This is a genomic window from Bacillus sp. CGMCC 1.16607, assembly GCF_042683745.1.
Classification (GTDB): domain Bacteria; phylum Bacillota; class Bacilli; order Bacillales; family Cytobacillaceae; genus Pseudoneobacillus.
This window is the reverse complement of the sequence record NZ_JBHUJX010000025.1, coordinates 919,221-976,675: the sequence shown is the minus strand read 5'-3', so window position 1 is coordinate 976,675 and position 57,455 is coordinate 919,221. Positions and strand designations below refer to the sequence as shown.

The window sequence follows — 57,455 nt, the reverse complement described above, 5'->3', positions numbered from 1 at the left end:
ATTTATTATCCTCAAAAAAGGTTAAGCCTTCCATTCATAAGTATAAATGAAAATAGAGGAGATACTTAGTCAATAGTGATCTGTTTTATTGACATTCTATTGAACGGAGTAGTATGTTAAAATAGACTTAAAAGGTATGGATTGCAGTCATTATTGACTGGTTTTGGAGGGATTTTTTTGGTTACCATCCAAGAAACGGAACTAATAGAAGGAATTCGATCTGCTCTTATTCGGTCAAAAAATTTAAATAAGCCGATATTAGTTAGCGAAGTCCATAAAATTGATAAGATTAATCCGCTTTCTTTTTTTTATGCTGGAAAAGAATTATTTCATGGAGAAAGATTTTTTTGGAAAGACCCATCGGATATGTCCATTATTGTTGGACTTGGAATATGTAAGCAAATACAATCGGATCAATCAAAGGACCGGTTTTTTCATGTTGAAAAAGAGTGGAAAACATTCATTCAGGATGGAATTGTTCATGCTACCCATTCAGTACATGGAGTAGGTCCAACCATGTTTGGAGGATTCTCTTTTGATCCTTTAAAACCAAATACCGATCTGTGGTCAAAATATCCTCATACATTATTTCATCTTCCAAAGTATATGCTATCGATTATTGAAGGACAAACTTATTTAACAACAAATATTTTATGTACAAAGAATGATGATGAATCTTTAGCAATGAAGGTGAATAACGAAAGGACTAAGCTTTTAAAGCAATTAACTGAACCATTTTTTGAAAAAGAAAATAACCCATATAATATAGAAGAAATGAATCCTGACGGCTGGAAAGAGTCTGTGAAAAACGCAGTAGCTGATTTGCAAAAAGGGACTTTGAAGAAAGTTGTGCTAGCTAGGGAACTTAGACTCATTTTTAACCAGGTAATTGAAGTGGAAAGTGTCCTACATCATTTACTTAATGAACAAAAGAAAAGTTTTGTGTTCGCTTTTGAATCAAATGGTGATTGCTTTATAGGTGCTTCGCCGGAAAGATTGGTGAAAAAAGAAGACAAAGTATTGTTTTCAACTTGTTTAGCTGGATCAACAGCGCGAGGAAAATCTGTCGAAGAAGATGATCGACTAGGTAATAATTTATTATCAGATTCAAAAAACTTAATTGAGCATCAATACGTAGTCGATATGATCCGAAAGGCGATGGAGGACTTTTGTATTGAGCTTACAATACCTAATGAGCCTGTATTAATGAAAATGAAAGATATTCAGCATTTATACACTCCTGTAACAGGTATTAGTAAAGAAAATACTTCATTGCTGCAAATTGTAGAGCATTTACATCCAACTCCTGCACTTGGGGGGATGCCTAAGCTCCAAGCGATTGAAAAAATACGAGAGATAGAAGAGATGGATCGAGGTTTTTATGCCGGACCTATCGGTTGGTTAGATACAAATGGAAATGGAGAATTTGCCGTTGCGATACGCTCGGGACTAATCCAGGGAAAAGAAGCTTCCTTGTTTGCCGGATGTGGTATTGTCGAAGACTCAAATGCGGATAGCGAGTATGAAGAGACGAATATCAAATTCCGCCCGATGTTAAACGCACTTGGAGGAAAAAATAAATGAATTATCAAGAAGCATTAACCGCTTATACCGCAGCTTTTGTTAATGAATTGGTTCTTACGGGTGTACGCGATGTTGTGGTAAGCCCAGGTTCTAGGTCAACACCTATGGCCATGATGATGGCTGAACATCCGGATTTAAAAATTCATATTCAAATTGATGAGCGCTCAGCAGGTTTTTTTGCTTTAGGGATGGCTAAGGCAATAAAAAAACCTGTCGCTTTACTTTGCACATCTGGCACAGCAGCAGCTAATTATTATCCAGCTGTGATAGAGGCGAAATATTCAAGAATTCCTTTAATTGTGATTACTACTGATCGACCACCTGAACTAAGGGAGGTTGGTGCTCCACAAGCCATCGATCAAATCCATCTTTATGGGAATCATGTAAAAGCCTTTTACGAAATGCCATTGCCTGAAAAGGAAAGTACTCTTATTCGATATGTTCGTATGACCTGTGCTCGTGCTGTAAGCACTGCATGCTGTCAGCCAATGGGACCAGTTCATCTGAATTTTCCATTCCGCGAGCCATTAATCCCATTGCTTGACAGTGAGAAATTATTTGAAATGGAAGAGCGTTCAGATCGATATGTACAGATTGAAACGGGGAATTGGACGTTAGACAGCAAACGCTTTGCTTTATTGGCTAATGTGTTAGCTGAAAATCGGAATGGTGTGATTGTTGTAGGACCTTTGGATGACGAAGAGTTAAATAAAGAAATCATCCAATTAGCTAAACGACTTTCTTTCCCTATCCTTGTTGACCCGCTTTCACAATTACGGAGCGGGAAGCATGAGGACCGGTACATTGTGGATTGTTATGATAGTTTTTTAAGAAGTGATGATACGAAAACATTTTTACAACCAGATATCATTCTTCGCTTTGGCGCTATGCCTGTTTCAAAAGCCCTATCTATTTTCCTAAAAGAAAATCGCACAAACAATCATTTAGTTGTTGATGGTGGAAGTGGCTGGAGTGATCCATCTGCTTTAGCATCCAATATGATTCATTGTGACGAGAGTCGATTTTGTCAATCCATCCTATCGCTATTGCCAGAAGATCTGGAAAATCAACATTTACAAGATTGGCTGGCGCTAAATGAAATGGCTAAAGAACAAATGTTATCGGTTAGGGATTTAAGTGATATGGATGAAGGAAAACTATTTGCTTTATTAGCAGATTTGCTTCCAGATGACTCAACTTTATTTGTTGGAAATAGTATGCCTATACGGGATTTAGATTCGTTCTTCTTCTCAAATCAAAAATCAATAAGAGTAATGGCCAATCGAGGTGCTAATGGAATTGATGGGGTGATCTCATCAGCAATAGGGGCTGCTGTCTATTCTAATAAAATGTATTTAGTATTAGGAGATTTAACCTTTTACCATGATTTAAACGGACTTCTCGCTGCTAAGCTCTTAAATATCGATATCACGATTATAATCATTAATAATAATGGTGGCGGAATCTTTTCCTTTTTACCACAAGCAAATCATCCGAAAAATTTCGAATTACTTTTTGGGACTCCATTAGATTTAGATTTTAAACATATTGTCAAGATGTATAATGGTTCCTATAAGAAAACAGAGAACTGGGATGAGTTTCTATCAGCTTTTTCAAAGACAGTAGATGAAAAGGGTCTAAAAGTTCTGGAAGTTCCGACAAATCGTGAAAAAAATGTTGTACATCATCGAGAATTGTGGAATTCTGTTTCCCGGGAAATAGAAAACTTCATTGCTAGTGGAAAGCGATGAAGTTTCTCGTTGACGATATAACCTACCATGTAGAGATATGTGGTGAAGGGCATCCCCTATTATTACTCCATGGCTTTACTGGTAGGGGAACGAATTGGATGCCATATTGCTCTACTATAGGAAATAAAGCTAAACTAATTATGCCTGATATTATTGGACATGGGCTGACAGAACATCCTGAAGTTCTTGGAAGATATGAGATAGAATCTGTAGCAAAGGATTGCATTTCTATATTGGATCAACTAGGAATTGAACAAGTTGATCTTCTCGGTTATTCAATGGGGGGAAGATTAGCCATTTCGTTGGCAATTCTTTTTCCAAATCGAATTAGAAAATTGATTTTAGAAAGTGCCTCCCCTGGACTTGCAACGGAAGAAGCAAGAAGAGAAAGGCAACAAGCAGATGAAAAGCTTGCTCATTTTATTAAAGAGAAGGGTATAATAGAATTTGTCGATTACTGGGAGGATATCCCTCTTTTTCAGTCCCAAAAATCTTTACCCGAAATTACAAGAGATAGAATTCGAACCCAGAGGTTAGCCAATCATCCTATTGGGTTGATCAACAGCTTACTTGGAATGGGAACTGGGAGCCAACCATCCTACTGGGAAAATTTAAAGGAAATGAAGGCAGAATCGCTGTTCATTGTCGGAGAACTTGATCAAAAATTTTGCCAAATTGCATTGCAGATGCAAAAATCCTTGCCTAAAGCGAAGATTTATAAAGTAAAGAATGCTGGCCATGCAATTCATGTGGAACAAGCTGAAAAATTTGGTACAATAGTAAGTGGGTTTTTGTAGAATACATAAATGAGGGAGGAATCCGTTATGGCAGCAGTAGAATGGATTGCCGGACATAAGTACGAAGATATCATTTACGAAACATATAATGGTATTGCTAAAATCACAATTAATAGACCCGAAGTTCACAATGCTTTCCGTCCAAAAACAGTCATGGAATTAATCGATGCCTTTGCTTTTGCACGCGATGATGCAAGCGTGGGGGTTATCGTTCTTACAGGTGCAGGAGATAGAGCATTCTGTTCAGGTGGAGATCAATCTGTTAGAGGACATGGTGGATATGTAGGTGAGGACCAAATTCCTCGTTTAAATGTTCTTGATCTTCAACGTTTAATTCGTGTCATTCCTAAGCCAGTTATTGCTATGGTTAAAGGATATGCTATTGGTGGAGGACATGTCCTTCATGTTGTGTGTGATTTAACGATCGCTGCAGACAATGCTATTTTTGGACAAACAGGTCCTAAAGTAGGTAGCTTTGACGCTGGCTATGGTTCAGGATACTTAGCAAGAATTATTGGTCATAAAAAGGCTCGTGAAATCTGGTTCCTATGCCGTCAATATAATGCGCAAGAAGCTTTAGACATGGGATTAGTTAACACGGTAGTTCCTTTAGATCAAGTAGAAGAAGAAACTATCAAATGGTGTGAAGAAATTTTAGAGAAAAGCCCAACAGCACTTCGCTTCTTGAAAGCAGCGATGAATGCTGATACAGACGGTTTAGCAGGCCTTCAACAATTTGCTGGTGATGCTACACTTCTTTATTACACAACGGACGAAGCAAAAGAAGGTCGAGATTCCTTTAAGGAAAAACGTAAACCTGACTTCGGACAATTCCCAAGATTCCCTTGATCTTAAAGTTTTATGTATTTGACAGCTTGATGGTTTTTTCCATCAGGCTGTTTTCGTATCTTAATAGAGGAGATGATGGGAAAGGTGCCAAATGAATTAATACCAAATTTATTGAAAAAACGTGCTTATCTTACTCCAAACCGTGTTGCCTTTATTTTTGAAGAGCAAGAAGTGACCTTTTTAGAATTGTACGAGCAGTCCCAATCTGTAGCAGAAAAAATGACAACCATCGGAATAAAGAATAAAGACAATATAGGTTTGATGCTTACTAATCATATTGAGACAATCTATATTCTATTTGCTCTCCAATTAATTGGATGTCGAGCTATTCTTTTAAACAACCGATTAACACCTTTTGAAATTTCTTATCAACTAACTGATTCGAATGCGCAGGTACTTTTGACGGAGGAAAAATATTCAGCGATTTTCTCTGAGCTTTCTAATGAGTGTCCTGTTGTACTAAAGAATGAACTTTTCAATCAATACACGACTCCCTTTAATATCGAAGAAGAAACATGTCTCGATGAAATATGCTCTATCATGTACACATCTGGCACTACTGGAAATCCAAAAGGGGTGCTCCAAACATATGGAAATCATTGGTGGAGTGCAACAGGCTCTGCTTTTAATTTAGGGTTAAATGAACAGGATCGATGGATTTGCGCGGTTCCTCTTTTTCATATTAGCGGCTATTCTATCTTGATAAGAGGTGTTATATATGGGATGACTGTCCTACTTCATGAAGGATTCGATGAGGAGAAAATAATTGAAGATATAGTAGGTGGTAGAGCATCAATCGTTTCAGTAGTCACAACGATGCTATCTAGATTACTTAATCAGTTACAAGATAAGTCATTGCCATCTACATTTCGATGCATGCTAGCTGGTGGCGGACCTGTTCCTAAGCCGTTACTTGAAGCCTGTGTAGAAAAAAATATTCCCGTTTATCAAACGTATGGAATGACTGAAACGGCTTCGCAGGTTGTTACTTTAGCACCTGAAGATAGCTTAATCAAGCTTGGTTCAGCTGGGAAACCATTGTTCCCAGTACAATTGAAAATTGTTACACCAAAAGGGAGAGAAGCAAAGCCATTAGAGGCAGGGGAAATCACTCTTAAAGGACCCAATATTACAGCTGGCTACTTAAATCGCCCTACTGAGACATTGGAAAAAATAAAAAATGGCTGGCTTTATACAGGGGATATTGGTTATTTGGATGAGGATGGATTTTTATACGTGCTTGATCGTAGGTCTGACCTCATTATTTCTGGTGGAGAAAATATTTATCCGGCTGAAATCGAAGGGATTTTGCTTTCACATGACCAAATCATTGATGCTGGGGTAATTGGAGTTCCTGACGAAACATGGGGGCAAGTACCAGTTGCCGTGATTGTTCCAAAAGGAGAAGTGTCGGAACATCAATTATTAACGTTTTGTCAACAACGTTTAGCTAAATATAAAGTTCCGAAAAAGTTTATCTTTAAGGATGAGCTCCCTCGGAATGCTGCAAAAAAGCTAATGAGACATAAGCTTAAAGAATGGTGGGAGGAACAATCCCTTGAACATTAAAGAAATTTCTCTTTCGGTCATCTCTATGCCTTTAAAATTTCCATTTTCAAGCCATCTTCAAACTGTTTCAGAACGGGAAGCTATCATAGTTGAAGTTTCTGACCGAGACGGGTTAAAAGGGTATGGAGAGGCAGTGGCATTTTCATCACCATGGTATACAGAGGAAACGGTAAAAACCTGTTACCATATGCTTGTTGATTTTTTAATTCCTTTATTGCAAAAAGCAAAGATTTCACACCCTGAACAAGTGAGTCATTTATTTGAGCCAATCCGTAGAAATCAGATGGCAAAAGCTTCTTTAGAAACAGCCATTTGGGATTTATATGCAAAACAGAAAGGCAAATCTTTAACAACAATTCTTGGTGGAAATCGAAAAGAAATTCCTTCTGGAGCAGTAGTAGGCAGCCAATCGATTAAAGAGGCGCTTTTACAAATGGAGAAGTATGTTGCAGAAGGTTATAAACGGATAAAGTTAAAAATAAATCCCCCTAATGACTATGAATTTTTATCAGAAATAAGAAGGCAATTTCCAGATGTACCCATACTAGCAGATGCCAATTCCGCTTATACACTTCAAGATTTGGATCGGTTAAAAGCGTTGGACGATTTTCAGCTATTAATGATCGAGCAGCCACTTGCCCATGATGATTTTTTAGATCACGCGAAGCTGCAAAAGGAAGTGAAAACGCCCATTTGTTTGGATGAAAGTATTTATTCCTATGATGATGTAAAACGGGCAATTGAGCAAGAAAGCTGCCAAGTGATTAATATTAAAATTGGCCGTGTTGGAGGCTTGAAAAATGCTAAAGATATTTATGATCTATGTCTAAAAAATGGCATCGATATTTGGGTTGGCGGGATGTTGGAATTTGGGGTTTCAAGGGCACATAATATTGCACTTGCTTCACTTCCTGGTTTTCATATTCCCGGAGATATTTCAGCATCCTCACGTTATTGGGAAGAGGATATTACTTATCCTGAGGTTATAGTGGAAAAAGGGAATATCGCCGTTCCAATAGAGCCTGGGATCGGATTTCAAATCAATGAGAGAAGATTAAATGAAGTGTTAATTGAAAAAAGGAAATTTCAGTTTAATTAAAAGGGACTAAAACGATTTGTTTAGTCCCCTCCATGCAATTAAATTTTGAAATCACTCACCAGGTTCAAAGGTTTTACAATCGGTTTCTTGAGAAGTGTCCGCTTGTTTACCTTTATGGCTAACAACATAAATTTGTTCAGCAGAACAGCGATTTCCTTTTGCCCAATATGAACAATTGTTAACTTCGCAGAGAACGTCTTGTGCCATGATTTATCACTCCTCTTAATTAGTATCCATGTAAGCTGCAATAGAGATAATGGCTTACATGATACAGACTTAGCTTGAGGAAAATAAGCTACTTTCATCCGTTTTTCAAATTAGCAAATTTAGGTTTCAGAAGAAACTTTACCCCTATTTACTTTCATTTAGAGCTTTGGCAAGTGATTGAATATTTTCATTCATTAAGGTAAAATATGTTTCTTTATTATGAATGTTATTCTCGGTCAAAACGGCTAGATTGTGTAATGCTAATGATTTAGCTCCGATTTCTTTTTGAATAATTTTCCCTAACTTTGAGCTAACATTTTGTTCAAATAAGATGAATTTTATATTTTTTTCTTCAGCTATTTTTACAATTTCCTCTAAGTCTTTTTGAGTAGGCTCAGAAGAAGTTGTTAAGCCTGAAATGCTAATTTGATGTAAGTCATATCTTTTTTCCCAATAACCGAAAGCAGCATGCGAAACAATGATATCTTTATGTTTAGCATTGCCAATCGTTGATTGAAATGTGGTATGAAGTTCATTTAATTCTTTTGAAAGCTTTTTGTAATTATCAACAAACGTTTTTTCTTCTTTTGGTAATTTTGATACTAGGGCATCTTTAATAGCTAAAGCCATTTCATTTGCATATACAGGGTCAAGCCAAATGTGTGGATCAACATCACCATGATGATGTTCCTCTTCTTCGTGATTATCTTCTTCATCCTCATGATGTTCGGTTTCTTCGACTAACTCGGTTTTATTTAATTTATCACCGACTGCAATAAATTGGACATCTTCATTTTTGAGTGTATTTTTTGCTTTTTCAACAAAACCTTCAAGACCAAGCCCGATGGAGAAAAATAAATCCGCATCCGCTAGTTTCATCATATCTCTTTGAGAAGGCTCGAATGTGTGCTCGTCAGAACCTGGAGGATAAATGGTTTCCACAATAACTAGATCTCCCGCAATTCTTTCTGTAAAATATTTTAATGGATAGACGGTTGTATAGACAGTTAATTTTCCAGTTTCTTTTGCTGATTCTTTTGATTTTTCGGAACACCCAGCAAGAATAGAGCTAATAAGAAAAAATAGAATAGTTAGTATGGCAGTTTTTTTCATGTAATTTCCCCCTTCGAATACAAATCGTAGTAATTACGATTTAGGAAACAAAAAAATATTAAACATTTATTATTTGTGCTTTTAATGGATTTTCAATAAAATAAAAATATAATACGGAATCATTCCGATTACCTTTTGTATCATACATAATTTATTATGAAATTGCAAGAGGAAAATGAAAATACGAATGGAAGAATGGAAGTGGTATAGCAGATGGAAAAGAAAAGATTTTTAGATGAAATATTAGTGTATAATGAAAAATTTGTGGCAGAGAAAAAATACGAGGAATACGAAACAACAAAGTTTCCTAATAAACGTACGGTCATCTTGACTTGTATGGATACCCGTTTATTAGAGCTATTACCTAAAGCGATAAATATAGCAAATGGGGATGCAAAATTTGTTAAAAATGCTGGTGCTTTAGTGAGCCATCCATTTGGAAGTATTATGAGAAGTATTCTTGTTGCCGTTTATGAATTGCAGGCTGAAGAAGTGTTCGTAATTGGTCACTATGATTGCGGTATGAGTGGGATGAAGGCTGGTCCAGTCATAGAAAAAATGAAACTAAACGGTGTCACAGATGAAACTTTTGAAACACTTGCTTATGCAGGACTTAATGTAACTGAATGGTTTGAAGGTTTTACATCTGTTAGAGACAGTGTTGCCCATAGTGTTGAGATTATCAATAAGCATCCATTAATGCCAAAAAATGTCCCTGTTCATGGTTTAGTGATTGATCCAAAAACAGGTAAATTGGACTTAATCGTTAATGGATACAACAACTAGTTTATAGGTTTATTTTTATTACTTGAAGGCCATTCATCTGGAACAGGGTCAAGTCCACCTGGATGAAAAGGATGGCATTTAACAATTCTTTTGACGGTCAACCAGCCCCCCCTTAACGGACCAAACCTCTTAATGGATTCCAATCCATAATGGGAGCAAGTAGGGTAAAAACGGCAAGTGGGTGGCTTTAAGGGCGAAAGAACAATTTGGTAGAAACGGATCAGGCTAATAAACACTTTTTTTAACAACATTTTCACTCCCTTTCATTATTTCAATGACATAAAAAGAACATAACATAAATAACCTATAAGGTCTAAAAAATAAATTCTGTGTAAGTTGATGAATTAACTCGGGATTTAATGTATAATAGGTAAAGAAATATTTCTAAAGTGAATAGGGAGTGAATGTAATGCCTTCAGTTGAAAGCTTTGAATTAGATCATAATGCGGTTAAAGCCCCGTATGTAAGACACTGTGGCGTACACCAAGTTGGTAGCGATGGTGTTGTAAATAAATTTGATATTCGTTTTTGTCAGCCAAATAAACAAGCGATGAAGCCAGATGTGATTCATACATTAGAGCATTTATTAGCCTTTACGCTTCGTAAGCATTCCGAGAAATACGATCATTTTGATATTATTGATATTTCACCAATGGGTTGCCAAACTGGCTATTATTTAGTTGTAAGTGGAGCTCCTACAGTGGATGAAATTATCGATCTTCTTCATGACACGATGACGGATGCACTGGAAACAGTTGAAATTCCTGCTGCAAACGAAACTCAATGTGGGCAAGCGAAACTGCATGATCTTGAAGGGGCAAAACGATTAATGCGATTTTGGTTAGACCAACCAAAAGAAGAGTTAAAGCAAGTATTTGCGTAAAAATTAATAAAAGAAAAAGGACTCATGAGATTGCCTAATCTTGTGAGTCCTTTTTGTCATCATTGGATTTTTGATTAGTTGAAATCGGGTCTACAGTATGTTTATAAGAATAAGCTTTAGAAGTCGTAATAACCGCTAAAAATAACACAATGAGCACGATAATAACTGAGATGATTAAGATGGTTGTTAACATAAATACACCTCCTCTTTGTATATATTACCATACTTTAGAAAGGTTTCGTGGAATAAAAAAGGTCTTTCCTCTCATATTGGAAAGACCTTAAAATATGTATATTACAATTAATGAACATTCCTCTGTGGAAAGATTGGAGCTCTTCTTTGACCATATTCTTCTTGGGCAAATTTACCCTTTAAACTTTCAATTAAATAAACACCCATTAAATCATATAATTCCTGTTTTTCCATTTCCTGAATGATGTGTAATAAATCTTCATATTCCATTTCTTCTAAAAATGCGAAAGTAAGCATATCAATATCTTCTTCATCACCAGTAAGCTTGTCACGATAAAGCTCAAATAGTTCATCCACCAATTTCATTTTCTTCACCCCTAGCATGTTAATTTTAAAAAACACCTTATTTATTCAATCCCCTAATTAAATGAAAAATATTCTCGCTGGTCGAAAGGGACAACACGATGGATTCATCCAATTTTTAAAACTTGCATAAATTATATACCAATGTGGGAAACGAATAATAGTATTTAACGAAAAATTCAGGCAGAAATATCTCGACTAATTATGTCGAATAATGACAATCCTAATGTCTTAACGTAATGAAGAAAAGTCTAGATTATTATGTAAAGGAAGATGCGATCATGGATAAAAAAAAGACGTATTATGTTTCAGTTGGTACGGGGGAAATCTCTCAAAGTGCCACTGGCTCAACTTGGAATTATAAAATTGAGGCTACTGATGACGAAATCATAAAACTACGAGAGTATTTTGATTCTAACTATTCAACGGAATGGATAAATTTCTTCAGGGCTCACGTTCCATTTCTTGAATATCATCATGACCGATCAAACGATAAATATGACGAAACATTAAAAGAAGTTTACGGTATGCTCCACCAACTAGGAGACCAAGAAGCTAAAGCACACATCGAAAGTATGGGAATCTTATAATGACTCCTTTAACACAGTAAAGCGCTGGGGGACTGTCCCCCGGCGCTTTACTGTGTTAAAGTGGTTGTGTGCATTGGAAGATTATTTCGGTATAATAAATCATAATATTACTTATTTTTGAGGATGATTTGTTTGAGTGAGTTTATCGATGCAAATGGTTATAAGATAAAATTCTTGTTTGAACCTGAATCTTTTCCTGAAGAGGCAAAGCATGTTTTAGTTATTTGTGAGAATGAAAATAACTGGGTACTTACTAATCATAAGAAGAGGGGCTGGGAATTTCCAGGTGGTAAAGTGGAAGCCGATGAAACGCTAGAAGAAGCTGCCAGACGCGAAGTTCGGGAAGAAACGGGTGGGATATTAAATAAATTGATCCCAATTGGCACATATAAGGTAATGGAACCAGAAGGTGCCTTTGTAAAAAAGGTTTTTTGGGGGAGAGTGAGCCATTTAGCAAAAAATAGAGATTACATGGAGACAAATGGTCCAGTCCTAGTGGGAAAGGAACTTTTATTAAAAGAAAGATTTAATGATCCTTACAGTTTTATTATGCAAGATGATGTGATTACGATTTGTCTTGAAAAAATAAAAGGGTGCAGTTCAAAATGAATACACCCGTTACTGATTTTTTATTAATTTTCTTTCAATAAAATCAACCAATTGATACATGAGTGTTGCAAAGATAGCAATGACCAATAAGGATAGTAGGACAAGTGTAAAGTTAAAAACTTGAAATCCGTAAATGATCATATAACCAAGTCCTTTTGAAGCGACAAGAAATTCACCAACGATAACGCCAACCCAGGAAAGTCCAACGTTTACCTTTAATGTTGAAATAATCGTTGGGAAGGATGCAGGGAGAATCGCTTCTTTAAAGCTTTGAAGCCGAGTTGCGCCGAAAGTTTGAAGTACTTTTAAATAATTTGGATCAACTTCTTTAAAAGCGGTGTAAACGACAATCGTGGTAATGATGATTGAAATAATCGCACCCATGGCAATGATTGAGGAAAAGCCCGGACCGAGTGCGACAATTAAAATAGGACCTAATGCCACTTTTGGCATGGAATTTAAGATGACCAAATAAGGATCTAATACCTTCGAAACAAAAGGTGACCACCAAAGAATTGCCGCTAATAATGTTCCTAAAAACGTTCCTAGAATAAATCCAAAAATGGTTTCTGTTAAAGTTACTCCGATATTAGCCATTAACGTACCATCCTGGAGTTTGTCGATAAGCAATCCCCATATTTTTGATGGAGAACTAAATAGTAAAGGATCAATCCAATTCCTTTGGCTTGCTAGTTCCCAAACGGAAAAAAATAGGATAAAAATGAGAATCTGGTAGAATCTGACCCATTTCTTTTCTCGTTTTAAAGATTGAATATATTTATCATGAAGGAGTTTCGTATTATTCTCTGGATTCAAGGGACTCCAGCTCCTTCCAAATGGTTTGAAAAATTTTTGAATAATGCTCATGATTCCGAGCTTCGAATGGAGTTAATAATCGTAATTCCTCAGGTACAATGAAAACTTTATGAACTTTTCCAGGGTTTGCGGCGAACAAAAAGATACGATCACTCATTGCTATAGCCTCACCAATATCATGTGTCACTAGGATGGCTGTTTTTCCAAATGATTTTAAGGTGCTTGATACCAAATCCTCGAGTTTTAGTTTTGTTTGATAATCTAATGCTGAGAAAGGTTCATCAAGCATAAGAATTTTTGGTTCTGTAGCAAGAGTTCGCACAAGAGCCACACGCTGCCGCATCCCGCCAGAAAGCTGTTTAGGATATTGCTTTTCAATATCACCAAGACTCATTTTCTTTAAAAGCTCCAGCGTATGTTTTTTTGAGTCTTCATTTAATCTATTGGAAATTTTTAAACCTAAATAAATATTATCTTCAATTGTTTTCCATGGAAAAAGATAATCTTGCTGAAGCATGTAACCAATTTGGTAGCTCGATTGTTTGACAGGCTTTTTTTCTAGAAAAACTTTACCCTCTGTAGGTGAAATAAGTCCTGCGATAATCGATAATAACGTTGTTTTCCCACAGCCACTCGGGCCAAGGAAGGAGATAAACTCCCCTTCCTCGATTTGAATGTTAACATCGGAGAGGGCCGTAGTAGCCGATGTTTTTGTAAAATACGTATGGTGAACATGATTAATCTCTAAATAGCTCATTTGCGGCCTCCCTATCGTAAATGTATTTAATTTATTTCATAACATCTTCTGCAATTTTCGTATTAACAATGGTTTTATGGTCAATTTTTGCAGGAAGTTCACCAGCTTCATCCATAATATTTTGTAAGTTATTCCACTCTTCTTCATCCAAAATTGGATCTGTTGCATAGGAACCTTGCTCTTTGTAGCGCTCAACAACTGTTGCAATTAGCTCAACATCAGTATCAGGGAAATGTGGTTTGATTGCTTCAGCAATATCTTCGGCAGAATGGGAATCAACCCATTGCTGAGCTTTATAGATAGCTTTGGTAAATTTTTCAACCATGTCCTTTTGGTCCTTCATCGTGCTTTCTTTTGTCATAAATGTGGTGTAAGGGACATGACCAGATTCTTTTCCAAAGGAGGCAACAATATGTCCTTTACCTTCTAGCTCAAATACACTAGCAGTAGGTTCAAATAATTGAACATAATCACCTGTACCTGAAGAAAAAGCCGGTGCAATATTTGCAAAATCAACATTTTGAATTAATTCCAAGTCAGCATGCGGATCAATTCCATGCTTTTTCAATACAAATTCACCGACCATTTGCGGCATTCCACCTTTACGTTGTCCAAGGAATGTACTACCCTTTAATTGATCCCATGAAAAGTTTTCAATCTTCTCACGTGAAACGAGGAAAGTGCCATCAGTTTGAGTGAGCTGTGCAAAGTTAATTACCGGATCATTCGCCTGTTGTGCATGCACATAAATCGAAGTTTCCGAACCAACAAGTGCAATATCGACACCGCCAGAAAGTAAAGCAGTCATCGTTTTATCGCCACCGGGAACGGTAGTTACTTCCACATCAAGTCCTTCATCTTTAAAAAATCCCTTTTCAAGGGCAACATATTGAGGAGCATAGAAAATAGAGTGTGTAACTTCCGCAACTTTAATTTTTTGAACTTTCTCTTTACTACAGGCAGACAGCGAAAACATTAAAATAAAAACAAACAATAATGAAAAACTGACTTTAAGCCACTTTTTCTTCATAACGTGTGCCTCCTTAATTTAGAAAATGGGCGATTTTCGAATCTACGTTATCGTATGAACATAGAAAAAATGTGTGAATGCCTAGAACGATTTTTTTCAAAAAGGATGTGTAGTATTTATGCTTGAGATGAAAGGAGTTATCTTAGATGTGCAACGATTTCCATCACCAAATCCAGGTGTTGATCTATCAATCATTACTTATTTATCCGATGGTTTAAAAGTGAAAGGACTATTGGCAGAGCCGAAAACGACCGAACCTTTAGATGGGTTCCTTTATTTACGTGGGGGGATTAAGAATGTTGGTAAGGTTCGACCTGCTAGAATTGCCCAATTCGCCTCGGAAGGATTTATCGTTTTTGCCCCTTTTTACCGTGGTAATCAAGGAGGAGACGGAAATGAAGATTTTGCTGGTGATGATCGAGAGGATGCTTTCTCCGCATTTCGTCTATTGTTATCACATTCCCGAGTAAAGGGAGTTCACATATTCGGCTTTTCCCGAGGAGGTGTCATGGCGTTACTGACAGCCATTAAATTTCCAGAAGCAGCCTCGGTGGTTACCTGGGGAGGTGTTTCAGATATGTTTTTAACATATGAGGAACGACTCGATTTACGAAAAATGATGAAGCGGGTTATAGGGGGAACTCCAGCTAAATTCCCAGAGCGGTATGAGTGGCGAACCCCATTATTACAGATTGAAAAACTAATGTCACCAGTACTTATTATCCATGGGGTAAAGGACGGGAATGTGTCAGTCGAACATGCCTACAAATTGGAAAAATGTTTAAAAATACATAATAAAACAGTAGAAAGCTGGTACTTTGAAGAATTCACTCATTACTTTCCGCCGGCGATTAACCGAAAAGTTGTAAGTGATTTAGCTTCATGGATGAAGAAAGTAATGGTAAAATAAGGACAAATCATGATAAGGAGCGATTGAAATGGGGATGCCATTAGAATTAAACACTCTTGTTGTAACAAAGGGAAGAGAAGTACGAATTGAGGAAAACCTGTTTGAATTAACGAAAGAAGACTACCGCTTGTATCCCATTGATATTCCATTAGACATCCGCAAAACACTTGAAAGTGACTCAAGTGGTACATGTATGATAAAAAGAATCGAATGGGAAAACAAACAAACGAAGATTACTTATCAATTGGTTTCATTGAATTCTACGAACTAATAAAAAATGTCATCTCCAAGTTTTGAGAGATGACATTTTTTATAAGATAAGTATAACATTTTCGGACTTCGAAAATTGTCCAGCGCAAGCGTCCTAGCCCCGACGTACAGGAGTCCTAGTGTCGACAATGCGACAGGACGTCGCGTTTTTGTCGACCTCGAGGTCAAATGTTCGCCAACCAAAAAGTCAAAGAATGACTTTCCGGCTGGCGAAGCATTTGCTTGTCGGGGCTGATCAAGGCGCTTGCGCTTTTCTTATATTAAGCGATTGGTCCGCCTTTTTCTTCAATATCAGCTGGTACATTTGAAAACTTTTTGAAGTTTTCACGGAATTTTGTAGCAAGTTCTTTTGCTTTTGCTTCATATGCTGCTTGGTCCGCCCAAGTTTTGTTTGGTTGTAACACTTCATCAGGTACACCAGCTACATGTAAAGGAATATTTAAACCAAAGATAGGATCTTGAATCGTTTCTACATGATTTAATTCGCCTTCTAGAGCAGCTTGAATCATCGCACGAGTATAAGCTAACTTCATACGGCTACCTACACCGTATTCTCCGCCAGTCCAGCCTGTGTTTACTAAGAACACTTGTGAATTGTGTTCAGCAATTTTTTTACCAAGCATTTCAGCATAACGTGTTGCTGGTAGTGGTAGGAATGGTGAACCGAAGCATGTCGAGAAGGTTGCTTCAGGTGATGTAATTCCACGCTCTGTTCCAGCAAGTTTAGATGTAAATCCACTTAAGAAGTGATACATTGCTTGTTCCTTCGTTAGTTTAGAGATCGGAGGTAGTACCCCAAATGCATCAGCTGTTAAAAACACAATTGTATTCGGATGACCGGCCACACTTGGGTCAACAATATTTGAAATCGCTTGTAACGGATAAGCTGCACGTGTGTTTTCAGTTAATGAATTATCATCATAATCGGCAACTCGAGTTTCGTTGTTGACTACAACATTCTCAAGAACTGTTCCAAAACGAATGGCATCAAAAATTTGAGGCTCTTTCTCACGGGTAAGATTGATCGTTTTAGCATAACATCCACCTTCAATGTTAAAGACCCCATTGGATGACCAACCGTGCTCATCATCACCAATTAGGCGGCGATTAGCATCAGCAGAAAGTGTTGTTTTACCTGTTCCAGATAAGCCGAAGAATAAAGCAACATCACCCTCACGTCCGACATTAGCCGAACAATGCATAGAGAAAATATCTTGCTCTGGTAAAACATAGTTCATAACGGAGAAAATAGATTTTTTCATTTCTCCAGCATATTCTGTTCCACCGATAAGGACTGTACGTTTTTCAAAAGAAATAATAATAAAAGTTTCTGATTTAGTTCCATCCACCGCAGGATCCGCTTTGAAATTTGGAGCAGAAATGACTGTGAATGGAGAGTGGTGATCTAATAGTTCTTCATCATTAGGACGAATAAATAACTGATGAGCAAAAAGATTATGCCATGCGTATTCATTGACCACTTGAATAGGTAGACGATATTTTTTGTCTGCACCTGCAAATCCTTTAAAAACGAAAATTTCTTCTTTTTCTTGGAGATAATTAATAACTTTCGTGTATAATTGTGTAAAAGCTTCTTCAGAAATAGGTTGATTGGAACCCCAATCGACTTTGTCTTTCACAGAAGCTTCTTCTACGATATATTTATCTTTAGGGGAACGCCCTGTATATTTACCAGTAGTCGCACGAACAGCACCTGTAGAAGTTAATAAACCTTCATTTCGAGTAAGGACTTTCTCTACTAACTGTGGTACAGATAATTGAACTTGCACATTTTCGCCTTGTAATAATACATTTAATTCATTTGTAACACTGACAGAATTCATGTGATGAATACCTTCCTTTACCGTTTTGTTTTCATTATATAGTATTTAATTTTTTGAGTATACCAAATCAATAATAAGAAGTCACTTTATGTTAAATAGTATAACACATTAACTTAATTAGTCTATACTATTCATTGTAAAATATAAAAATAAATTTTGTTAACTTATCGTTCATTTTTTTCGAAAATAAACGATAAAAGGATTGACAAGGTTCGACATATTGATGTATGATTTTTCCTTGAACGGATACTCTCTTATCCCGAGCTGGTGGAGGGACAGGCCCTATGAAACCCAGCAACCTGCCAAGTTAAATAATGGATCAAGTCTGTTATTTTGGAAAAGGTGCTAAACCTGCGCAAGGTATCGACCTTGAACGATAAGAGTGAAAGGCGCGGAACGAACAACCAACAACCTTTCCTCGGAAGAAATTGGGGAAGGTTTTTTTATTTGTTTAGAAAGTGTCTTTTAATAATCACAATAGAGTTTGTTCCTGAATAAACAGTCAACATAAAAACTCTATGCTTTATTCATACTAATAGGGAATGAGTACCGTATCATAATGAGGTTTTTATATAGGAGGAATTCGGATGTCAACAAAACGTCGATTGTTTACTTCTGAATCAGTAACGGAAGGTCATCCAGATAAAATTTGTGACCAAATTTCTGATTCAATTTTAGATGCAATTTTAGCACAAGATGCTAATGCTCGTGTTGCTGCTGAAACAAGTGTTACAACAGGTTTAGTTTTGGTTGCAGGTGAAATTACTACTTCTACATACGTAGATATTCCAAAAATCGTTCGCCAAACAATTAAAGATATTGGTTATAGCCGTGCAAAATATGGTTTCGATTCAGAAACATGTGCGGTTTTAACATCCATTGATGAGCAGTCAGCTGATATTGCAATGGGAGTTGACAAAGCATTAGAAGCTCGTGAAGGACAAATGTCAGAAGAAGAGCTAGATGCAATTGGTGCTGGAGACCAAGGATTAATGTTTGGTTTTGCTTGCAATGAAACGAAAGAGCTTATGCCTCTTCCAATTTCACTAGCACACAAACTAGCAAGACGTTTAACTTATGTACGTAAAGAAGAGATTCTTCCATACCTACGTCCAGATGGTAAAACGCAAGTAACAGTTGAATATGACGAGAACGACAAACCAGTTCGAATTGATACGATTGTTATTTCGACTCAACATCACCCAGAAATTTCTTTAGAGCAAATTCAACGTAACTTAAAAGAACATGTAATCAATCCGGTTGTTCCACAAGAACTTATTGATGAAAATACAAAGTATTTCATTAACCCAACAGGTCGCTTCGTTATCGGTGGACCACAAGGGGATGCTGGTTTAACTGGACGCAAAATCATCGTTGACACGTATGGTGGTTATGCACGTCATGGCGGTGGAGCGTTCTCTGGTAAGGATCCAACTAAAGTAGACCGTTCTGCAGCTTATGCTGCTCGTTATGTAGCGAAAAACCTTGTTGCAGCTGGTTTAGCTGAAAAAGTTGAAGTTCAGTTAGCTTATGCAATTGGTGTAGCACAGCCGGTTTCTATTTCTGTTGACACATTCGGAACAGGAACTGTTTCTGAAGATGTATTAGTGGATCTAGTTCGTGCAAACTTCGACCTTCGTCCAGCAGGAATTATCAAAATGCTAGACCTTCGTCGTCCAATTTATAAACAAACAGCAGCATACGGACACTTCGGTCGTACTGATATTGATCTTCCATGGGAAAGAACAGATAAAGCGGAAAGCTTAAAAGCACAAGCGGCGAAATAATTCAAAATGTAGGGAGTTACAGATCTTATGTAACTCCCGTTTTTATTTCTCGTCAAATATAGTAGGATTAAATCATTAAAATGAGGGTATATTTGTGGTAGTATTAGAAGGTGAATTTTTTAGGCTATTTTCATAAAATTTGTTGATTTAAATGTAGTTTATAGACTTAACACAACAATCTTCGTGAAAAGAGTCTTTTTTAATGATCAAGATAATCAAGACAAAGCGAGAAATGGAGTAGGTGACATACATAATGTGTGGATTTATAGGGTGTGTTCACGATCAGGCACAACAATTTCGTGAGGATGATAAGCAAATTTTTAAAAATATGAATGATGTCATTACCCATCGTGGACCGGATGATGATGGTTTTTATTTAGATGAAAATATCCAGTTTGGTTTCCGTCGATTAAGCATTATTGATATTGAGAGCGGTCACCAGCCATTAACATATGAAAATGAACGCTATTGGATTATTTTTAATGGGGAAGTTTATAATTATTTAGAATTAAGAGAAGATCTTGTGAAGGAAGGCTTTGCTTTTTCCACACATTCCGATACAGAGGTAATTATTGCCCTTTATAGTCATTTAAAAGATAAAATGGTTGAAAAGCTTAGAGGAATGTTTGCCTTTTTAATTTGGGATAAGGAAGAACAAACATTATTCGGAGCTCGTGATCATTTCGGAATCAAACCACTTTTCTTTTATGAAGATGGTGATCGAACATTCTTCGGTTCTGAAAAGAAAAGCATTTTACTAGCAATGAAAGACAAAGAGATCAATAAAGATGCATTACAGCATTATTTAACGTATCAATTTGTTCCGGAACCTTATTCGATGACAGAAGGAATACAAAAATTAGAACCTGGTCATTGTTTTACGAAAAGGCTTGGATCTAAATTGGAGATAAAGCGCTATTGGCGTGCTTCTTTCCATCCTATTCAAAAGCCCGAATCTGACTTTATTAAAGAGATTAAAGATGTACTTTTTGATAGTGTAAACATTCATATGCGTAGTGATGTTCCTGTTGGATCATTTTTATCAGGTGGAATCGACTCATCTATCATTGCTTCGATTGCAAAAGAATTTCATCCAGCAATTAAGACGTTCTCTGTCGGTTTTGACCACAATGGATTCAGTGAAATCGATGTAGCAAAAGAGACCGCTGAAAAATTGGGTGTCGAAAATATTAGTTATGTGATTTCTCCGCAGGAATATATGAATGAAATTCCGAAAATTATGTGGCATATGGACGACCCGCTTGCGGACCCTGCTTGTGTTCCCCTTTATTTTGTTGCACGTGAAGCTAGAAAACACGTTACGGTAGTACTTTCTGGGGAAGGCGCTGACGAATTATTCGGGGGCTATAATATTTACCGTGAGCCTCAGTCGTTGGAAGTGTTTAATAAGATTCCTCGTGTTGGCAAGGCTGTATTAAAAGGTATCGCTAAGTGCTTACCAGAAGGTACAAAGGGGAAAAGCTTTATCGAACGTGGAGTTACTCCAATGGAAGAAAGATATATTGGAAATGCAAAAATGTTCACGGAAGAAGAAAAACGTCATATTTTAAAAGGTTACAATTCAGGGCTTAATTATACCGATATTACGAAGCCATTGTATGAAGAAAGCAAAGGATATGATCCGGTTGATCGGATGCAATTCATTGATATTCATACTTGGATGCGAGGAGATATTCTATTAAAAGCAGATAAAATGACGATGGCTCACTCGCTCGAATTGCGTGTTCCTTTCTTAGATAAAGAAGTATTTAATGTTGCTTCGAAAATACCAACAAGCCTAAAAACGGCGAATGGTACAACGAAATATATTTTACGAAAAGCGGCAGAAGGTATTGTACCTGATCATGTTTTAAATCGTAAAAAGCTTGGTTTCCCTGTTCCAATTCGTCATTGGCTTAAAGATGAAATGAACGATTGGGCGAAAAAAATAATCCGTGAAAGTAACACGGATCATTTAATCAATAAAGCTTATTTATTGAAGCTATTAGAAGACCATTGTCAGAATAAGGCAGATAATAGCCGGAAAATCTGGACGGTTCTTATGTTTATGGTTTGGCACCAAGTATATGTGGAAAAAGTATATGATTTTGAAACAGCAACGATTGGTGAAAAATCGCTTCAGCCGATGTAATTTTATTAGGGGAGATATGTAATAGCTTGTCTCCCCATTTGCACCCAAGATTCCTCGAAATCTTTTATGGGTGCTTTTTTATTTTTCTCTCCAGTTAAAGGATCATTAAAATATATAAAATCTTGATCATAACCAGTGATAAGAACAGAATGTTCCCTGTAGGTAATTTGAATTTTCCCTTTGGGTGTTTGCCAAGTTTGAAATTGATCATTTGATAATTTTTTGTATTGCGTATTAATGATTACCCATACAGGTCTATTATCAGATAAATGGATTTTTATTTCATGAAAATTGCCACCAGTAAAATCCTTTATTCTCCCTGGAAGATACTTTTCAGCAAGTTTTCTAATGGGATCATGGTACACCCCTAAACCTGGTTCATTATACGTATACATATTTCCAATAAATCCGTCATTCGGGTGTCCAAAATAGGTAATTCCATTTTCAATTTTGTAAGGTGTGGGGTTTTTATAAATTTCTTTTGCCAATGTAAGCTTATCAACTAATACATTCGCACTTTGTAAAAGCATCGCCAGACTTGTAACTTCACAGCCCCGAGGTAATTCGGGAAATTGTTCGATTACGGGACAATCAAGTAAAACATTTTCCTTCATTTTAATAATGGATGGGGAGGTATCCTCCTCCAAATAATGAGATGTTACTTTAACAGGATCTTTTGCCCATTCTTTAAGCTGGTCCATTATTTTTGCGGTTTTACCGGTATAATCAATCCAAAATGCAGTTAGCAAAACGCCAGCAACAAATAGAATACTCTTGGATTTCGACATATATTTTAATAAGACAAAAGCGAGTATGATTACGAGCGGTATAGTGATGGTAGACAGGATCGGCATAAGATCACCTTAAATTCTTGAGTGTATTGATGTGTTAAGGTTTATAATAAGATAATGAGTTATCGCTTATTCTTGAGTTTTTTGTACGGATTTATAGTATTGTGCTTTTTCAGCGTATTCTCTAGATATTCGTTGCATATCAATGATATCTTCGTTTGTTAATTCTCTTATCACTTTGGCAGGACGTCCGAAGACAAGTGTGTTTGGTGGGATCTTTTTTCCTTGAGGAACGAGACTTCCAGCTCCAATAAACGCACCTTCACCAATTTCAGCGCCGTCAAGGATAATCGATCCCATACCAATTAACGCTTTTGAACGAATAATCGCACTGTGAAGAATAACTGTATGTCCTACTGACACTTCGTCTTCGATAATAAGGGGATTCCCAGGACTTTGATGAAGCACACAATTATCCTGGATATTTACTTTTTTACCAATAATCGTTGGGGCAACATCGCCACGAATCGATGTATTAAACCAAATACTCGACTCATCACCGATTGACACATCTCCAGTTATTGTAACGTAATCAGCAATATAAGCTGAAGAGGAGATTACTGGGTATTTTTCTTTGTAAGGGTAGATCATTTGACATTCACTCCTAATCAATAACATATTAACTATTGTATCGAATAAAAGAGATAAATAAAGTGAGAATGAATATATTATTTTAAAAAGAATGGGGGAAGAGAGATGTGGAAATGGGAAACGGATGGTGAGGCAAAAGCAGTCATCGTAATCATACATGGAGCATCGGAGCATCATGGTCGTTATGGCTGGTTAATTGAAATGTGGCGTTCTTCTGGGTATCATGTGATTATGGGGGATCTCCCGGGTCAAGGGCTAACCTCCCGCACTAGAAGAGGACATATTGATTCCTTCGATGAGTATTTATTTGAAGTAAAAGATTGGATCCAAACGGCTTATCAGTTTGAATTGCCTGTTTTTTTAATTGGACATAGTATGGGTGGATTAATTTCAATACGATTATTAGAAACAGAGCAGTTAAAATTAGCTGGGGTTATCTTGTCTTCGCCTTGTGTTGGATTGACTCATACTCCACCTAAATTTCTTGATATTTTATCACATGGATTGAATGTTGTCCTACCTAGCTTAAGAATAGATTCAGGATTGACTGTCGATATGGCAACGAGAAATATTGAGGTAAGAGAAATTGATTCCAATGATACATTGTATGTAACAAAGATGTCAGTACGCTGGTATCGAGAGCTTGTTGCAGCCATGAAATTATCATTTGAAGAAATAGCAAAAATTCAGGATGTACCTATGCTTGTTATGCAGGGTGGCGATGATAAAGTGGTGAATAAAAAGGCAGTAAAAGAATGGTTTAATTTATCACCTCTATCTGAAAAAAGATTTAAAGAATGGCCAGAATGCTACCATGAAATTTTTAATGAACCTGAAAGAGAGACGGTATTTCAATATGCGAAGGATTTTTTCGATGGGCAATTAAAAACACTTGGCTATTATATAGCAGATTAAGCTCGGGGGCATAAGTACCCGATAGATAGAAAGGATTTGTCTTATGAAAGTTCCTACCTCCTCGATTGGATTAATGAGCCAAGTTTATATGAATATTTTACCAACTGTGCACAATGAATTAAATTATTGGAAAAAAAGAGCAAGCGAAATCCCAAATGATGAATTAAGAAAGCAGGCGTTAGCAAGTATTGAACATAAAGCCTTTCATTGCGAAGGTGGAGGAATATTAGCCATCCTATCTCAACAGGAATATAAAAAAGCGATTCGCTTTATTGTTGCTTATCAGACGATTAGTGATTACTTAGATAATCTTTGCGATCGAAGTACTTCACTTGATCCAGATGATTTCGCCGCTCTTCACGAATCGATGAGTGATGCACTAACTCCTAACCGAAAAGGTGATAATTATTATCGAAATCGACTCGAGCAAAACGATGGTGGTTATCTGGAGGAATTAGTGCAGACATGTCAATCAGTTTTAGCAAATATACCTGAATATCAAGCAATCCAAATGAATCTCTTAACCCTTTGTCATTATTATTGTGACTTACAGATCCATAAACATGTTGTTGTATCTGAACGTGTTCCCCGATTGGAGAATTGGTTCGGTAAATATGAAGCTAGCTTACCACCAATGAAATGGTATGAATTTTCGGCATGTTCAGGTTCAACACTTGGGATATTTTGTTTAATTTCCTATGCCATGCGGAAAGATTTTAGAAAGGTTGACGCTTTGAAACTGTATAATGGTTACTTCCCATATATTCAGGGCTTACATATTTTGCTCGATTATTTTATTGATCAAGAAGAGGATTTAGCGGGTGGCGATTTAAATTTTTGCTTTTATTATAAAAATCATGAAGAGCTATTTACACGTTTAACTCACTTTTTAAAAGAAGCAGATCGTCATACAAAAGACATTCCCCATCGGAAATTTCATCAATTAATTAATCGAGGATTAATTGGTATTTATTTATCTGATGAAAAAGTAAAGCAGCAGCCGAAAGTGGACAAGTTGGCCAAAGAATTGATCAAACAAGGCGGTCTCATTAGTTCGTTCTTCTATTGGAATGGACGGGCCTATCGTCGTTTTCAAAAGGGAATAATGAAATCGAATGCTACCTATGCACAAAATAAAGAAGCCTGACCTTAGGGTAGGCTTCTTAAATTTTCTCAATCGCAACGATAAATGGCGGGTCGTTTTGCTGGTTTAAAAATTGATACAGTAACACACGTGCCTTTTGTTGATCCAAGTTTTTGACATATTGAAGCAAATGATCACGTTCTGTAGCTCCTTCAGGATGACCATGATAAATGACAAGCACTATGATCCCTTCTGATGCCATTATTTGAAGCAGTTGTTCAATCGCCGCTATCGTTGTATCAGGTTTTGTGACAACGGATTTATCACTTCCCGGCAAGTAGCCAAGATTAAAAATGGCTGCCGTTACTTTTCCATGGTAGTCGGGAGGAATCAAATCTTGAATATGTTCATGTCCTTTATGGAAAAGAATAGCCCGATTTTCTAAGTGATGTTCAGCAAGTCTTTGTTTGCTTTTTAAAATGGCTTGTTCTTGTATATCAAATCCATATACCTTACCGGACTCCCCGACGAGATTGGCTAAAAATAATGTATCATGTCCGTTCCCTAATGTAGAGTCCACCGCAATATCACCAGGCTGAATTGCTTTTTCCATTAAAGATCTAGCAAATTGCAATACTCTTTCAATCTTCATCCTCTAGTTTCCACCTTGCTTTTATACAGTTTTCCTTGCCAGCTATCTCTTCTTTTAAGTTCAGCATCAATTGAGTTTAAAACTTCCCACTTATTCACACTCCACATAGGTCCAATCATTAAATCAATCGGTCCATCGCCAGTAATTCGATGAACAATCATTTCAGGTGGTAAAATTTCTAATTGGTCGCATACTAATTTTACATAATCATCAAATGTTAAAAACTTGAGCATGCCTTTTTCATATTGTTTGACCATTGGCGTTCCTTTTAATAGATGTAATAAATGAATTTTTATTCCTTGTACATCAAGCTTGGCAACTTCTTCTGCTGTTTTCATCATCATTTCAGGAGTTTCCAGTGGAAGGCCGTTAATGATATGAGAACAAATACGAATTCCATGTTTCCTTAATTTACTGACACCTTTTTTATAACAGTCGAAATCATGGGCACGATTAATTAAATCAGCTGTTTTTTCATGAACAGTTTGTAATCCTAGCTCAACCCATAAATATGTTCTCTCATTTAGTTCAGCTAAATATTCGACGACATCGTCTGGCAAACAATCTGGTCTTGTAGCAATCGATAGACCAACAACACCATCTTGTTTAAGGACAGTTTCGTATTTTTCACGTAATACATGTACTGGCGCATGTGTGTTTGTGAATGCTTGAAAATACGCCATATATTTGCCGTCTTTCCATTTATGATGCATTTTTTCTTTAATTTCATTGAATTGTGTGTTTAAGTCATCTACACGATTGCCTGCAAAATCACCTGATCCAGAAACACTGCAAAAGGTACAACCTCCATGTGCAACGGTACCATCCCGATTCGGGCAATCGAATCCACCATCAAGTGCTACCTTAAAAACTTTATGTCCGAACTCATTTCTAAGATGATAGTTCCACGTATGATATCTTTTATCATCAGTTGCAAAGGGAAAAGGGTTTGTCTGATTCAAAATCAGTCCCTCCTTATTAAAGTAATATCATATTTTAACATGAAAAATAGGGGTTATCCAATGGACTTTGTCACAAATAAAGCAGAAGGTATTTTGGATATAGTTTACTTTTAAGATAAGTGATAGGAAATGTAGAGATGAACAAAATAAGATATGAGGCATTTTGCTTCAAAAACATTGATCATACCTAGGGAGGGTTATTCATGGCAACCCGTCAATCAGTTGATGATTTATTACAACGATGTGAAGATGCGATCCGAACCGCGCAAGACCAATATCTTGAGGGTAGTATGCAGGAACATTACAACGATGATGATTATACAAATGCACTCCAAGGTTTAGAAGAAGCTTTTAATGATCTAGCAACGATGGCTAATAGTGCAAATTCGCAACAAAGAGAGCAGCTTCATCGTATGCGTCTTCAGTTGCAGCAAGCACAAAATAATATGATTTTACTTAGACATTAATAGGGGGAACCTACATTGGCAAAGCGTTCGAAAATGAATAATCCAGAACAAAAGACACGGAACGGAAGTAATAATCAGGATGTGGAATTTGGTCAGGATATGGATGTAATCAAAAAATCAAAATTGGCATATGAAAAAACTGGTGGTCAGCCAGTGAAATCGAAAATGCATCAGGAGCAAAATCAGACAGGTAGAACAAGGCATTAAGAGAAAGGGGGGCCAATGCTTGGCCTCCTTCCTTTATCCACAGTTTAGTTAATTTGCTCTTGAATAGACTCTCATATTGGTGATTTTATTATTTTTAACGCGATAAGTTACAATGCAGGAATAAGGTGGTTGTTCACTCCCATCCTTTAACATCGTACCAGAAATGTATTCCTCTAAGACAACGACCTCTCCGACTACCATATAATTTTTAACTTCAATATGGATATTGGGACTTTGTTCAATCACCTTTCCATATTGGGGGATAAATTGTTCCATATCTTTTAAAATATATGTCCCATTGTCGCTAATCCAGCTGCAAGAATCTGCAAAAAAGTCCTTTTGCGCTCTTAGATCGTGTCTGTTATGTGCTTCTATTTGGTCTAAAACTATCTTTAAAGGGTCATTCATCACATAAATTCCTCCTTCGTGAATGTTTCTTCAAATAGATAATCATCTAACGGTAATCTAATCGTTGAATGTGGAACAGTTGAATCTAATTGATATCCCAATGTAATCATCATTACAGGAATATAACGATCTGGTATGTGCAATTCATTACGCAATTCATCTTCTTTAAACCCAATCATGGGACAAGAATCAATTCCATAGTTTTTGGCAGCCAGCATTAGCAGCATAGATGCCAATGATGCATTTCTAATTGCCTCATGAATAGCGAAGTTTTCTTTGTTTTTGTAAATGTTGGGCAAATTTAGTAGGTAATGATTCATTAAATCTTCAGACATATAGCCTAAATCAACTTGCCTTTGATAAATTTTTTCTGCATTTTTATAAGCTTCAGTATCTCCTAAGACAATGACTACACAAGAACTGTCTAGAACTTGTTCTTGATTCCAAGCAATTGGATAAATTCTTTCTTTTTTCTCTTGGGTTTTAATTATGAGGAATCTCCAATGTTGTAAATTCCATGAAGAGGGGGCTTTACCCGCTAGGCTAAAAATATTGTCTAAAATTTGATTTGGTATTTGAACACCTGGTTTGTACTTTCGTACACTTTTTCGTTCAGCAACGATTTGATCAAATGTGATAGTTTCCAAAGTAGAATTTATGTGAATACATCTCCTTTTTACATAATTTCACTTTAATTATAAAATAAGGAATTCCTTCCACAAGTAGGCACTTTTTTGTAACCAGGTATGAAAAATGGGTCGTGTTTATACAAAAATAGGTAGTATGTAATTGGAAGGAATAGTACACTCTTTGGAGAATTAGTAGATAGAATATGTAGGTTATTGGGGAGGGATTACATGAAAATTATAGATACCGCATCCTTTTTTATCGATTATTATCAACCTTCTTTAAGTTTTTTAAGTAACTACTATAATGAATTCCCAGAAGCATTTAAAGAATATTTTGCCTACCATTGTAAAGATACAGAGGAGAGACATATTCAGTCAATTAATAAATACACAGAATATCTATCTACAATTAAACAAGTTCATAAGAATATTGTCTCGATTATTAATGAAATAACAGATGAGTATTTGAAACTTTACGAACTAGAGTTCCCTATTGAAGTAAATTTAATTGTAGGTGGATTTGGGTCAAATGCTTTTACGCACAGACAAATTATCCCGAACATAACATTTGCATTAGAAAGATTATCGCCAGAAATGGACCATCTAAAAACAATTGTTGCCCATGAATTTGGTCATGCAGCCCATAACATTCTATCAAATAAGGCAAATGTAGAGTGGGCAAAAATTCAATGGGAAAACCCACTTACATGGCTTTATCAAGAAGGAGCGGCAACACATTTTTCTAGGAATATTGTAGGGGGATTAAACCCTTCTATCTATTTCTCATTTAATAATGACGGTGAAGAATGGTTAGCATTTTCAGAATTAAATAGAAATGAAATAAAAATGGCCTTTGCTGAAGACTATTCCACTAAGTCGAATGAGTTTATTTTCCGTGAATGGTTTTCTATTTATGGCGGTGAAAAATATGGCTATAATAGATTGGGTTATTTCATTGGTGATATGTTTTTTCAAGATCAAATTTCAAAATTTGGGGAAATAAACGCTATACTTGCTTGGAAAAGCAATAATTTTGAGGAAAAAGCTAGAAAGTGGTTGTTCGAAGAAAATAGGCAATGAATAAACAAAAAGGAAACCTATTTTATTTGGTTTCATCAGACTGTAGACAAACTCGAAGAATTTCGAGTTTGCCTGCAGTTTTTTTCTATTAAAATAAGTTTATACTCAAAAACCGTTGATTTCCGCTACGGGCGAACGCTTTCCGCGGGGTGTGAGCTTATAGCCTCCTCACTCGCTTTGCTCCCTGCGGGGTCTAAAGGCTCACACTATTTCCCGCAGGAGTCGTCGCCCATCGCTCCAATCAACTAGATAACCGGAAATATTTAAGAGGTGACGTACCTTGATGGCAAAAATCTTTCTCAAGAACGTGTCTTTTCAGATGCGAAGAAAAGCATGGTATGCGATGGACAACCTTACGAGGGCTTAAAAAATTGTCCATGCAGGCGATGCTTACATTTGCTGCCATGAATTTAAAGAAACTAGCAGCTTGGACTTAGCAGGATGCCTGATGATGACTTCTAAGACTATATAATATGTTTTGGGGTCAGTTTTTAAGCAGATACTCGCTGATTGGAGCGGAAGGTGCTTGACTCCTGGGGGATATAGCGTTGCAGACGAGACCCCGCACGGAGCGAAGTGAAGGAGGAGGCTCGGCGAACGCCACCCGGAAAGCAAGCGCCTGGAGCGGAAATCAGCCTTTTCTTCTACATTATCTTTTAAAAATGACAAAAGGCGGTGAGAAAGAGTCTTCTCACTGCCTTTTGTTTATTCATTGCTTATCTTTTAGTTTTCGCATTCTTATGCTGCTTTTTCAATTGATGAGAGGTACTCTTTTCCCTTTTTTAAGTCAAATCGACCTTCCCACTTAGACATAACAATGGCTGCTAAAGAGTTACCGAGCACATTTACAACGGTACGTGCCATATCTAGAATTCTGTCAATTCCTGCGATGAAAGCTAAGCCTTCAAGTGGAATACCTACAGAACCTAATGTTGCTAACAAAACGACAAAGGATACGCCAGGGACACCTGCAATTCCTTTTGAAGTAACCATTAAAACGAGCATTAAAGTAATTTGTTGCGAAATACTTAAATCAATTCCATACATTTGTGCGATGAAGATTGCAGCAAGAGCTTGGTAGAGAGTTGATCCGTCTAAGTTAAACGAATAGCCAGTCGGAATAACAAAGGATACAACGTCTTTCGGACAACCGAACTTCTCCATTTTTTCCATTACTTTCGGCAATACTGTTTCTGAACTTGCTGTTGAATAAGCTAAAACAATTTCGTCTTTTAAAATTTTAACGAGATGAAGGATGCTTGTACCGCACATTTTTGCGATCATTCCAAGCACAACAACAACAAAAAAGAGCATTGTTCCATATACACTTATGAGTAATTTTCCTAACGGAACTAATGACTCGACACCAAATTTTGAAACCGTGACACCGATTAAAGCAAACACACCAAACGGAGCAAATTTCATAATTTGATTGGTTACCCAAAACATTGCATCTGCAGTGCCTTGGAAGAAAGCGAGGACCGGCTTTCCTTTTTCACCAATAGCTGCAATTCCTAACCCAAACATAACGGCAAAGAAAATGATTGCAAGCATGTCCCCATTTGCTAAAGATTCAATAATGTTTTTTGGAACAATGTTGACAAAAGTATCGGCAAAACTATGGCTCGTTACTTCATTTGAAGTTTCAACATACTTTTGTATATCGCCTTTAGCAAGCTTTGTCATATCAATCCCAATACCTGGTTTAATAATATTTGCAGCTAATAATCCAACGATTATAGCAATCGTCGTAACAATTTCAAAGTAAAGAATGGTTTTTCCACCAAGTTTACCCAACCTTTTCATATCGCCGGTTCCGGCAACACCAAGGATTAAAGTTGAAATAACAATCGGAACAACGATCATTTTAATTAATCGAATAAAGATATCACCGATGGGTTGCAAATAAGTTTCTACTGCAGGGTTTCCGTAAAAAATGGCTCCGACACCAATCCCTAATGCAAGACCAACAAGAATTTGATAAGCTAAGCCGAATTTAAACTTTTTCATTAAGTCACCTCTCCTAAATATTAGAATGTAAACGCTTACTAGTTTTTTGAGCGTAGAAGATAATTTTAGTATATGGAGAAATTATAAAATCCTACAAAATCCGACATGACTAAATGAGTAATTTTATTTTCATAGAAAATAACCCTAGCTCTAAATAATGAACTAGGGTGACGAGAACAGTTTATGAAGTTTCTGCGTATTTTTCTACGGTATCAAGGAACAATACTTGAAGAAACTTTTTAATATTTATTTTTACTTTCAATGTTTCAATACGGTCCTTATCAATCTCTTTCATTCGCGCTCTTATTTCTTGAAATTCGAAATAACGAGGTGCATAATATTCAAACTTGGGATTGGTGTAATCGATTGTTCCTAAGGAAGCTAGGTTGTTAAGTGCGGTCATAATAGCTCTGCGAATTCGTTGTTCAATGGATTTACTTTCTTTTTTTATTTCTGAAAGATCTGTTTTATTGGGATCGATAATCGCTTCGTATAATTCCTTTAGAGGGGGTAGCAGTTTTGGCGAATCATTGCGATGGATTAAAAATTCCATCATCAATATGATGTCCCCACTACCTGCTTCTCCAATGATTCCCATATCATTTAATATCGACAACACAATTTCTTTCACACTCCGCTGTTTCGGTGTGAACTTGGCTGTTTCCATATATGCTAAAGATTCCTTTATCGTCATTAATGATTGTTTAAGCCGATACTGTTCAGCTACCTTCTTTAAAATGCTTTGAACCTCTATTCGATTAATCGGTTTATGAATAAAGAATTCGACTCCCTTTTCATAGGCTTCTCCAACCATTTCCTTATTTACTATTTGAGAAATCATGATAAATTGCCCTCGAAATCCTTTCGCACGGAGTAGTTCAATTGTTTCAATTCCATCCAATTTTGGCATTAAAAAGTCAATTAAGACAATATCGGGTCGTGTAGAAAGAATCAGTGGAATCGATTTTTCTCCGTTTTCAGCTTCACCAATTACCTCACCAAGTTCACCATCAGAAATAACCCTCTCAAGCATTCTGCGACTTGCTGTATCATCATCAACAATAAAATAGAGCATTTTCAATCAACTCTCTTTCTAATATTCGTAGTGGGAATTTGGATTCGAAATATTGTTCCCGCAGCTTTTGAATCAATAAGAATCTGACCGTTTAGGGTATCAACGATTTCTTGGACGTGGGATAGGCCAATCCCTGTTGCGGCCACTCCGTGATCATTGAATTTTGTCGTATAACCTGGTTCAAAGATGATGGATAAATCTTCTTTGGGAATTCCTTTTCCAGAATCCTTTACCGTAAATATTGTAGATCCTAATTCTTCAAAGATGCCGAAATCAATTTTTCCCACCTTAGTAATGGCTTCCACAGCATTAGCTGTCAAATTATTCAATAATGCAAGCAATGGTATTTGTTGATCCGTATCAAAATCAGTAGAAAGTGTCAGATTAAAATGGATTTTTTTCCCTAGCATTTCACTATATTTTTCATTTGCTGTTATCACAAATCGAAGCACATCAGAAAGAGAATGTACTTCATTTCTTTTTTGGATCGTTATTTTAGACAATCCAGAAAGTATCCGCTGTGAGTCCTTTTTCACTTCATGTATTTCTTGGGCTATAAGTAGCGCTTGAGCGCTCAACTCCTGGAGATTCCTTTTTTTTAATTTACGATATAAATCATGGCTAGAAGCCGTAATTTGTTCAATATGATTCATTGATTTCTCTAAGTAAAGGGTTTCACTATATAATTCGGACCCAATTTCGAGCATTTCCTGCATTCGTTTTTTTTGTTCCGAAACAATTATCGAACTATAAATTCCAACCACAAAGTAGCTACGGAAAATGGCAACCCCACTTAATAATGCCCATTCATATACCCCTAAGTTCGCATGATTTAACAGCCAATAGCGCATGAGATGTTCTAGACTGTTTCCGATAAATTCTAATCCGGCTGCCAAAGCTCCAAGAAGAAGGGGAGAGGTTTTGTATTTATCTATTTTTAATAGGTTAAAACCTAATCCAAGAATAAAATAGAACAGAAATGCTGGTAGATGATTCTTGACACTAATTGAGATAGAGGCGGGACCCGACACCATATCTTCAATCATGCGAAATAAGAAAACCGTTATCCCAGTTATAAACCCTGTTCGAATCAAAGAACCTGGAGGACGAATGAGGATCAGTAAAAAGAAACTGATACTTCCTAATCCAAAACGAAAAGCCTCCCCATTGAAGGGAATCACTTTAATTTCGCTGGCAATCGAGGTAATTAGGGCAATAAATAATAGAGAAAACCATTCATTTTTGGTGAAATTTTTCCTAAAAAAATTTTTAAAAGAAAGCATTTATTACTCCTTCAGAAGACATGAATAAAATACGTGCTCTAATCATAACGAAAAGAACACCAATCTTAAAGAGGGGAATGAAATCTTTCAATTGAAGAGTGATATGAAATGAGGAACAATTTTGAGATTAGCTTCTATTGTTGAAAATATACAAGAGTACTGAAAAATAATATGTATAAAACCATTGCACATTATGATAAAAACCTCTAAAATTGTTTTGTTATTTGAAATAGTGAAGTTTAAAGGAGCGTTTTTCATGCCTCGTGCCTTATGGCTTTTAATCATCGGGATGGCAGTGAATGTTACGGGCTCTTCTTTTTTATGGCCTTTAAATGCAATTTATATTCATGACCATTTAGGTAAATCTTTAACGGTTGCTGGGATTGTCTTAATGTTAAATTCAGCTGCTAGTGTAATAGGGAATTTATTTGGAGGAAGTTTGTTTGACAAAATCGGTGGCTATAAGTCTATTCTTTTGGGAATTGTAATTTCTCTTCTCTCTCTTATTGGCTTAACGATTTGGCATGGTTGGCCGCAATATGTTATCTTCTTAACGATCATTGGTTTTGGATCAGGGATTATTTTTCCATCTATGTATGCCATGGCGGGTACAGTTTGGAAGGAAGGGGGACGTAAATCCTTTAATGCGATTTATGTTGCTCAAAATGTCGGAGTAGCGGCAGGTGCTGCACTTGGTGGACTAGTTGCATCCTATTCATTTGAATGGATTTTTCTAGGAAATACGTTGCTATATGTTATTTTCTTCTTAATTGCTTTACTAGGTTATAAAAATATTTCACCGTCAGTTGGTAAAGTAACATCTATTTTCGAAGGGAAACAAACGGTGAAAAACCATTCTAGACTATATGCACTACTAATCCTTTGTATCGGGTACTTGCTTTGTTGGGTGGCTTACGTTCAATGGCAAACAACGATCGCGGCTTATACTCAAGAAATTAACATTTCCATTGAACAATATAGTATTTTATGGACGTTTAATGGTGCGTTAATCGTATTAGGGCAACCAATCATGAACCAATTAATCAAAGGTGTTAAATCAATTAAAGTTCAAATTATCATCGGTACCATTATTTTTATCTTATCCTTTGCCGTTGCGGCTGCTGCTGAGCAGTTTATCTGGTTTATTGCGGCGATGACCATTTTAACGATTGGTGAAATGCTAATATGGCCAGCTGTTCCAACGATTGCAAGTCAATTAGCTCCCGAAGGTAGAGAAGGATTTTATCAAGGGGTCGTTAATAGTACGGCAACAGGTGGAAGAATGATTGGGCCTGTATTAGGTGGTTTGCTAGTTGATTTATATGGAATGTCAATGCTATTTACAGTATTAATTGGCTTATTTGTGATTGCCATCTTTACGACTATCATTTATGATCGAAATTTAAAGGAAAAGAAAGAGCTTAAAGCCATTTAACCAAAAGTCTGCGTTTTCCGCAGGCTTTTTTTCTATGTCTTCTGTATCAAAAATCAGCGAAAGGGAAATTTAATCTTGGGATAAAAATGCAGGAGTGATGCACGATGAGAAATAAGATTGCCAGCCTATTGTTAGCTTTGATAATCATATTTACGATTCAAAATACGTGTGAAGCGGCAAACCAAGATCAAGATTCCAGAGAACTTCAGCTTCAAGATATGCTAATGCTTTTTTTGGGAAAACCAATTGAAAAAGCAGTGAATGAAAATTACTCGAAACTTTTAACTGAAAATCCAATGGTTTATCCTTATCAAATTAAAATTGTTAAAATGGAAAGGCTTGGTGAATTTCGTTCCTTTCATTTTTTGATAACGCTCGAAATGACTCCAGTAGTCGGTCCTCACATTGAAGTTGGAGAGGATCGCTTAACATTCGAAATTTCACCAATCATTCCAGATGAAGTCAAACTTGTTAAGTATGAACATTTACATACATATGATCTTCCTACGAATTGGAAACATATTCAGAGAAAGCGTTAATTAATGGATTGTTTTGGATGTATTCTATTGGTTAATATTAAAAGGATAATGATGTGTAAAAAGAGATTGAAAGAGAGGCAGATAAATATGTTGCTGTTTCCAAATCTTCAAGAAGATATCGGTATCCCACAATATATCCAATTATATGATTATATAAAAAAAGAAATATATTCTGGCACTCTTGTTATAAGTACAAAACTTCCATCTGTACGTAAACTTTCGGAGTTCTTAGCAGTCAGTACAACTGTGGTAGAGATGGCCTATAACCAGTTGGTGTTAGAAGGTTTCATTGAGAGTAAGCCGCGTAGTGGATATTTTGTCCAAGATTTTACGGATTTACAATCAAAAAGTGTGGTAATGGAAGAGAGTAGAGGAAGAAATTCGACAAATAAAGGATCGACATTTACCTATGACTTTCATTTGTCATTAAATGATTTTTCACAATTCCCTTATTCTATATGGAAGAGTCTATACCAGGAGGCATTAAATTCTGACCATGAAAATAATCTGTTTTTCGGAGATCCTCAAGGAGAAATGGGTTTGCGAACAGCTATTTCTAAATACTTACAACAAGTTCGTGGAGTAGTATGTACACCTGAACAAATTATCATTGGTGCAGAGCAATTTTTACTACTAAGTATTCTGTCCCTCATGTTAAAGCCAGTATACAGTAAGATTGCAGTTGAAGAAACGAGTTATACATTACTACCTTCTACCTTTGAGCAAATGGGCTTTTACCTTTCCTATTTACCAATGGAAAATGATGGAGTAAGTATAGATGGAATGTATGGATCCGAAGTGAAGATAATGGCTGTTTCTCCTTCTCATTCCTTCCCAGTAGGAGTATACATGTCAATGGATAAACGGTTTGAAATACTAAGATGGGCAGAAAAGGTAAATGGTATGATTATTGAAGATGATTATGACGGAGAATTTTATTATGGAAAACCATATCCAGCCATTCAAGGGTTAAAAGTCGACTCACCTGTGATTTATTTAGGTGGTTTTTCTCAAGTAATGGCACCTGCCTTATGTATCTCATATATGGTATTACCACAATCACTTATGCCTCGATTTTTAGAAGTGAAGAACAAAATCTATTTTGAACAATCTTCATCAAAGCTGCATCAGCGCGCTTTGGAATTATTTATAGATAGAGGATTTATGGAACGACATTTAAGAAAAATGAGGACATTATATCGAAAAAAGCACGACCTTCTCATCGAGTCTATTAAAAAATATTTTGGTGACACTTGCAAAGTAAAGGGATTATACGGGGGCTTTCATCTTATTTTACAAATAGATCATGTGAAAACAGTGGAAGAGTTAGTCTTAATTGCTCAACAAGAGGGAATAAGAGTGGCGAAGGCATTTCATAATAAGGATGTAGAAAAGAAGGAATTCATCTTAGGTTTTGGTGGAATACCTGAAGAAAAAATCGATGAAGGGATAAAAAAATTAAATCATGTTTGGTTTGGTTCTAGCAATCTATCGTAACTGTCCTGTCATTTCTTTTAAAACTGTATATTTAAAAATCATTAAATAACAAGTATATTATTGGCATTAGCGGGAGGAGGAGCATCCATGAATGTTCGTTTATTAGAAGGGGAAAAAGTATATTTAAGACCAATTGGATTAGATGATACTGAATTTTATTTTTCAACATTGTTTAATCCGGAAGTACGCAAATTAACTGTAACACAGTTAAGCTATACTAAAGAGCAAATCCATAGTTATATTGAAAGAAAAAGTCAAGATTCATCTTCCTTACTATTACTAATTGCTATTAAAGAAACAGATGAAGTTATTGGGGATATCGCTTTACAAAGTATTGACCATTATAATCGTAATGCCAATATTAGAATCGCCATAAATAATCATGAACACCAAGGAAAAGGGTACGGAAGTGAAGCGATGAAGCTGATGTTAGATTATGGGTTTGGAATCGTGAATTTACACAGAATTGAATTAAATGTCTTTTCCTATAATGAAAACGCATTTCATGCTTACAAAAAGCTCGGATTTAAGCAAGAAGGTGTCCAAAGGGAAGCACTATACTATGATCATCAGTATCATGACTCAATAACAATGAGTATTTTAGAGAATGAGTTTAGAAGTTTAGATAAAAAGTAGTTTTGTAAAGGACGGATTTATCATGTTAGAAATATCCAGTCAATTAAAACGATATATGGACGGGTTAGCGGATAATAATTATTTTAATGGGGCTGTGTTAGTAGGGTATAAAGGAGAAATTCTTTTGAAGGAAGGGTACGGACAAGCCTCCTATCAATACAGTATTCCAAATAACACAACAACAAAATTTCGAATCGGTTCCTTGACAAAAGCTTTTACAGCCATGGCTATTTTAATGTTGCATGAACAAGGACGATTAAAACTAACGGATTCGTTAGTACAGCATTTACCTGAGTTCAGAGATTGGGAAGCCGTTACGATTCACCATTTATTAAGCAATACGTCCGGTATTCCATGTTTTACATCTTTTCCTGATTATTGGACGAAAACTATGAGACTGCCAGCAACTATTGCACAATTTTTTGAATCTATTAAAGAAATGCCTTTAGAGTTCACGCCTGGTGAAAAGATGGAATATAGTAACTCAGGTTATTTAATACTAACCGCGATAATTGAAAAAATATCTGGGCAGTCATATGCCGATTATCTTCAAGATTCAATAATAGTTCCATTAGGATTAACAAATACTGGAGTTGATAATGGTCGTACGATTGTTGAATCACTTGCAACGGGGCATACCGTATGGGAAAGGGTAGTACATACTGATTTCATTGATATGTCCTTTCCACTAGGAGTGTATGGGATGTATAGCAACTTAGAGGATTTATATAAGTGGTCACAGGCATTACAGCGTAGTGAATTACTGGATGAAAAATTACAGCAGCAAATGTTTACAGGGAATCCGTATGGATATGGCTGGTTTTTGGAAGAACTACCTGAAAAGAAAGCAAGTCACTTTGGTGATATTAACGGCTTCGTTAGCTATTTTGAAATCAACCTTCACCAGGATTTAACGGTTATTGTATTGAGTAATATAAATATTACGCCTGTATCGCAAATGAGTCAGGATCTTGCCAATATCGTGCTTGGAAAATCTGCTAGTTTCGTAGAAATTCCTTCAAAAGTTACGAAAACAATACCATTTGATAAATTTACCGGCACTTACGCAAACGGAAGGCAAGAAATCAAATTTGATTTTAAGGAAGAATTATTTGCAACCATTCCGAAAATGTACGGTGTTCCTTATAAGTTCAAATTAGTTCCTGTTTTAGCAGACGATGAAAGAGTAGTTTTTAAAAGTGATTTTATTCATGATACTTATGAATTTAAATTAAATGGACATGGTGATATAGAGCTTTTCGAACTCACAGATTGCTATGGCTTAAAAAGTGAATATCGAAAAAATGATTAAGTGTCTATCACCTGTGAAGCAATTTACCATCATTATAGACCTTGCTAAAAGAGAGAGTAGAAAGATAATAATTCAAATAATTGTTAAATAACTGTCATTATATCCTCACTTCATTTGTATATTTTTAATAAGGCACCTCACTGGCACAACATACGCAATTGCCTTTCAAAAAATATTTGAAATGAGGTATATTGTATGAAAAACTATTTTTCTTTGATTTCCATTATTATGATCGCCTTTTTAATGACATTGATCCTTCCTTCTCATTCTAACGCTTCAGAAACAAAAGAGGTAAATGCATCAATGGAAAATTATCTTAAAAATAATGTACATTATTATCATGATCAATCAATGAAGATCACTGATCAGATCGAATTAAGTGGGAAAGTAACGAAGATAATTAAGACTGATGATCCGAAAACAGAAGCTAATGAAGAAAAAATTGAGGAATACCAATCCAATTTAATTGTAGCCTTTGTTGAATATGAACTAGTAAGAGACTCTATTTTTTTCTTTACAAAAAAGGATTATATATTTTATGACGCGGATCGAGATGAATTTTTACTCTCCGGACATGTATTAGGAAATGCTGAAGTAAAAACATTCTTTAATAAACATGTTTCCGAGGTAGGGAAAAAATTGAATGCTTTCTCCCAAGTGCTGATCACAGCTTTGTTTCTCCTCTCTTTTCTCATAGTAATCATCGTCATGTTGGTGACGGAAGCAAAGCATAAAGTGACATCTTATTCTTATTATCAAAGGTATTCTACAACTAAAAGCAAATACTCTTAAAGCCACCTTTTATGGTGGTTTTTCTATGTGTGGGAATTATCGGATATTCTGAAAAGTTATGTTACATTTTTTTAAAAGCAACGTTATATTTAATAGCTGAGTTTGGAGGAGGGTAAGGTGGCTGTTGAATTTTTAACTGTATATGATGAATATTTTGATGATATTTATCGGTATGTCTACGTGAAAACTGGGAATAAGTGGGATGCCGAAGATATTGTCAGCGAAACGTTTCGTAAGGCTTATGTAAAAGTAGGAACACTTAATGAAGGAGCTAATAAGAAAGCTTGGTTAATGACAATCGCAAGAAATACAGTTATTGACTACTATCGTAAAAAGAAAAATGTCTTTGTCGGAGATGAAATGGAATTCTATTTTGAACCACTCCCATTTGAAGATCCATTTGATCAATCTAGTGAATTGGACTGTTTAAAGAAAAGCTTGACTAACCTATCAAAAGAAGATTTAGAGATTACCAATTTAAGATATTTTGCAAATATGCGATTTAAGGATATTGCAATTCTTTTAAAGAAAACGGAAGAATCACTCCGTGTAAAATCGAGCAGGATTACGAAAAAGGTCGGGATTTTAGTGAAAAAATGTCTGGGGGAAACATAATGGAACCAGAAAAAGTCGAAAGGCAATTGCAGGAATTAAAGAAGCAAATTCCAGTTGATCAAGTTTTGAAGAAAAAACTGAGGGGGGAATTTCTGAATAAAGGAAAGAGCTCATATTTGAAAAATCCTTGGATAAGTGGATTATTAGCAGCTGTAATCTTCATCGCTTTTTTCATGACAAGCATTCAAACTCAACAAGTAAATGCCAGCTCCCTAAATATTTCGAACTCGATTTCATTTTTTGATATTGGAAGTGGTGAGATTACAGCTTATACACATCATAATGATGAACTATATATAGCGATTAAAAATAAAGGGCTTTATCGATACAACGATCAAGGTATGAAGAAAATATCAGAAATCTCTGTAGATGGGTTAAGTCATTCTTTAGTCGGTGAAACGCTTATTTATACGAATAATGGGGATCTATTTAATTACGATTTAAAACTGAATAAGAGCGGAAAAATTTCGAAAGAAGGATCGAAAGCTAAATATTCGTTTCCTACTTGGATAAATAGTAATGAAATATTAGTGACGAAAAAAAATGGAAACGAGCAAAAGATTGTTCAAATAAATATTGAAACACTTGAAGAAAAGGATCTAACGATTGGAAATCAACCATCTTATTCGGAGAAGCAACATACATTCGTTTTTTCTCGAAATGGAAATGTCATGATAAAAAATTTAAAAAATGGCAAAGAAAAACTGGTAGATGTCGGCCGTGATCCATTCATGTCAATCGATGGATCATATATCACCTATATTAAAGATGTTAATGGATTTGAAGATGTGTGGATCGCAGATTTTGATCTAAAAACAAAGAAGAAAGTAACTACAAATATACCAATGAGTGTTGAAAATTCAAAAGAAGGACTGTATCAATATTTTTCACCTATTTGGGGCACGGATGAACGGACACTTTATATGTTGAAGAAACGAAAGCAGCAAGAAGGAGATACTTTCCAACTAATGAAGATTTCACTTAGCGAAAAAGAGTTAACCGCCAAAACGACTGTTGAAAGGTATTTACAGGCATTGATAGTAAGAGATGATGATTATGCGAAAAGCATCATGGAGCATCCACCTGAGTTTTTAACTTATTCCAACCCAAACCGAATTGGATATAAAATCATTAGTTCAAAGGAAAAGACTGATTCAGTTAGCGTAACAGCAGATGTGTATTGGACGGAAACGGCAATTCCTTATTATAAAATTTCAACTTACGAATTTATCCTTGTGAAGAAAACGGGTAAATATATGATTCAAAAGGTCACAGAACTAGCAAATAAAGAAATAATCGGATTAGATGAAACCGAACTTGTTTCAACAAAAATAAAAATTTTAGAAGATGGCGTGGAGGAAACACTTTTCCAATTCCGGGATATTCCATCTGTTTATAAAAGAACAGAGAATATAAGAATTAGTCATTTAGTGATGGACCCAAATGAGAAATTTATCATTTTTAGTCTTCAGGAAATGGAAGAAAAACAAGGTTCATCTAAAGCTACAATTCTTAAATACGACCTGAAAAAGAAACATTTTAGTTTAATTGCAGATATAGAACCTGAGAATGGGCATGATGCCTATATCTCTCGATTATCATTAGATTCTACTGGGCGATATTTGGCAGTGGATTTTTCAGTTGACCAACAAAGCTTATTTATTTTTGATAGTGTAACAGGTAAAAAAATCGATAAATTCCACAAGACAAATTCAATATTTTGGCAAAATGATAAATTATTGATAAGGGAAGTAGAAAATTTCCAATTTATGATGTATCAATATAATCCAAAAACACAAATCAAAAAAACTTTTTAAATTATGTTGTTACGAAATGAAAGCATCAACGTTATTATGTATGAATGACAAAGGGCCCTTGTCGTAAAATGAACAAAGAGAGGGAAAATAAATATGTTAAAAAAATCAATGATATTAGGTGTAGCACTTGCTTTAGGATTAACAACGGCATCCTATACTGCTTCATCCCAAACAAATCCGAAAACAGTCGAAGTAAAAAAAGAAGTGAAGAAAACTTCCATGGAAGAACAGTTAGAAATGTTAGAAAAAGCAATTGTTCCAACTAATCCTGATGATACGATTGCAACTTGGGCAAAAGCAGTAAAAAATAGAAATGGTGCTTTACAGTATGCAATGTTTACGCAGAATGTAAAAAATGGTATAAAAAAATCGTTTGAACAATTTCACTGGGTATCAGGCGCGTCAAGTCCATGGGTAGATCAATATACAGTAATCAGTAAAAAGGAAAATAAAGATAAAACCTTGCAATACGTTGTAGAATTTGAATTAGCTACTTCCTTTGGAATTGGTAAAGATCAAGCTATTGTAACGCTAGTAAAACAAGGGGAACAATGGTTCATTAAGAGTCTAGCACCAGCATCTGAGAAATCAGTTGGAATTTGGAATACGCCTGAATCCATTAATGAATCAAGTTTTACAAAAAACATGGTTGAAATAAATAGTTACGATAGTAAATTAGGCTATCAAATAAAAATCCCTAAAAAGGTAACGACTAAATTAAGCTTTAAAGAATCTACTTGTGAAAATGAAGAAGGAAAACCATCTTGCACAAAAATATTCTATAAAGATGGAAAAAATGAAGTCAGCCTAATTTCAATAATTCGCTTAACAAAAGAGCAAGAGAAATCAAGTTATTATCTTATTCATCCTTTTATAAAAAAGGTAGGGGAAACGAAAGATTTTGGTTTTTATTATACATTCCCAAGTGAGCATCCTTATGGTGAAAAGGAAAATACAACACAAGGCAAGGAATGGACTTCGCTACTGGGGACCCTAAAGGAAAGAGTACAAAAAATAATTGTAAAATAGTTTGATTAGAAAAAAATTCTAATAATGTAATAAAAAATATTTCGAAAGGACATACTAAGCAAGCAAGGTTAAATTGCAATTTTTGTGTATACACATGCTAGGAGGCAACAAAAAATGGAACGTGGTAAAGTAAAATGGTTTAACAGTGAAAAAGGATTTGGATTCATCGAGCGCGAAGGTGGAGAGGATGTATTCGTTCACTTCTCAGCTATTCAAGGTGAAGGCTTCAAATCACTTGATGAAGGTCAAGAAGTGACTTTCGACATTGAAAACGGCCAACGTGGTCCACAAGCTACAAACGTTCGTAAAGTATAATTGACGATACGGAACAGACCTTAAGCGATCTTCTAAGATGAGGATCGCTTTTACAATTTGCATCACGATATAATGATGATAAATACCAGAGAAATAGAGGAGACAAAATGAAGATTTACGTTAATAAGTTACATGAAAAAGATGGGGAAGAATTATTTAAATTTGAAACAGAAAATAGAGCCTTTTTTGAAACATTGGTTCCTAGTAGAGGGGACGAATATTATGTTTATAACCGTTTTAATGAGTTATTGTCTGATTTACTGACGGAACAAAAAGAAGGAATCTCTTATTTTTATTTAATTAAAGATGAATGGAACAGAATAGTAGGTCGAATCAATTTAGTTGATATCGATCAAGAAAATAGAATCGGGCATATTGGATATCGGGTAGGAGAGGCATATTTAAAAATGGGAGTTGCGTCAAAGGCATTGGAGCATCTATTACATGAAGCTATTAATCTCCAAGTATATGAAATTCATGCGAAAACAACACCTGAGAACATAGGATCGCAAAAAGTGTTAGAAAAAAACGGCTTCATCCCTACAACAAAGGATGAAGAGCCAAACTTTGTCCATTTTGTTTGGAATGCATCAAAATAAACGTATCATTTTTATGTTAATTGCATATAATGGAAATTAACTTTTAAAAAAGTATAAACTTTCTTGCATACTGAAAGAAAATCGTCTACAATATGATAAATAATAATGAATAACTGTGATGAGGAATAGTAATGGTGCATTCGCTTGATTTAGAGAGTTGACGGTCGGTGCAAGTCAACCAAGCACATCATGAACTCGCCTTCTGAGTTGCAAGTGTGAATTTACAGTAATGCTTGCCGTTTTCCGCGTTAAGGATGAATGAAGCGAGTGCAAGTGCACTAATGTGGGTGGTACCGCGGGAAGATACATAATCCTCTCGTCCCTTTTTATAGGGATGAGGGGTTTTTTTATTGTCAAAAAGTGAAGGAGGAATAAACATGAGTTTCAATCATCAACAAATTGAAAAGAAATGGCAACAATATTGGGAAGAAAACAAAACATTTAAAACTAGCGAAGAAAAAGGAAAGCGTAAATTTTACGCATTAGATATGTTTCCGTATCCATCTGGTTCTGGATTACATGTAGGTCATCCAGAAGGTTATACAGCGACCGATATCCTATCTCGTATGAAAAGAATGCAAGGATATAATGTGCTTCATCCAATGGGGTGGGATGCTTTTGGTCTTCCTGCGGAGCAATACGCGATTGATACTGGTAATGATCCAGCCGAATTTACTGAGATTAATATTAATACTTTCCGTCGCCAAATTAAATCATTAGGTTTTTCCTATGATTGGGACCGTGAAATCAACACAACTGACCCTGGCTATTATAAATGGACACAATGGATTTTCCTAAAGCTTTATGAAAAAGGCTTAGCGTATATTGATGAAGTGGCGGTAAACTGGTGTCCAGCACTTGGTACCGTTTTAGCGAATGAAGAAGTTATTGATGGAAAAAGTGAGCGTGGTGGTCATCCGGTTGAACGTCGTCCAATGAAACAATGGATGCTAAAGATTACCGCTTATGCTGACCGTCTAATTGATGACCTTGAAGAATTGGATTGGCCAGAAAGTCTTAAAGATATGCAGCGCAATTGGATCGGTCGTTCAGAAGGAGCGGAAGTGACATTTGAAATCGATGGCCATAACGAAAGTTTTACCGTGTTCACGACACGTCCCGATACATTATTTGGTGCCACTTATGCAGTCCTAGCTCCAGAGCATCCTTTTGTGAAAAAAATTACTTCTAGTGATCAAAGTGATGCAGTAGAAGCTTATCTTGATCAAATTAAGAGCAAAAGTGATCTTGAGCGAACAGATTTGGCAAAAGATAAGACAGGAGTTTTCACGGGTGCCTATGCAGTAAATCCAGTGAATGGTGAAAAAATGCCAATCTGGATTGCTGATTACGTATTAATGAGCTACGGAACAGGTGCGATTATGGCGGTTCCTGCTCATGATGAGCGTGACTACGAATTTGCGAAAAAGTTTGAACTTCCGATAAAAGCGGTTGTTGCAGGTGGAGATATTGAAAAGGAAGCTTACACAGGTGACGGAGAACATATTAATTCTGAATTTCTAAATGGATTAAATAAAGAAGATGGAATTTCCAAGATGATTTCTTGGTTAGAAGAAAAGGAAATCGGTACGAAGAAGATCACTTACCGTCTTCGTGATTGGTTGTTCAGCCGCCAACGTTACTGGGGTGAACCAATTCCAATTATTCATTGGGAAGATGGCACGATGTCAGCTGTTCCGGAAGAGGAGCTTCCATTAATGCTTCCAGTAACAAAAGAAATCAAACCATCTGGAACAGGTGAATCACCACTTGCTAATATTTCTGAATGGTTAAATGTAGTAGATCCTGTAACGGGTAAAAAAGGCCGCCGAGAAACAAACACGATGCCACAATGGGCAGGTAGTTCTTGGTACTATATTCGTTATATCGATCCGAAGAACGATCAGATAATCGCGGATATTGAAAAAATAAACGAGTGGCTACCAGTCGATATTTACATCGGTGGCGCAGAACATGCCGTTCTTCACTTACTATATGCTCGTTTCTGGCATAAAGTTTTATACGATATCGGGGTTGTTTCAACGAAAGAGCCATTCCAAAAGCTTTTCAACCAAGGTATGATTCTAGGTGAAAACAATGAAAAAATGAGTAAATCAAAAGGGAATGTCGTAAACCCTGACCAAATCGTTGAAAGTCACGGTGCTGACACGCTTCGTCTTTACGAAATGTTTATGGGTCCACTTGAAGCATCAATTGCATGGTCAACCACAGGATTAGACGGATCAAGACGATTCTTAGACCGAGTTTGGCGCTTGTTTGTTGAAGAAAATGGAGAGATGTCTTCGAAAATTAAAGACAATGTAGAAGCTTCTACCCTAGAAAAAGTTTATCACCAAACCGTTAAAAAGGTGACGGAGGATATGGAAGGAATTCGTTTTAATACCGCTATTTCACAATTAATGGTATTTATTAATGAAGCCTACAAAGCAGAAGTTCTACCGAAAAATTATGTGGAAGGCTTTGTGAAACTTTTAGCGCCAATTGCTCCACACGTAGCGGAAGAGCTTTGGGAGAAACTAGGCCATTCCGGTACGATTTCATACGACATTTGGCCAACGTTTGACGAATCAAAACTTGTCGATAACGAAGTTGAAATCGTAATTCAAGTGAATGGAAAAATGAAAGTGAAGCTACTGGTACCAACAGATGCATCGAAAGAAACACTAGAACAAATCGCCATGGACGAAGTGAAAGACCAAATCGAAGGAAAAACCGTTCGCAAAGTAATCGCCGTTCCTGGAAAACTTGTTAACATTGTGGCAAACTAAGTAAATATAGGACTGACTCATCGTAGTCAGTCTCTTTTTTTAAGAAAGGAAGTGTCATAAATGATTGAAATAATCACTACGGAAGAATTAAAGAAGAAGCTTGAAGCGGGAGAGAAGCTTGAGCTTGTTGATGTACGTGAGGATGAAGAGGTTGCTTTAGGAATGATCCCAGGTGCAAAGCATATACGGATGGGAACAATCCCTGAGAACCTAGATAAATTTGATAAAGAAACTGAATACATTTTCATTTGCCGATCTGGAGGCAGAAGTGCAAATGTTTGTTATTATTTGCAAGATCAAGGCTATAAAGTTCGCAATATGGTCGGCGGAATGCTTGAGTGGACTGGGGAAACGAAATAAAGGATTTAGGAGCCGTGATACGAATTTTTCACTAGTAATCCAACGTCACATCTCATATAATAATATGTCTAAACCGATTCTTTACGGATCGGTTTTTTTGGGTGGAAGAGGTACTCATCAAATAATTACGCTAGAACTGGGTTTACTTGCGGAAAGCGGTGAAATACTTGCGTTCAAAGTGGATTTACTTGCGGAAAGCGGTGAAATACTTGCGTTCAAAGTGGATTTACTTGCGGAAAGCGGTGAAATACTTGCGTTCAAAGTGGATTTACTCGCGGAAAGCAGCGAAATACTCGCGTTCGAGGTGGATTTACTTGCGGAAAGCGGTGAAATACTCGCGTTCAAAGTGGATTTACTTGCGGAAAGCGGTGAAATACTCGCGTTCGAGGTGGATTTACTCGCGGAAAGCGTTGAATACTCGCATTCGAGGTGGATTTACTCGCGGAAAGCGTTGAATACTCGCGTACAAAGTGGGATTACTCGCGGAAAGCGTTGAAATACTCGCGTTCGAGGTGGATATACTCGCGGAAAGCAGTGAAATACTCGCGTTCGAGGTGGATTTACTTGCGGAAAGCGGTGAAATACTCGCGTTCGAGGTGGATTTACTTGCGGAAAGCGGTGAAATACTCGCGTTCGAGGTGGATTTACTTGCGGAAAGCGGTGAAATACTCTCGCATTGTTAGAGGTGGAATTACTTGCGGAAAGCGGTGAAATACTCGCGTTCGAGGTGGATTTACTCGCGGAAAGCGGTGAAATACTCGCGTTCGAGGTGGATTTACTTGCGGAAAGCGGTGAAATACTCTCGCATTGTTAGAGGTGGAATTACTTGCGGAAAGCGGTGAAATACTCGCGTTCGAGGTGGATTTACTTGCGGAAAGCGGTGAAATACTCGCGTTCGAGGTGGATTTACTCGCGGAAAGCAGTGAAATACTCTCGCATTGAGTGGATTACTCTCGGATAGCAGTAAAATACTCTTGCTTAGTATAATTTACACGTATAAGTCCGATTTATTACCCGTGCAAATTAGAAGTTTACTTGTAAGTGAATGAAATCCTCTGCAGAATGAAGTAAACTGGGATTGGAAAGAGAATGAAGGAGGCAATTTTTCTTGACTTTAGGTCCACGTATTTTAAAGACGGGAATCTCCGTGACATTGGCATTATTTATTTGTACTATTTTTAATTTAGAGCCTGCAGTGTTTGCAGGAGTTGCAGCTATTTTTACGATTCAACCTTCCATTTACCGATCATGGAAACAGGTTCTTGATCAACTAAAAACAAATACACTTGGTGCAGCTATTGCCCTTTTCATGATTTATTTTATTGGAAGGGATCCTTTTACGATCGGAATCGTTATGATTATCGTCATTATGATTTGTATGAAAATGAAAATGGAAAGTTCTATCTCGTTAACTCTGGTGACAGTCTTAGCGATTATGGGTGCACATGGAACGGCAAATGAGGACTTTTTATTTGCGGTAAACCGATTTGGTATCATTTTAATAGGGATGGCTTCTGCCTTTCTAGTCAATTTGCTCATTCTTCCACCTAAATATAAAAATATATATCGGGATAAGGTTCATTCTGTTTTTCAAAATATGTCCCTTCTTATGAGAACAGCAATTTCAAATGAAATGACAGAAAAATCATTTCAAGAAGATACGGAAAAATTAAAAGAGGATATTAAAAGGTTAGAAGAATTATTTAATATTTTGGATGAAGAACGGGTAAAAATGGCTAAATTGAATCCACAAGATATTCGTGAATTAGTTGTTTTCAAACAGATGCTTAAAACAGCCCAGCAAGGATCCGAAGTATTGTACGTCATTGAAGAGCATTATTTTCAAAGTGCGAACGATGAACAGGAAAATGAGCTTTTTGATCAACAGCTTGAGGAACTGATTAGATACAACGAGCTTATTCTCTTAAAATATGACCAAAAACTAAAAAAAGAAGAGGATCTAACTGAAAGTATCATAAGTGATTGTGGTTTGTTTTTAGAAAAAATTATGGACATCTATCGTGAAGACAGGGGACAGAAATTACGTTTAGTTGTCATCGGGTCGTCTATTTTCGAATATGCTTTCCAGCTAAAACGTCTGGACCAACTAACAGATCAATACTTGAAAAAGGTTTTAAAATAGTCAGAAAATGGTCATACTGTTTCTAAAACTGAAGGGAAGAAAATCGTTGATCCAAGTAAAAGTGTTTGATAAGGAGCACGAGAAGGATTTAGAAGCGGAAATGAACCATTTTTTAAAGAAAATCGATGAAACTAGCTTAATAGACATTAAATACAATGTCGCAGCAATGTCAGAAGAGGAAGATGAGCAAATCTATTGTTTCTCTGCGATGGTCATTTACAGAGCATAAAAATAAAACCTGTCTTCCTTATTGCTGGAAGGCAGGTTTTGCATTTTTGCGCATTTTTCTAGAAGACTCACTTACAGTATGTGCAATCAGAAATTGAGCACTATAATAAGTGATCATAATAATCACTCCAGCGTAAGGAATGTCAGAGACAAACTTATCCCAAGCAAGAACGGAGTCAGAAATAACAAACAAGGTACTACCTGCAGTTGCTAATTTACTTCCAGTCATAATAGCTGACCAATACATGATAGAAATTACGAAGACATAAAAGATAACAGGAATGACAAGGGCTTCCTCTCCTTTGTCATATATGGAGTCTAGCAATTGATAGCCAATAGTAGTACTGTAAATGGCAATGGGAATAATGGAAAGAAACTTTGGCCACGAAAAAGACCATCTCGTTAAAAATCCACCGAAATAAAATAAATGTCCAATTAGAAAAGCGGTAAGTCCGACAACAAACCAAATGAGTAGTCCATCACCAAGCATACAAAAGAACAATCCAGTTATGATGATCCAAGGAAATTTCCCGTTATTCGTTATTTTTATCTGAAACGCAAAATATAAAATTAGCAGCATTGGGATAATTTTAAATGTTAATTTTATTGCGATGGGTTCTGAAGGAATAACGAAAATATATAATAGCGCCATGATTAGGATGGAAAGTGGTAACCATTTTTTTATCAAGCAATAACCCCCTTTATTGACTATATCTATTCAATAAAGGGGGTGAAAATCCTTCTTTTTATGGTCTTTATTTTGCACCTGCATTTAACCCTGCCAGTCTACCTGTAACCAATGCAGAAGTAATATTATATCCACCCGTATACCCATGAATATCTAAAATTTCTCCACAAAAGAACAAACCTTCCATCAATTTTGATTCCATCGTCTTAGGATCTATTTCCTTAACAGATACTCCACCACCAGTAACAAAAGCTTTCTCCAGTGGTAATGTTCCATTCACTTGGAAAGTAAAGGCTTTACAGCTTTTAGCTAATGCTCGAATTTTTTCATGGGAAAGGTTAGCACCTTGAATGGAAGCATCAATTCCGTTCACATCAAACAAAAAGGATAAATAACGTTCAGGTAATAATCCTTTTAAACTATTTTTTACTGCCTTTTTAGGATCCTCTTTAAGAGACTGATTGATTTTCTGAAAAAGTGCTTCCTCTGACAATTCAGGGAAAACATCCAAACTCATCGCCACTTCTTTTAAATTCCATTTCTTCATCGCTTTAACGACAAATTGGCTGCATCGTAAAACGGCTGGTCCACTTACTCCAAAATGAGTAAAAATCATATCCATCTGATGCGTAATGATTGGTTTTCCTTTAGGATTAAGCACACTTAAAGCTACATTTTGCAAGGACAGTCCTTGTAATGTTTTCTCTTTTATAAAAGATTCCCTTGAAGTGACGGGAACTTCTGTTGGAAATAGTTCAGTAATGGTGTGGCCAGCTTTTTCAGCCCAAGCATACCCATCTCCTGTCGACCCCGTATGAGGAACCGATTTCCCACCAACTGCCAAAACAATGGAAGTCGCTTGATAACGTTCACCATTCTTCAGTAGAACAGACTGAACACAACCATTTTCATAGTCAATTGTTTGAACGGGAGCGTTAGTCATCATTTTTACATTGAGTTCATTTAAACGAGATAGCATGGCATCGACAACGGATTGGGCTTTGTCTGTAACTGGAAACATCCGCCCATGATCTTCCTCTTTAAGCTGAATACCTAGGTTTTTAAAAAATAATATAATATCCTCATTACTAAATAATGAAAAGGCACTATATAAAAATCGACCATTGCCAGGAATATGTTTGATGATCTCATCAAGAGGAAGGCGATTCGTTACATTACAGCGTCCGCCACCAGAAATAGCCAGCTTGCGTCCCAGCTTATCACCTTTATCGATTAGAAGTACTTTTTTACCTTGTTCACCTGCGGCGATAGCCGCCATCAATCCAGAAGGACCTCCGCCAATTACAATTACATCATACTGCATTTACCCACCAACTTTTTTAAAAATATAAGAATGTTTAAATTCTTTAGATTTCGAAAAATGTCCAGCTCCAGCGCCTAGCCCCTCGAGGTCAAATGTTCTCAACCCAGAAAGTCAAAGAACGACTTTTCAGGTTGAGAAGCATTTGCTTGTCGGGGCTGATCAAGGCGCTTCCACTTTTCTATACTTATCCTGTCATTATAACGACTTTGGACAAACAAGAAAAGAATACTGAAAAAAGTAGCACAAGAGAACAAGAAGTTGTAAACTACAAATAGTGCAAAAAAAGCCTTTTATAGTAATGAGGGATTATATGTCATCAAAGCTTTTACGAGGAACGTTTATTTTAACATTAGGTACCATTATCTCTAAGGTTCTTGGTTTATTATATGTTATTCCGTTTTATGATATTGTCGGTGAGGAAGGTACTGCCCTATATAATTTCAGTTATATTCCGTACACGATTTTTATTAGTATTGCGACAGCTGGTGTTCCCCTTGCAGTAGCAAAATTTATTTCGAAGTATAATGCTCTTGAAGAATATGCTGTCGGACGAAGGTTGTTTAAATCAGGCTTAATGATTATGATGATTAGCGGGATTGCTGCCTTTCTAATTATGTATATTTCAGCTCCAACAATCGCGAAAATGAGTATTGCAAAGAATGATGCTGATTTTAGTGTGGAAGATGTTACATTAGTCATGCGAGCGGTAAGTTTTGCATTAATAGTCGTTCCTTTTATGAGTTTGATTCGTGGATTTTTTCAAGGACATCAATCCATGGGGCCGTCTGCTATTTCGCAAGTTGTCGAACAAATTGCTCGTATATTATTTCTATTAGTTGGAGCATTTGTCGTTTTAAAATGGATGGGCGGAAGTTTAGTTTCTGCCGTTAGTGTCGCAACATTTGCTGCATTTATTGGCGCAATTGGTGGATTAATTGTTCTTTTATGGTATTGGTTTAAAAGGAAGCCGCACTTAGATGAATTAGTGAAAGAGGACAAAGGAACTGTCCAAATTTCATTAAAGGAAATGTATAAGGAAATTTTAATATACGCAGCACCTTTTGTATTTGTTGGGATTGCTAACCCATTGTTCCAATTAATCGACCAGTTTACTTTTAAGTTAGCAATGACTTCGATAGGTATGGCTGACCAAGCCAAAAGTGCATTTTCGATATTAAATTTCCAGTCTCACAAACTTGTGATTATTCCAGTATCACTTGCAACAGCTTTTTCATTAACTTTGGTTCCAAGTGTGACAACGGCATTTATTGAAAATGATCGAAAAAATTTAAACCGTCAGCTGAATCAGACATTTCAAGTGCTATTATTTTTAACTTTACCAGCTGTTCTTGGTTTATCTCTTTTGGCAGAACCATTTTACACGGTTTTCTATGAACATGTCCCACTTGGAACAGAGGTTTTAAGAGCTTATGCACCTGTTGCGATCTTATTTGCTCTATTTTCTGTTACAGCAGCTATTTTACAAGGAATTAATGAACAACGTTTTACAATCTTAAGCTTATTAGTTGGGTTATTGATTAAACTAAGTTTAAACATTCCTTTAATAAAAATAATGGAAACAAAGGGAGCGGTTTTGGCTACAGCTCTTGGATATGCGGCGGCGATATTAATTAATTTATTTGTGATCCGAAAGTTTGCTGGATATCCACTACGATTAGTTTGGAGAAGGAGCTTGCTTATCGTTATATTCTCAGTCGTTATGATTATTTCCGCTGGGATTTCTTATTGGTTATTAACTTTGTTTTTATCACCGGAATCTAAGTTTCAATCGATTATATTAATTAGCATAAGTGCAGCAGTTGGTGCGACTGTTTACTTTTATCTTGGATTCCGCTCGAAGCTTGTCTACTTTCTTTTTGGAGAAAAAGCTGTACGTATTAAACAAAAGCTACGACTACGGTTTTAAAAAGGGTGGCTCAAGTTTTGAGTCACCCTTCCATTTTTTATTGATTTGGAGAATCTATTCCCAATTATCTCTGATACCTAATCGTCTTTCTACTCTTTCCATCCGTCGTTCTAATCGATCGACACGTTGGTCTAGGCGCTGAACTTCTCTTTCAAGCCGGTCTAATCTTCTATCTGTTTGACCGCCTCCGCCACCTGGGAAGTGACCACCTGGCCCTCCGGGAAAGCCACCTCCTGGTATTTGACGGAAATCTTGAGTAGGGTATTCATGAGTGTAATATTCTTGGCTTGGGTAAAAGAAATTTGGATCTTGTGGATAATAATACATAGCATTCTCTCCTCTTTTTTTATATCTAACAACGATATCAGTCTATGTTGATCCAAAAATAATGATTAGACGTTCGCCTATATAACGAAAACGTATTTTGGAGGTTTCAAATGAGAATTGATAAAATGCTCGCCAATCTTGGTTTTGGAAGTCGAAAAGAAGTAAAAAAATTATTAAAAGACGGGGCCGTAAAAGTCAATGGAGAATTGGTGAAGGATGCAAAAGCGCATATTGACCCAAATCAAGATGTTGTCACAATCAATGGGCAAGAAGTGGTGTACAAAGAATTCATTTATTTAATGATGAATAAGCCTGCGGGTGTCATATCAGCGACTGAAGATAACAGAGATGAAACAGTCATTGATTTATTGGAAATGGATGATCAAGTGTATGAACCGTTTCCAGTAGGAAGGTTGGATAAAGACACAGAAGGACTATTGTTAATAACAAATGACGGTCAACTTTCCCATCGATTACTATCTCCGAAAAAGCATGTTCCCAAAACGTATTTTGCTGTGATTGAAGGAGAGGTAACGGAGGAGGATATTATAGCTTTTCGAAATGGTGTCACGTTAGACGATGGCTATGAAACGAAGCCAGGCGAATTAAAGATATTAAAATCTGGATTAATGTCAGATATTGAATTAACGATTACTGAAGGAAAATTTCATCAAGTGAAAAGAATGTTCCAAGCAGTAGGGAAAAGAGTTGTATATTTAAAGCGAATTTCGATGGGACCATTACAGCTAGATGAGTCACTTGAGTTGGGTGAATATCGTGAGTTAACGGATGAAGAAATAACTGAATTGGTAGAGTATCAGCCGTAAAAAAAGAAATCGCCATCAAATGGCGATTTCTTCATATTAATCCAGCTGCAGCGCCTAGCCCCTCGAGGTCATAAGCCACTCCATGTGAGAAGGAAAAACACCTTCTTTCATGGAGCGTCTTATGCTTTTCGGGGCTGATCGAGGCGCCTCCGCTTTTTATTCTATGATGAAATCTTCACTTTTTTCTCTGTTGTTGTCCATAAACCACGACTCGGACTTTCTACTAGGTCATTATAGGCCAAGACGTTTAAATCTCGTTGAATGGTGCGAGGAGTGATAGCAAATTCCTCTACAAGTTCTTGTGTTGTCACAAGTCCTTTTTTGTTAATAAACATGTAGATGGATTTGATGCGGTTTAACATTCGGTTAGTTGAAGGCTTCAAAAAACCACTCCCTATCCTTTATTAAAACCATTGGCAAGTTCCTGCGACCGACATATCTCTTTATAGAGATGTCCTCAACAAATATGTAGTTTTCTTTTTTCCAGACAACCCCTTTACATAGATAGAAGTTATACCTCTAAATCTATTCTAACCGATATTGTCAGAAAGTTTCCACTAAACATTGAAAAATTAAAAAAAATTTAATATTTTTAAATATTTCCCCTCCTTCCTAAATGTCTTGTAGTAATACTTATGGTAGAGGACAAGGGGAATATGAATAATTAAGTGAATTTTTTGAAAAAATAAGCCAATAATGAAAGAAAAAAATGTTAAACTGTATTTCGTAACTCATATAGAAAGGAAGTAGAAAATGAATAATTCCTCGTTACGCGATCAATTAGTTTTTCCGAAAGAGAATGTGTATTTTGGTTTACTTATATTATTTGGTACTTTAACGTATATATTTTTTGCCATTTCCATAATTGGAATTTTTATTATAGGTGGCCTCATTCTCATTTCCTTTTTTCTACATGGCTTAATGATAGCAGGGATCCGTCGGAACGGAGTGAAATTAAGTGAGAAGCAATTTCCGGATCTTTATGAAAAAGCTTCACAAGTAGCAAAAGATATGGGGTTAATTAATGTGCCTGATATTTATGTAGTCGAGTCAGAAGGTATCTTAAATGCATTTGCGACAAGATTTTTCGGAAGAAATATGGTTGTTCTGTATTCTGAGATTTTTGAATTAATGAAGCAAAATGCTGAAAAAGAAGTGTTGTTTGTTTTAGCTCATGAATTTGCTCATTTAAAAAGAAGACACGTCATAATCAGTTTCATTCTATTACCCGCGATGTGGGTGCCATTTATCGGAAATGCCTATTTAAGAGCTTGTGAATACACTTGTGACCGTTATGGAACTTATTATGTGCAGTCATTGGAAGCCTCAAAAAATGCATTAACGATGCTAGCTATTGGGAAAGAGCTTTATCATCAAGTTGATCAGGAAGTTTATATGCAGCAAATCGAAACAGAGTCTGGATTTTTTGCATGGCTAAACGAAAAATTGTCCACCCATCCTCATCTTCCGAAAAGACTTTATGCATTGTCTGAATTTTTTTCTGAAAAAAAGGGGCAGAAACTAAAAGAACCAAAAGGGAAAATTATTATTGGTATTATTGTTTTGATTCTCGTTTCAGTTGGTCTATTTATCGCTGGCTGGTATGGATTTAAAGCTTTGGAAAAATCCACACTTTGGTCAGACTTATTATCGGAAGTGGAAGGCTCCACTCCATTAATGACAGCGGCGGGTGAAAACGATACGGATCAAATTACCCTACTTTTAGATGAGGGAGCGGATATTAATGCGCAAGATAGTGAAGGTTCAAGTGCATTACATTGGGCTGTTCTAAGTGGACAATTAGAGGCCGCAAAATTACTACTAGAAAAAGGGGCTGAACCAAATACGATTGATAATTACGACACGACCCCTGTGATGAGTGCTGTTTTTAATGAAGATGAAGCTATGCTGACCCTGTTATTAGAAAACGGTGCTGATCCAACTTACGAGGATTCTGAGGGAAAAACAGCTTTAGACTATGCAAAAGAATATCAAAGTGATTCGATCATAGAAATTCTAGAAAAGTATTAATGATTGAACTACTCTCATACTTGGGAGTAGTTTTTTTTTTGATAAAGTGGGAA

Annotated in this window: 60 protein-coding genes, 1 pseudogene, 1 riboswitch and 1 other annotated feature; of the genes and pseudogenes, 39 read left to right on the top strand and 22 right to left on the bottom strand. The window is 36.3% G+C overall.

Annotation, left to right across the window (positions count from 1 at the left end):
- The first annotated feature begins 177 nt into the window (after nt 1-177).
- The 6 genes from ACFSO7_RS21440 to menC all read left to right on the top strand — a co-directional run bounded on the left by ACFSO7_RS21440 (nt 178) and on the right by menC (nt 7,649).
- On the top strand, nt 178-1,584 hold the full coding sequence (locus tag ACFSO7_RS21440; protein ID WP_377879438.1) for an isochorismate synthase: 1,407 nt from the start codon (nt 178-180) through the stop codon (nt 1,582-1,584).
- Nucleotides 1,581-3,335: a 2-succinyl-5-enolpyruvyl-6-hydroxy-3-cyclohexene-1-carboxylic-acid synthase gene (menD, locus tag ACFSO7_RS21435; RefSeq protein ID WP_377879437.1), complete on the top strand. Its 1,755-nt coding sequence runs from the start codon at nt 1,581-1,583 to the stop codon at nt 3,333-3,335. Before ACFSO7_RS21440 ends, menD begins: the two co-directional genes overlap by 4 nt.
- A complete protein-coding gene (gene menH, locus ACFSO7_RS21430) occupies nt 3,332-4,132 on the top strand; it encodes a 2-succinyl-6-hydroxy-2,4-cyclohexadiene-1-carboxylate synthase (RefSeq protein ID WP_377879436.1) in 801 nt (266 codons plus the stop codon). The genes menD and menH overlap by 4 nt, the downstream gene beginning before the upstream one ends.
- Nucleotides 4,133-4,159: 27 nt before the next feature.
- Nucleotides 4,160-4,981, top strand: coding sequence for a 1,4-dihydroxy-2-naphthoyl-CoA synthase (menB, locus tag ACFSO7_RS21425; protein WP_377879434.1), 822 nt, complete (start codon nt 4,160-4,162; stop codon nt 4,979-4,981).
- Between the two features lie 84 nt (nt 4,982-5,065).
- A complete protein-coding gene (locus tag ACFSO7_RS21420; protein WP_377879433.1) occupies nt 5,066-6,550 on the top strand; it encodes an o-succinylbenzoate--CoA ligase in 1,485 nt (494 codons plus the stop codon).
- The gene (gene menC, locus ACFSO7_RS21415; RefSeq protein ID WP_377879432.1) at nt 6,540-7,649 is read left to right on the top strand and encodes an o-succinylbenzoate synthase; all 1,110 of its coding nucleotides are present in this window, start codon (nt 6,540-6,542) and stop codon (nt 7,647-7,649) included. The genes ACFSO7_RS21420 and menC overlap by 11 nt, the downstream gene beginning before the upstream one ends.
- Nucleotides 7,650-7,700: 51 nt before the next feature.
- Here menC and ACFSO7_RS21410 read toward each other — a convergent pair whose 3' ends face one another.
- Together ACFSO7_RS21410 and ACFSO7_RS21405 are read right to left on the bottom strand one after the other, a co-directional pair.
- Nucleotides 7,701-7,856: a DUF1540 domain-containing protein gene (locus ACFSO7_RS21410; RefSeq protein ID WP_377879431.1), complete on the bottom strand. Its 156-nt coding sequence runs from the start codon at nt 7,854-7,856 to the stop codon at nt 7,701-7,703.
- A 144-nt stretch (nt 7,857-8,000) separates the two neighbouring features.
- Nucleotides 8,001-8,969: a metal ABC transporter solute-binding protein, Zn/Mn family gene (locus ACFSO7_RS21405; RefSeq protein WP_377879430.1), complete on the bottom strand. Its 969-nt coding sequence runs from the start codon at nt 8,967-8,969 to the stop codon at nt 8,001-8,003.
- A 213-nt stretch (nt 8,970-9,182) separates the two neighbouring features.
- Here ACFSO7_RS21405 and ACFSO7_RS21400 point away from each other — a divergent pair, with 213 nt between their 5' ends.
- Nucleotides 9,183-9,755 (top strand): beta-class carbonic anhydrase, encoded by a 573-nt coding sequence (locus ACFSO7_RS21400; protein WP_377879429.1) that lies wholly within the window; start codon nt 9,183-9,185, stop codon nt 9,753-9,755.
- Here the strand turns inward: ACFSO7_RS21400 and yidD are convergent.
- A complete protein-coding gene (yidD, locus tag ACFSO7_RS21395; protein WP_377879428.1) occupies nt 9,752-10,006 on the bottom strand; it encodes a membrane protein insertion efficiency factor YidD in 255 nt (84 codons plus the stop codon). The genes ACFSO7_RS21400 and yidD overlap by 4 nt on opposite strands.
- 158 nt (nt 10,007-10,164) lie before the next feature.
- On the opposite strand from yidD, the gene ACFSO7_RS21390 reads away from it, so the two are divergent.
- Entirely contained in the window at nt 10,165-10,638 is a 474-nt protein-coding gene (locus ACFSO7_RS21390; protein ID WP_377879427.1) for an S-ribosylhomocysteine lyase, read from the top strand.
- A gap of 34 nt (nt 10,639-10,672) precedes the next feature.
- On the opposite strand, the gene ytzI is transcribed toward ACFSO7_RS21390, so the two are convergent.
- Together ytzI and ACFSO7_RS21380 are read right to left on the bottom strand one after the other, a co-directional pair.
- Nucleotides 10,673-10,831: a YtzI protein gene (ytzI, locus tag ACFSO7_RS21385; RefSeq protein WP_377879426.1), complete on the bottom strand. Its 159-nt coding sequence runs from the start codon at nt 10,829-10,831 to the stop codon at nt 10,673-10,675.
- Between the two features lie 107 nt (nt 10,832-10,938).
- Nucleotides 10,939-11,196, bottom strand: a complete 258-nt coding sequence (locus ACFSO7_RS21380; protein WP_377879425.1) for a DUF6154 family protein — start codon at nt 11,194-11,196, stop codon at nt 10,939-10,941.
- A 278-nt stretch (nt 11,197-11,474) separates the two neighbouring features.
- On the opposite strand from ACFSO7_RS21380, the gene ACFSO7_RS21375 reads away from it, so the two are divergent.
- Both ACFSO7_RS21375 and ytkD read left to right on the top strand, forming a co-directional pair.
- On the top strand, nt 11,475-11,783 hold the full coding sequence (locus ACFSO7_RS21375; protein ID WP_377879424.1) for a hydrolase: 309 nt from the start codon (nt 11,475-11,477) through the stop codon (nt 11,781-11,783).
- A 123-nt stretch (nt 11,784-11,906) separates the two neighbouring features.
- Nucleotides 11,907-12,392 (top strand): RNA deprotection pyrophosphohydrolase, encoded by a 486-nt coding sequence (ytkD, locus tag ACFSO7_RS21370; protein WP_377879423.1) that lies wholly within the window; start codon nt 11,907-11,909, stop codon nt 12,390-12,392.
- Nucleotides 12,393-12,401: 9 nt separating this feature from the next.
- Here ytkD and ACFSO7_RS21365 read toward each other — a convergent pair whose 3' ends face one another.
- The 3 genes from ACFSO7_RS21365 to ACFSO7_RS21355 are packed head-to-tail and all read right to left on the bottom strand — an operon-like array spanning nt 12,402 to nt 14,995.
- On the bottom strand, nt 12,402-13,208 hold the full coding sequence (locus ACFSO7_RS21365; protein WP_377879422.1) for an ABC transporter permease: 807 nt from the start codon (nt 13,206-13,208) through the stop codon (nt 12,402-12,404).
- Nucleotides 13,192-13,965: an ABC transporter ATP-binding protein gene (locus ACFSO7_RS21360; RefSeq protein ID WP_377879421.1), complete on the bottom strand. Its 774-nt coding sequence runs from the start codon at nt 13,963-13,965 to the stop codon at nt 13,192-13,194. Before ACFSO7_RS21360 ends, ACFSO7_RS21365 begins: the two co-directional genes overlap by 17 nt.
- Nucleotides 13,966-13,996: 31 nt before the next feature.
- On the bottom strand, nt 13,997-14,995 hold the full coding sequence (locus ACFSO7_RS21355) for an ABC transporter substrate-binding protein (RefSeq protein WP_377879420.1): 999 nt from the start codon (nt 14,993-14,995) through the stop codon (nt 13,997-13,999).
- A gap of 118 nt (nt 14,996-15,113) precedes the next feature.
- Between ACFSO7_RS21355 and ACFSO7_RS21350 the strand changes: the two genes are divergently transcribed.
- Together ACFSO7_RS21350 and ACFSO7_RS21345 are read left to right on the top strand one after the other, a co-directional pair.
- Entirely contained in the window at nt 15,114-15,905 is a 792-nt protein-coding gene (locus tag ACFSO7_RS21350; protein ID WP_377879419.1) for an alpha/beta hydrolase family protein, read from the top strand.
- Nucleotides 15,906-15,933: 28 nt separating this feature from the next.
- Nucleotides 15,934-16,176, top strand: a complete 243-nt coding sequence (locus ACFSO7_RS21345; protein WP_377879418.1) for a DUF2584 domain-containing protein — start codon at nt 15,934-15,936, stop codon at nt 16,174-16,176.
- 259 nt (nt 16,177-16,435) lie between these two features.
- Here ACFSO7_RS21345 and pckA read toward each other — a convergent pair whose 3' ends face one another.
- A complete protein-coding gene (gene pckA, locus ACFSO7_RS21340; protein WP_377879417.1) occupies nt 16,436-18,019 on the bottom strand; it encodes a phosphoenolpyruvate carboxykinase (ATP) in 1,584 nt (527 codons plus the stop codon).
- A 251-nt stretch (nt 18,020-18,270) separates the two neighbouring features.
- A riboswitch (SAM riboswitch) is annotated at nt 18,271-18,402 on the top strand.
- 204 nt (nt 18,403-18,606) lie between these two features.
- Here pckA and metK point away from each other — a divergent pair.
- Nucleotides 18,607-19,806 carry a methionine adenosyltransferase gene (gene metK / locus ACFSO7_RS21335; protein ID WP_377879416.1) on the top strand — a complete coding sequence of 400 codons (1,200 nt, stop codon included), beginning with the start codon at nt 18,607-18,609 and terminating at the stop codon, nt 19,804-19,806.
- Between the two features lie 253 nt (nt 19,807-20,059).
- A complete protein-coding gene (gene asnB / locus ACFSO7_RS21330; RefSeq protein WP_377879415.1) occupies nt 20,060-21,958 on the top strand; it encodes an asparagine synthase (glutamine-hydrolyzing) in 1,899 nt (632 codons plus the stop codon).
- Nucleotides 21,959-21,963: 5 nt separating this feature from the next.
- On the opposite strand, the gene ACFSO7_RS21325 is transcribed toward asnB, so the two are convergent.
- Nucleotides 21,964-22,812: a C39 family peptidase gene (locus tag ACFSO7_RS21325; RefSeq protein WP_377879414.1), complete on the bottom strand. Its 849-nt coding sequence runs from the start codon at nt 22,810-22,812 to the stop codon at nt 21,964-21,966.
- Between the two features lie 66 nt (nt 22,813-22,878).
- Nucleotides 22,879-23,400, bottom strand: coding sequence for a gamma carbonic anhydrase (locus tag ACFSO7_RS21320; RefSeq protein ID WP_377879413.1), 522 nt, complete (start codon nt 23,398-23,400; stop codon nt 22,879-22,881).
- A gap of 105 nt (nt 23,401-23,505) precedes the next feature.
- Here ACFSO7_RS21320 and ACFSO7_RS21315 point away from each other — a divergent pair, with 105 nt between their 5' ends.
- Complete coding sequence (locus ACFSO7_RS21315; RefSeq protein ID WP_377879412.1) at nt 23,506-24,315, top strand: alpha/beta hydrolase; 810 nt, start codon at nt 23,506-23,508, stop codon at nt 24,313-24,315.
- A 43-nt stretch (nt 24,316-24,358) separates the two neighbouring features.
- Nucleotides 24,359-25,462 carry a tetraprenyl-beta-curcumene synthase family protein gene (locus ACFSO7_RS21310; RefSeq protein WP_377879411.1) on the top strand — a complete coding sequence of 368 codons (1,104 nt, stop codon included), beginning with the start codon at nt 24,359-24,361 and terminating at the stop codon, nt 25,460-25,462.
- A 16-nt stretch (nt 25,463-25,478) separates the two neighbouring features.
- Here the strand turns inward: ACFSO7_RS21310 and mnmM are convergent, their stop codons facing one another.
- Together mnmM and mnmL are read right to left on the bottom strand one after the other, a co-directional pair.
- The gene (gene mnmM, locus ACFSO7_RS21305) at nt 25,479-26,051 is read right to left on the bottom strand and encodes a tRNA 5-(aminomethyl)-2-thiouridylate-methyltransferase MnmM (RefSeq protein ID WP_377879410.1); all 573 of its coding nucleotides are present in this window, start codon (nt 26,049-26,051) and stop codon (nt 25,479-25,481) included.
- Nucleotides 26,048-27,013 (bottom strand): tRNA modification radical SAM protein MnmL/YtqA, encoded by a 966-nt coding sequence (gene mnmL / locus ACFSO7_RS21300; protein WP_377879409.1) that lies wholly within the window; start codon nt 27,011-27,013, stop codon nt 26,048-26,050. Before mnmL ends, mnmM begins: the two co-directional genes overlap by 4 nt.
- Nucleotides 27,014-27,216: 203 nt before the next feature.
- Between mnmL and ACFSO7_RS21295 the strand changes: the two genes are divergently transcribed.
- Nucleotides 27,217-27,480: a YtzC family protein gene (locus ACFSO7_RS21295; RefSeq protein WP_377879408.1), complete on the top strand. Its 264-nt coding sequence runs from the start codon at nt 27,217-27,219 to the stop codon at nt 27,478-27,480.
- A 15-nt stretch (nt 27,481-27,495) separates the two neighbouring features.
- Entirely contained in the window at nt 27,496-27,687 is a 192-nt protein-coding gene (locus ACFSO7_RS21290; protein ID WP_377879407.1) for a glycogen biosynthesis protein GlgD, read from the top strand.
- 48 nt (nt 27,688-27,735) lie between these two features.
- Here ACFSO7_RS21290 and ACFSO7_RS21285 read toward each other — a convergent pair whose 3' ends face one another.
- Complete coding sequence (locus ACFSO7_RS21285; protein ID WP_377879406.1) at nt 27,736-28,095, bottom strand: nuclear transport factor 2 family protein; 360 nt, start codon at nt 28,093-28,095, stop codon at nt 27,736-27,738.
- On the bottom strand, nt 28,095-28,742 hold the full coding sequence (locus tag ACFSO7_RS21280; RefSeq protein WP_377879405.1) for a nitroreductase family protein: 648 nt from the start codon (nt 28,740-28,742) through the stop codon (nt 28,095-28,097). Before ACFSO7_RS21280 ends, ACFSO7_RS21285 begins: the two co-directional genes overlap by 1 nt.
- Before the next feature lie 210 nt (nt 28,743-28,952).
- On the opposite strand from ACFSO7_RS21280, the gene ACFSO7_RS21275 reads away from it, so the two are divergent.
- Together ACFSO7_RS21275 and ACFSO7_RS21270 are read left to right on the top strand one after the other, a co-directional pair.
- Nucleotides 28,953-29,804, top strand: coding sequence for a DUF2268 domain-containing putative Zn-dependent protease (locus tag ACFSO7_RS21275; RefSeq protein ID WP_377879404.1), 852 nt, complete (start codon nt 28,953-28,955; stop codon nt 29,802-29,804).
- Between the two features lie 303 nt (nt 29,805-30,107).
- Nucleotides 30,108-30,241, top strand: a pseudogene (locus ACFSO7_RS21270) (transposase); the annotation flags it as partial.
- Nucleotides 30,242-30,542: 301 nt separating this feature from the next.
- On the opposite strand, the gene ACFSO7_RS21265 reads toward ACFSO7_RS21270, so the two are convergent.
- The 3 genes from ACFSO7_RS21265 to ACFSO7_RS21255 all read right to left on the bottom strand — a co-directional run bounded on the left by ACFSO7_RS21265 (nt 30,543) and on the right by ACFSO7_RS21255 (nt 34,172).
- Nucleotides 30,543-31,814 carry a cation:dicarboxylate symporter family transporter gene (locus ACFSO7_RS21265; protein WP_377879403.1) on the bottom strand — a complete coding sequence of 424 codons (1,272 nt, stop codon included), beginning with the start codon at nt 31,812-31,814 and terminating at the stop codon, nt 30,543-30,545.
- Between the two features lie 181 nt (nt 31,815-31,995).
- Nucleotides 31,996-32,889, bottom strand: a complete 894-nt coding sequence (locus ACFSO7_RS21260; protein ID WP_377879401.1) for a response regulator — start codon at nt 32,887-32,889, stop codon at nt 31,996-31,998.
- Nucleotides 32,890-32,891: 2 nt separating this feature from the next.
- A complete protein-coding gene (locus ACFSO7_RS21255) occupies nt 32,892-34,172 on the bottom strand; it encodes an ATP-binding protein (protein WP_377879400.1) in 1,281 nt (426 codons plus the stop codon).
- A 256-nt stretch (nt 34,173-34,428) separates the two neighbouring features.
- On the opposite strand from ACFSO7_RS21255, the gene ACFSO7_RS21250 reads away from it, so the two are divergent.
- The 16 genes from ACFSO7_RS21250 (at nt 34,429) to ACFSO7_RS21175 (ending at nt 50,279) form a co-directional block, all read left to right on the top strand.
- Nucleotides 34,429-35,607, top strand: coding sequence for an MDR family MFS transporter (locus tag ACFSO7_RS21250; RefSeq protein WP_377879399.1), 1,179 nt, complete (start codon nt 34,429-34,431; stop codon nt 35,605-35,607).
- A gap of 104 nt (nt 35,608-35,711) precedes the next feature.
- Complete coding sequence (locus ACFSO7_RS21245) at nt 35,712-36,146, top strand: DUF3888 domain-containing protein (RefSeq protein WP_377879398.1); 435 nt, start codon at nt 35,712-35,714, stop codon at nt 36,144-36,146.
- 87 nt (nt 36,147-36,233) lie between these two features.
- Complete coding sequence (gene pdxR, locus ACFSO7_RS21240; RefSeq protein ID WP_377879397.1) at nt 36,234-37,643, top strand: MocR-like pyridoxine biosynthesis transcription factor PdxR; 1,410 nt, start codon at nt 36,234-36,236, stop codon at nt 37,641-37,643.
- 87 nt (nt 37,644-37,730) lie between these two features.
- The gene (locus tag ACFSO7_RS21235; RefSeq protein ID WP_377879396.1) at nt 37,731-38,279 is read left to right on the top strand and encodes a GNAT family N-acetyltransferase; all 549 of its coding nucleotides are present in this window, start codon (nt 37,731-37,733) and stop codon (nt 38,277-38,279) included.
- A gap of 22 nt (nt 38,280-38,301) precedes the next feature.
- Nucleotides 38,302-39,591: a serine hydrolase domain-containing protein gene (locus ACFSO7_RS21230; protein ID WP_377879395.1), complete on the top strand. Its 1,290-nt coding sequence runs from the start codon at nt 38,302-38,304 to the stop codon at nt 39,589-39,591.
- 195 nt (nt 39,592-39,786) lie between these two features.
- Nucleotides 39,787-40,383, top strand: coding sequence for a hypothetical protein (locus ACFSO7_RS21225; RefSeq protein ID WP_377879394.1), 597 nt, complete (start codon nt 39,787-39,789; stop codon nt 40,381-40,383).
- Nucleotides 40,384-40,500: 117 nt separating this feature from the next.
- The gene (locus ACFSO7_RS21220; protein WP_377879393.1) at nt 40,501-40,998 is read left to right on the top strand and encodes an RNA polymerase sigma factor; all 498 of its coding nucleotides are present in this window, start codon (nt 40,501-40,503) and stop codon (nt 40,996-40,998) included.
- On the top strand, nt 40,998-42,815 hold the full coding sequence (locus ACFSO7_RS21215) for a hypothetical protein (RefSeq protein WP_377879392.1): 1,818 nt from the start codon (nt 40,998-41,000) through the stop codon (nt 42,813-42,815). Before ACFSO7_RS21220 ends, ACFSO7_RS21215 begins: the two co-directional genes overlap by 1 nt.
- Nucleotides 42,816-42,908: 93 nt before the next feature.
- Nucleotides 42,909-43,844, top strand: coding sequence for a hypothetical protein (locus ACFSO7_RS21210; protein WP_377879391.1), 936 nt, complete (start codon nt 42,909-42,911; stop codon nt 43,842-43,844).
- A 114-nt stretch (nt 43,845-43,958) separates the two neighbouring features.
- On the top strand, nt 43,959-44,159 hold the full coding sequence (locus tag ACFSO7_RS21205) for a cold-shock protein (protein WP_377879390.1): 201 nt from the start codon (nt 43,959-43,961) through the stop codon (nt 44,157-44,159).
- Between the two features lie 107 nt (nt 44,160-44,266).
- Entirely contained in the window at nt 44,267-44,758 is a 492-nt protein-coding gene (locus tag ACFSO7_RS21200; protein WP_377879389.1) for a GNAT family N-acetyltransferase, read from the top strand.
- Nucleotides 44,759-44,864: 106 nt separating this feature from the next.
- Nucleotides 44,865-45,085 (top strand) — a binding site (T-box leader).
- 50 nt (nt 45,086-45,135) lie between these two features.
- Nucleotides 45,136-47,547, top strand: coding sequence for a leucine--tRNA ligase (gene leuS, locus ACFSO7_RS21195; RefSeq protein ID WP_377879388.1), 2,412 nt, complete (start codon nt 45,136-45,138; stop codon nt 47,545-47,547).
- A 60-nt stretch (nt 47,548-47,607) separates the two neighbouring features.
- Nucleotides 47,608-47,907: a rhodanese-like domain-containing protein gene (locus ACFSO7_RS21190; protein WP_377879387.1), complete on the top strand. Its 300-nt coding sequence runs from the start codon at nt 47,608-47,610 to the stop codon at nt 47,905-47,907.
- Nucleotides 47,908-48,004: 97 nt separating this feature from the next.
- Complete coding sequence (locus tag ACFSO7_RS21185) at nt 48,005-48,403, top strand: hypothetical protein (RefSeq protein ID WP_377879386.1); 399 nt, start codon at nt 48,005-48,007, stop codon at nt 48,401-48,403.
- Nucleotides 48,404-49,015: 612 nt separating this feature from the next.
- Complete coding sequence (locus ACFSO7_RS21180; protein ID WP_377879385.1) at nt 49,016-50,050, top strand: FUSC family protein; 1,035 nt, start codon at nt 49,016-49,018, stop codon at nt 50,048-50,050.
- Nucleotides 50,051-50,096: 46 nt separating this feature from the next.
- Nucleotides 50,097-50,279: a sporulation protein Cse60 gene (locus ACFSO7_RS21175; RefSeq protein WP_377879384.1), complete on the top strand. Its 183-nt coding sequence runs from the start codon at nt 50,097-50,099 to the stop codon at nt 50,277-50,279.
- A gap of 18 nt (nt 50,280-50,297) precedes the next feature.
- On the opposite strand, the gene ACFSO7_RS21170 is transcribed toward ACFSO7_RS21175, so the two are convergent.
- Both ACFSO7_RS21170 and ACFSO7_RS21165 read right to left on the bottom strand, forming a co-directional pair.
- Entirely contained in the window at nt 50,298-50,966 is a 669-nt protein-coding gene (locus ACFSO7_RS21170) for a lysoplasmalogenase (RefSeq protein ID WP_377879383.1), read from the bottom strand.
- Between the two features lie 67 nt (nt 50,967-51,033).
- Nucleotides 51,034-52,290: a BaiN/RdsA family NAD(P)/FAD-dependent oxidoreductase gene (locus ACFSO7_RS21165; protein WP_377879382.1), complete on the bottom strand. Its 1,257-nt coding sequence runs from the start codon at nt 52,288-52,290 to the stop codon at nt 51,034-51,036.
- A gap of 310 nt (nt 52,291-52,600) precedes the next feature.
- Between ACFSO7_RS21165 and ACFSO7_RS21160 the strand changes: the two genes are divergently transcribed.
- On the top strand, nt 52,601-54,217 hold the full coding sequence (locus ACFSO7_RS21160; RefSeq protein WP_377879381.1) for a putative polysaccharide biosynthesis protein: 1,617 nt from the start codon (nt 52,601-52,603) through the stop codon (nt 54,215-54,217).
- Between the two features lie 54 nt (nt 54,218-54,271).
- Here the strand turns inward: ACFSO7_RS21160 and ACFSO7_RS21155 are convergent, their stop codons facing one another.
- The gene (locus ACFSO7_RS21155) at nt 54,272-54,544 is read right to left on the bottom strand and encodes a hypothetical protein (protein ID WP_377879379.1); all 273 of its coding nucleotides are present in this window, start codon (nt 54,542-54,544) and stop codon (nt 54,272-54,274) included.
- A 110-nt stretch (nt 54,545-54,654) separates the two neighbouring features.
- On the opposite strand from ACFSO7_RS21155, the gene ACFSO7_RS21150 reads away from it, so the two are divergent.
- Nucleotides 54,655-55,371, top strand: coding sequence for a pseudouridine synthase (locus ACFSO7_RS21150; protein ID WP_377879378.1), 717 nt, complete (start codon nt 54,655-54,657; stop codon nt 55,369-55,371).
- A 161-nt stretch (nt 55,372-55,532) separates the two neighbouring features.
- Here ACFSO7_RS21150 and ACFSO7_RS21145 read toward each other — a convergent pair whose 3' ends face one another.
- Nucleotides 55,533-55,754 carry a DeoR family transcriptional regulator gene (locus tag ACFSO7_RS21145; RefSeq protein ID WP_377879377.1) on the bottom strand — a complete coding sequence of 74 codons (222 nt, stop codon included), beginning with the start codon at nt 55,752-55,754 and terminating at the stop codon, nt 55,533-55,535.
- A 370-nt stretch (nt 55,755-56,124) separates the two neighbouring features.
- Here ACFSO7_RS21145 and ACFSO7_RS21140 point away from each other — a divergent pair, with 370 nt between their 5' ends.
- Entirely contained in the window at nt 56,125-57,402 is a 1,278-nt protein-coding gene (locus ACFSO7_RS21140; protein ID WP_377879376.1) for a M48 family metallopeptidase, read from the top strand.
- Nucleotides 57,403-57,455 lie beyond the last annotated feature (53 nt).

What these genes read in the sequence shown, in the direction of transcription:
- ACFSO7_RS21325 (WP_377879414.1), bottom strand. Translation starts at nt 22,812, where the DNA reads ATGCCGATCCTGTCTACCATCACTATACCGCTCGTAATCATACTCGCT.
- yidD (WP_377879428.1), bottom strand. Translation starts at nt 10,006, where the DNA reads ATGTTGTTAAAAAAAGTGTTTATTAGCCTGATCCGTTTCTACCAAATT.
- mnmM (WP_377879410.1), bottom strand. Translation starts at nt 26,051, where the DNA reads ATGAAGATTGAAAGAGTATTGCAATTTGCTAGATCTTTAATGGAAAAA.
- ACFSO7_RS21410 (WP_377879431.1), bottom strand. Translation starts at nt 7,856, where the DNA reads ATGGCACAAGACGTTCTCTGCGAAGTTAACAATTGTTCATATTGGGCA.
- ACFSO7_RS21315 (WP_377879412.1), top strand. Translation starts at nt 23,506, where the DNA reads ATGTGGAAATGGGAAACGGATGGTGAGGCAAAAGCAGTCATCGTAATC.
- ytzI (WP_377879426.1), bottom strand. Translation starts at nt 10,831, where the DNA reads ATGTTAACAACCATCTTAATCATCTCAGTTATTATCGTGCTCATTGTG.
- ACFSO7_RS21230 (WP_377879395.1), top strand. Translation starts at nt 38,302, where the DNA reads ATGTTAGAAATATCCAGTCAATTAAAACGATATATGGACGGGTTAGCG.
- ACFSO7_RS21310 (WP_377879411.1), top strand. Translation starts at nt 24,359, where the DNA reads ATGAAAGTTCCTACCTCCTCGATTGGATTAATGAGCCAAGTTTATATG.
- ACFSO7_RS21355 (WP_377879420.1), bottom strand. Translation starts at nt 14,995, where the DNA reads ATGAAGAAAAAGTGGCTTAAAGTCAGTTTTTCATTATTGTTTGTTTTT.
- ACFSO7_RS21285 (WP_377879406.1), bottom strand. Translation starts at nt 28,095, where the DNA reads ATGAATGACCCTTTAAAGATAGTTTTAGACCAAATAGAAGCACATAAC.
- ACFSO7_RS21295 (WP_377879408.1), top strand. Translation starts at nt 27,217, where the DNA reads ATGGCAACCCGTCAATCAGTTGATGATTTATTACAACGATGTGAAGAT.
- leuS (WP_377879388.1), top strand. Translation starts at nt 45,136, where the DNA reads ATGAGTTTCAATCATCAACAAATTGAAAAGAAATGGCAACAATATTGG.
- ACFSO7_RS21400 (WP_377879429.1), top strand. Translation starts at nt 9,183, where the DNA reads ATGGAAAAGAAAAGATTTTTAGATGAAATATTAGTGTATAATGAAAAA.
- ACFSO7_RS21155 (WP_377879379.1), bottom strand. Translation starts at nt 54,544, where the DNA reads ATGTATTATTATCCACAAGATCCAAATTTCTTTTACCCAAGCCAAGAA.
- ACFSO7_RS21255 (WP_377879400.1), bottom strand. Translation starts at nt 34,172, where the DNA reads ATGCTTTCTTTTAAAAATTTTTTTAGGAAAAATTTCACCAAAAATGAA.
- ACFSO7_RS21200 (WP_377879389.1), top strand. Translation starts at nt 44,267, where the DNA reads ATGAAGATTTACGTTAATAAGTTACATGAAAAAGATGGGGAAGAATTA.
- asnB (WP_377879415.1), top strand. Translation starts at nt 20,060, where the DNA reads ATGTGTGGATTTATAGGGTGTGTTCACGATCAGGCACAACAATTTCGT.
- ACFSO7_RS21250 (WP_377879399.1), top strand. Translation starts at nt 34,429, where the DNA reads ATGCCTCGTGCCTTATGGCTTTTAATCATCGGGATGGCAGTGAATGTT.
- ACFSO7_RS21275 (WP_377879404.1), top strand. Translation starts at nt 28,953, where the DNA reads ATGAAAATTATAGATACCGCATCCTTTTTTATCGATTATTATCAACCT.
- ACFSO7_RS21265 (WP_377879403.1), bottom strand. Translation starts at nt 31,814, where the DNA reads ATGAAAAAGTTTAAATTCGGCTTAGCTTATCAAATTCTTGTTGGTCTT.
- ACFSO7_RS21380 (WP_377879425.1), bottom strand. Translation starts at nt 11,196, where the DNA reads ATGAAATTGGTGGATGAACTATTTGAGCTTTATCGTGACAAGCTTACT.
- menH (WP_377879436.1), top strand. Translation starts at nt 3,332, where the DNA reads ATGAAGTTTCTCGTTGACGATATAACCTACCATGTAGAGATATGTGGT.
- ACFSO7_RS21345 (WP_377879418.1), top strand. Translation starts at nt 15,934, where the DNA reads ATGGGGATGCCATTAGAATTAAACACTCTTGTTGTAACAAAGGGAAGA.
- ACFSO7_RS21245 (WP_377879398.1), top strand. Translation starts at nt 35,712, where the DNA reads ATGAGAAATAAGATTGCCAGCCTATTGTTAGCTTTGATAATCATATTT.
- ACFSO7_RS21375 (WP_377879424.1), top strand. Translation starts at nt 11,475, where the DNA reads ATGGATAAAAAAAAGACGTATTATGTTTCAGTTGGTACGGGGGAAATC.
- menB (WP_377879434.1), top strand. Translation starts at nt 4,160, where the DNA reads ATGGCAGCAGTAGAATGGATTGCCGGACATAAGTACGAAGATATCATT.
- ACFSO7_RS21150 (WP_377879378.1), top strand. Translation starts at nt 54,655, where the DNA reads ATGAGAATTGATAAAATGCTCGCCAATCTTGGTTTTGGAAGTCGAAAA.
- ACFSO7_RS21320 (WP_377879413.1), bottom strand. Translation starts at nt 23,400, where the DNA reads ATGATCTACCCTTACAAAGAAAAATACCCAGTAATCTCCTCTTCAGCT.
- ACFSO7_RS21210 (WP_377879391.1), top strand. Translation starts at nt 42,909, where the DNA reads ATGTTAAAAAAATCAATGATATTAGGTGTAGCACTTGCTTTAGGATTA.
- menD (WP_377879437.1), top strand. Translation starts at nt 1,581, where the DNA reads ATGAATTATCAAGAAGCATTAACCGCTTATACCGCAGCTTTTGTTAAT.
- ACFSO7_RS21215 (WP_377879392.1), top strand. Translation starts at nt 40,998, where the DNA reads ATGGAACCAGAAAAAGTCGAAAGGCAATTGCAGGAATTAAAGAAGCAA.
- pckA (WP_377879417.1), bottom strand. Translation starts at nt 18,019, where the DNA reads ATGAATTCTGTCAGTGTTACAAATGAATTAAATGTATTATTACAAGGC.
- ACFSO7_RS21235 (WP_377879396.1), top strand. Translation starts at nt 37,731, where the DNA reads ATGAATGTTCGTTTATTAGAAGGGGAAAAAGTATATTTAAGACCAATT.
- ACFSO7_RS21160 (WP_377879381.1), top strand. Translation starts at nt 52,601, where the DNA reads ATGTCATCAAAGCTTTTACGAGGAACGTTTATTTTAACATTAGGTACC.
- ACFSO7_RS21165 (WP_377879382.1), bottom strand. Translation starts at nt 52,290, where the DNA reads ATGCAGTATGATGTAATTGTAATTGGCGGAGGTCCTTCTGGATTGATG.
- ACFSO7_RS21405 (WP_377879430.1), bottom strand. Translation starts at nt 8,969, where the DNA reads ATGAAAAAAACTGCCATACTAACTATTCTATTTTTTCTTATTAGCTCT.
- metK (WP_377879416.1), top strand. Translation starts at nt 18,607, where the DNA reads ATGTCAACAAAACGTCGATTGTTTACTTCTGAATCAGTAACGGAAGGT.
- ACFSO7_RS21260 (WP_377879401.1), bottom strand. Translation starts at nt 32,889, where the DNA reads ATGCTCTATTTTATTGTTGATGATGATACAGCAAGTCGCAGAATGCTT.
- ACFSO7_RS21225 (WP_377879394.1), top strand. Translation starts at nt 39,787, where the DNA reads ATGAAAAACTATTTTTCTTTGATTTCCATTATTATGATCGCCTTTTTA.
- ACFSO7_RS21140 (WP_377879376.1), top strand. Translation starts at nt 56,125, where the DNA reads ATGAATAATTCCTCGTTACGCGATCAATTAGTTTTTCCGAAAGAGAAT.
- ACFSO7_RS21360 (WP_377879421.1), bottom strand. Translation starts at nt 13,965, where the DNA reads ATGAGCTATTTAGAGATTAATCATGTTCACCATACGTATTTTACAAAA.
- pdxR (WP_377879397.1), top strand. Translation starts at nt 36,234, where the DNA reads ATGTTGCTGTTTCCAAATCTTCAAGAAGATATCGGTATCCCACAATAT.
- ACFSO7_RS21350 (WP_377879419.1), top strand. Translation starts at nt 15,114, where the DNA reads ATGCTTGAGATGAAAGGAGTTATCTTAGATGTGCAACGATTTCCATCA.
- ACFSO7_RS21205 (WP_377879390.1), top strand. Translation starts at nt 43,959, where the DNA reads ATGGAACGTGGTAAAGTAAAATGGTTTAACAGTGAAAAAGGATTTGGA.
- ACFSO7_RS21190 (WP_377879387.1), top strand. Translation starts at nt 47,608, where the DNA reads ATGATTGAAATAATCACTACGGAAGAATTAAAGAAGAAGCTTGAAGCG.
- ACFSO7_RS21390 (WP_377879427.1), top strand. Translation starts at nt 10,165, where the DNA reads ATGCCTTCAGTTGAAAGCTTTGAATTAGATCATAATGCGGTTAAAGCC.
- ytkD (WP_377879423.1), top strand. Translation starts at nt 11,907, where the DNA reads ATGATTTGTTTGAGTGAGTTTATCGATGCAAATGGTTATAAGATAAAA.